The sequence below is a fragment of the Trichocoleus sp. Lan genome (assembly GCF_039961855.1).
GTDB lineage: Bacteria > Cyanobacteriota > Cyanobacteriia > Cyanobacteriales > FACHB-T130 > FACHB-T130.
Window position 1 is genome coordinate 1 of the sequence record NZ_JAMPKA010000028.1, and the last position, 57,671, is coordinate 57,671.

General features: G+C 47.1%; 39 protein-coding genes and 2 pseudogenes (1 of these 41 running past the window's edge). 17 read left to right on the forward strand and 24 right to left on the reverse strand.

Annotation, left to right across the window (positions count from 1 at the left end):
• The 3 genes and pseudogenes from NDA03_RS21725 to NDA03_RS21735 all read left to right on the forward strand — a co-directional run.
• Positions 1–113: pseudogene (locus NDA03_RS21725) on the forward strand (photosystem II protein D2); the annotation flags it as partial.
• Between the two features lie 117 nt (positions 114–230).
• Positions 231–1,619, forward strand: a complete 1,389-nt coding sequence (gene psbC, locus NDA03_RS21730; RefSeq protein ID WP_190414496.1) for a photosystem II reaction center protein CP43 — start codon at positions 231–233, stop codon at positions 1,617–1,619.
• Positions 1,620–1,789: 170 nt separating this feature from the next.
• Positions 1,790–3,829 (forward strand): ankyrin repeat domain-containing protein, encoded by a 2,040-nt coding sequence (locus NDA03_RS21735; RefSeq protein ID WP_348239104.1) that lies wholly within the window; start codon positions 1,790–1,792, stop codon positions 3,827–3,829.
• 115 nt (positions 3,830–3,944) lie between these two features.
• Here the strand turns inward: NDA03_RS21735 and ftsH2 are convergent, their stop codons facing one another.
• Both ftsH2 and petH read right to left on the reverse strand, forming a co-directional pair.
• Positions 3,945–5,831: an ATP-dependent zinc metalloprotease FtsH2 gene (gene ftsH2 / locus NDA03_RS21740; RefSeq protein ID WP_348239105.1), complete on the reverse strand. Its 1,887-nt coding sequence runs from the start codon at positions 5,829–5,831 to the stop codon at positions 3,945–3,947.
• 553 nt (positions 5,832–6,384) lie between these two features.
• Positions 6,385–7,671: a ferredoxin--NADP reductase gene (petH, locus tag NDA03_RS21745; protein WP_190429953.1), complete on the reverse strand. Its 1,287-nt coding sequence runs from the start codon at positions 7,669–7,671 to the stop codon at positions 6,385–6,387.
• Positions 7,672–8,234: 563 nt separating this feature from the next.
• On the opposite strand from petH, the gene NDA03_RS21750 reads away from it, so the two are divergent.
• Together NDA03_RS21750 and NDA03_RS21755 are read left to right on the forward strand one after the other, a co-directional pair.
• On the forward strand, positions 8,235–9,245 hold the full coding sequence (locus NDA03_RS21750; RefSeq protein ID WP_190414500.1) for a phosphoribulokinase: 1,011 nt from the start codon (positions 8,235–8,237) through the stop codon (positions 9,243–9,245).
• A 182-nt stretch (positions 9,246–9,427) separates the two neighbouring features.
• Positions 9,428–9,754, forward strand: a complete 327-nt coding sequence (locus NDA03_RS21755; protein WP_190676489.1) for a hypothetical protein — start codon at positions 9,428–9,430, stop codon at positions 9,752–9,754.
• Between the two features lie 408 nt (positions 9,755–10,162).
• On the opposite strand, the gene NDA03_RS21760 is transcribed toward NDA03_RS21755, so the two are convergent.
• From NDA03_RS21760 to NDA03_RS21775, 4 genes are all read right to left on the reverse strand, one after another.
• A complete protein-coding gene (locus NDA03_RS21760) occupies positions 10,163–10,480 on the reverse strand; it encodes a hypothetical protein (RefSeq protein WP_348239106.1) in 318 nt (105 codons plus the stop codon).
• Positions 10,481–10,534: 54 nt separating this feature from the next.
• Positions 10,535–11,959 carry a radical SAM protein gene (locus NDA03_RS21765; protein ID WP_348239107.1) on the reverse strand — a complete coding sequence of 475 codons (1,425 nt, stop codon included), beginning with the start codon at positions 11,957–11,959 and terminating at the stop codon, positions 10,535–10,537.
• 67 nt (positions 11,960–12,026) lie between these two features.
• Positions 12,027–12,278, reverse strand: coding sequence for a hypothetical protein (locus NDA03_RS21770; RefSeq protein ID WP_348239108.1), 252 nt, complete (start codon positions 12,276–12,278; stop codon positions 12,027–12,029).
• 117 nt (positions 12,279–12,395) lie between these two features.
• The gene (locus tag NDA03_RS21775; RefSeq protein ID WP_348239109.1) at positions 12,396–13,199 is read right to left on the reverse strand and encodes a prolipoprotein diacylglyceryl transferase family protein; all 804 of its coding nucleotides are present in this window, start codon (positions 13,197–13,199) and stop codon (positions 12,396–12,398) included.
• A 396-nt stretch (positions 13,200–13,595) separates the two neighbouring features.
• Between NDA03_RS21775 and NDA03_RS21780 the strand changes: the two genes are divergently transcribed.
• The gene (locus tag NDA03_RS21780; RefSeq protein WP_348239110.1) at positions 13,596–15,470 is read left to right on the forward strand and encodes a PAS domain S-box protein; all 1,875 of its coding nucleotides are present in this window, start codon (positions 13,596–13,598) and stop codon (positions 15,468–15,470) included.
• A gap of 29 nt (positions 15,471–15,499) precedes the next feature.
• Here NDA03_RS21780 and NDA03_RS21785 read toward each other — a convergent pair whose 3' ends face one another.
• The 6 genes from NDA03_RS21785 to NDA03_RS21810 all read right to left on the reverse strand — a co-directional run bounded on the left by NDA03_RS21785 (position 15,500) and on the right by NDA03_RS21810 (position 22,611).
• Positions 15,500–15,916 (reverse strand): hypothetical protein, encoded by a 417-nt coding sequence (locus tag NDA03_RS21785; RefSeq protein WP_190533779.1) that lies wholly within the window; start codon positions 15,914–15,916, stop codon positions 15,500–15,502.
• A 125-nt stretch (positions 15,917–16,041) separates the two neighbouring features.
• Positions 16,042–17,019, reverse strand: a complete 978-nt coding sequence (gene secF, locus NDA03_RS21790; RefSeq protein WP_190438399.1) for a protein translocase subunit SecF — start codon at positions 17,017–17,019, stop codon at positions 16,042–16,044.
• A complete protein-coding gene (secD, locus tag NDA03_RS21795; RefSeq protein ID WP_348239111.1) occupies positions 17,016–18,434 on the reverse strand; it encodes a protein translocase subunit SecD in 1,419 nt (472 codons plus the stop codon). The genes secF and secD overlap by 4 nt, the downstream gene beginning before the upstream one ends.
• 137 nt (positions 18,435–18,571) lie before the next feature.
• Entirely contained in the window at positions 18,572–19,555 is a 984-nt protein-coding gene (locus tag NDA03_RS21800; RefSeq protein ID WP_190523941.1) for an alpha-ketoacid dehydrogenase subunit beta, read from the reverse strand.
• Between the two features lie 353 nt (positions 19,556–19,908).
• Entirely contained in the window at positions 19,909–20,253 is a 345-nt protein-coding gene (locus tag NDA03_RS21805) for a DUF4870 domain-containing protein (RefSeq protein WP_348239112.1), read from the reverse strand.
• A 138-nt stretch (positions 20,254–20,391) separates the two neighbouring features.
• Entirely contained in the window at positions 20,392–22,611 is a 2,220-nt protein-coding gene (locus NDA03_RS21810; RefSeq protein WP_348239113.1) for a PAS domain-containing protein, read from the reverse strand.
• Positions 22,612–23,355: 744 nt separating this feature from the next.
• Between NDA03_RS21810 and prfC the strand changes: the two genes are divergently transcribed.
• Complete coding sequence (prfC, locus tag NDA03_RS21815) at positions 23,356–25,005, forward strand: peptide chain release factor 3 (protein WP_348239114.1); 1,650 nt, start codon at positions 23,356–23,358, stop codon at positions 25,003–25,005.
• A 188-nt stretch (positions 25,006–25,193) separates the two neighbouring features.
• Here the strand turns inward: prfC and NDA03_RS21820 are convergent, their stop codons facing one another.
• The 5 genes from NDA03_RS21820 to NDA03_RS21840 form a co-directional block, all read right to left on the reverse strand.
• Complete coding sequence (locus NDA03_RS21820) at positions 25,194–32,624, reverse strand: response regulator (RefSeq protein WP_348239115.1); 7,431 nt, start codon at positions 32,622–32,624, stop codon at positions 25,194–25,196.
• Between the two features lie 229 nt (positions 32,625–32,853).
• A complete protein-coding gene (locus NDA03_RS21825; RefSeq protein ID WP_348239116.1) occupies positions 32,854–35,715 on the reverse strand; it encodes a methyl-accepting chemotaxis protein in 2,862 nt (953 codons plus the stop codon).
• Between the two features lie 85 nt (positions 35,716–35,800).
• Positions 35,801–36,331, reverse strand: coding sequence for a chemotaxis protein CheW (locus NDA03_RS21830; RefSeq protein ID WP_190414516.1), 531 nt, complete (start codon positions 36,329–36,331; stop codon positions 35,801–35,803).
• Between the two features lie 111 nt (positions 36,332–36,442).
• Positions 36,443–36,808 carry a response regulator gene (locus NDA03_RS21835; RefSeq protein WP_190414517.1) on the reverse strand — a complete coding sequence of 122 codons (366 nt, stop codon included), beginning with the start codon at positions 36,806–36,808 and terminating at the stop codon, positions 36,443–36,445.
• Positions 36,809–37,092: 284 nt separating this feature from the next.
• Positions 37,093–38,397 (reverse strand): response regulator, encoded by a 1,305-nt coding sequence (locus tag NDA03_RS21840; RefSeq protein ID WP_190414519.1) that lies wholly within the window; start codon positions 38,395–38,397, stop codon positions 37,093–37,095.
• A 119-nt stretch (positions 38,398–38,516) separates the two neighbouring features.
• Here NDA03_RS21840 and NDA03_RS21845 point away from each other — a divergent pair, with 119 nt between their 5' ends.
• Positions 38,517–38,699: a hypothetical protein gene (locus tag NDA03_RS21845; RefSeq protein ID WP_348239117.1), complete on the forward strand. Its 183-nt coding sequence runs from the start codon at positions 38,517–38,519 to the stop codon at positions 38,697–38,699.
• Between the two features lie 290 nt (positions 38,700–38,989).
• The gene (hmpF, locus tag NDA03_RS21850; protein ID WP_190438377.1) at positions 38,990–40,735 is read left to right on the forward strand and encodes a pilus motility taxis protein HmpF; all 1,746 of its coding nucleotides are present in this window, start codon (positions 38,990–38,992) and stop codon (positions 40,733–40,735) included.
• Positions 40,736–40,812: 77 nt separating this feature from the next.
• Here hmpF and tilS read toward each other — a convergent pair whose 3' ends face one another.
• The 5 genes from tilS to NDA03_RS21875 all read right to left on the reverse strand — a co-directional run bounded on the left by tilS (position 40,813) and on the right by NDA03_RS21875 (position 44,116).
• A complete protein-coding gene (tilS, locus tag NDA03_RS21855; protein WP_348239118.1) occupies positions 40,813–41,883 on the reverse strand; it encodes a tRNA lysidine(34) synthetase TilS in 1,071 nt (356 codons plus the stop codon).
• The gene (locus tag NDA03_RS21860) at positions 41,883–42,185 is read right to left on the reverse strand and encodes a KGK domain-containing protein (protein ID WP_190414523.1); all 303 of its coding nucleotides are present in this window, start codon (positions 42,183–42,185) and stop codon (positions 41,883–41,885) included. Before NDA03_RS21860 ends, tilS begins: the two co-directional genes overlap by 1 nt.
• 78 nt (positions 42,186–42,263) lie before the next feature.
• A complete protein-coding gene (locus NDA03_RS21865) occupies positions 42,264–43,322 on the reverse strand; it encodes a glycerate kinase (RefSeq protein ID WP_348239119.1) in 1,059 nt (352 codons plus the stop codon).
• Positions 43,322–43,678, reverse strand: coding sequence for a DUF565 domain-containing protein (locus tag NDA03_RS21870; protein ID WP_190414525.1), 357 nt, complete (start codon positions 43,676–43,678; stop codon positions 43,322–43,324). Before NDA03_RS21870 ends, NDA03_RS21865 begins: the two co-directional genes overlap by 1 nt.
• Positions 43,679–43,963: 285 nt before the next feature.
• Positions 43,964–44,116, reverse strand: a complete 153-nt coding sequence (locus NDA03_RS21875) for a hypothetical protein (protein ID WP_190986160.1) — start codon at positions 44,114–44,116, stop codon at positions 43,964–43,966.
• A gap of 169 nt (positions 44,117–44,285) precedes the next feature.
• Between NDA03_RS21875 and NDA03_RS21880 the strand changes: the two are divergent.
• The 4 genes and pseudogenes from NDA03_RS21880 to NDA03_RS21895 all read left to right on the forward strand — a co-directional run.
• Positions 44,286–46,897, forward strand: a pseudogene (locus tag NDA03_RS21880) (serine/threonine-protein kinase PknK); the annotation flags it as partial.
• 83 nt (positions 46,898–46,980) lie between these two features.
• Positions 46,981–47,478, forward strand: coding sequence for a HAMP domain-containing sensor histidine kinase (locus NDA03_RS21885; RefSeq protein ID WP_348239120.1), 498 nt, complete (start codon positions 46,981–46,983; stop codon positions 47,476–47,478).
• A 170-nt stretch (positions 47,479–47,648) separates the two neighbouring features.
• Entirely contained in the window at positions 47,649–48,191 is a 543-nt protein-coding gene (locus NDA03_RS21890; RefSeq protein WP_348239121.1) for a hypothetical protein, read from the forward strand.
• Positions 48,192–48,471: 280 nt separating this feature from the next.
• Entirely contained in the window at positions 48,472–50,400 is a 1,929-nt protein-coding gene (locus NDA03_RS21895) for a glycosyltransferase family 39 protein (RefSeq protein WP_348239122.1), read from the forward strand.
• Positions 50,401–50,461: 61 nt separating this feature from the next.
• Here NDA03_RS21895 and NDA03_RS21900 read toward each other — a convergent pair whose 3' ends face one another.
• Complete coding sequence (locus tag NDA03_RS21900; protein ID WP_348239123.1) at positions 50,462–50,776, reverse strand: hypothetical protein; 315 nt, start codon at positions 50,774–50,776, stop codon at positions 50,462–50,464.
• Between NDA03_RS21900 and NDA03_RS21905 the strand changes: the two genes are divergently transcribed.
• A complete protein-coding gene (locus NDA03_RS21905) occupies positions 50,749–51,894 on the forward strand; it encodes a peptidoglycan DD-metalloendopeptidase family protein (protein ID WP_348239124.1) in 1,146 nt (381 codons plus the stop codon). The two genes, NDA03_RS21900 and NDA03_RS21905, sit on opposite strands and share 28 nt — an antisense overlap.
• 115 nt (positions 51,895–52,009) lie before the next feature.
• On the forward strand, positions 52,010–52,936 hold the full coding sequence (locus NDA03_RS21910) for an acyl-CoA desaturase (protein ID WP_190415914.1): 927 nt from the start codon (positions 52,010–52,012) through the stop codon (positions 52,934–52,936).
• A 203-nt stretch (positions 52,937–53,139) separates the two neighbouring features.
• On the opposite strand, the gene NDA03_RS21915 is transcribed toward NDA03_RS21910, so the two are convergent.
• The gene (locus NDA03_RS21915) at positions 53,140–53,361 is read right to left on the reverse strand and encodes a hypothetical protein (RefSeq protein WP_190523971.1); all 222 of its coding nucleotides are present in this window, start codon (positions 53,359–53,361) and stop codon (positions 53,140–53,142) included.
• 188 nt (positions 53,362–53,549) lie between these two features.
• Here NDA03_RS21915 and NDA03_RS21920 point away from each other — a divergent pair, with 188 nt between their 5' ends.
• Positions 53,550–54,830 (forward strand): class I SAM-dependent methyltransferase, encoded by a 1,281-nt coding sequence (locus NDA03_RS21920; protein ID WP_190415916.1) that lies wholly within the window; start codon positions 53,550–53,552, stop codon positions 54,828–54,830.
• A 400-nt stretch (positions 54,831–55,230) separates the two neighbouring features.
• On the forward strand, positions 55,231–57,671 hold the beginning of the coding sequence (locus NDA03_RS21925) for an ATP-binding protein (protein WP_348239125.1). It continues 4,621 nt past the right edge of the window; the window shows 2,441 of its 7,062 coding nt (coding positions 1–2,441); the start codon lies at positions 55,231–55,233; its stop codon lies off the right edge, out of view.

Consider the following 57,671-nt stretch of genomic DNA (forward strand, 5'->3'; position numbering starts at 1 on the left):
CCAAGAATATTCTCCTCAATGAGGGCATCCGGGCTTGGATGGCTCCTCAGGATCAACCCCACGAGAACTTTATCTTCCCTGAAGAGGTTCTGCCTCGCGGTAACGCACTGTAAAGTTTTGGATTTTGGATTTTAGATTTTGGATAGTTATTCATCTAAAATCTAAAATCTAAAATCTTAAGTCTTAAAGTCGGTACCTTGTTTGGTTAATGACAATAGAGGTTTTACCCCGTGCAAACGTCATTTAATAGTGGTTTCGTATCAGGTGCCGGACGCGACCAAGAGTCGTCTGGATTCGCCTGGTGGGCGGGTAACGCCCGTCTGATCAACCTGTCTGGTAAGCTGCTGGGCGCTCACGTTGCCCACTCTGGTCTGATTGTCTTCTGGGCTGGAGCGATGACTTTATTTGAAGTCGCTCACTTTGTGCCCGAAAAGCCGATGTACGAACAGGGATTAATCCTGCTGCCTCACCTAGCCTCTCAAGGCTGGGGTGTGGGTCCAGGTGGAGAAGTGATCGACACTTTCCCCTTCTTTGTCGTTGGTGTTTTGCACCTGATTTCCTCCGCCGTTCTGGGCTTGGGTGGAATTTACCACGCAATTCGCGGTCCGGAAACTCTGGAAGAATACTCCGGCTTCTTTGGCTACGACTGGAAAGATAAGAACAAAATGACCACCATTATCGGGATTCACCTGATTCTCTTGGGAATCGGTGCCTTCCTGTTGGTGATTAAGGCAATGTTCTTTGGTGGTTTATATGACACTTGGGCACCTGGTGGTGGTGATGTTCGCGTCATTACCAGTCCTACGCTCAACCCAGCAGTGATCTTCGGCTACCTGCTAAAGTCTCCTTTTGGTGGCGACGGCTGGATTGTTAGCGTTGATAACCTGGAAGATGTCGTCGGCGGTCACATCTGGGTTGGTCTGATTTGCATTGCTGGTGGCATTTTCCACATTCTCACCAAGCCTTTTGCATGGGCACGTCGTGCCTTGATCTGGTCTGGAGAAGCTTATCTCTCCTACAGCATCGGTGCTGTGTCCTTGATGGCTTTCATTGCCTCTTGCTTCGTTTGGTTTAACAACACTGTTTATCCCAGCGAATTCTACGGCCCCACTGGCCCTGAAGCTTCTCAAGCTCAAGCAATGACCTTCCTGATCCGCGACCAGCGCTTAGGTGCTAACGTCGGTTCTGCACAAGGTCCAACTGGCTTAGGTAAATACCTGATGCGCTCTCCTAGCGGCGAAATCATCTTCGGTGGTGAAACAATGCGCTTCTGGGATTTCCGTGGTCCTTGGCTAGAGCCGCTACGCGGTCCCAATGGTCTTGACCTGAACAAGATCAAGAACGACATTCAACCTTGGCAAGCGCGACGCGCTGCTGAGTACATGACCCATGCTCCTCTGGGTTCGCTGAACTCTGTGGGTGGTGTTGCTACGGAGATCAACTCGTTTAACTACGTGTCTCCCCGTTCTTGGTTGGCTTGTTTCCACTTTGTCATGGGTTTCTTTTTCCTAGTTGGTCACTTGTGGCACGCCGGTCGCGCCCGCGCTGCTGCTGCTGGTTTCGAGAAAGGAATTGACCGTGAAACCGAGCCAGTGCTATCTATGCCTGACCTCGACTAATTAGTTTGAGTTTTGAATTAGAGACTTATAACTGATAAATGAAAAGGCTCCTGTGTCAAAGCAGGAGCCTTTTTTGTTATTGGTGAAATCACGGTGGACGCTGCCTCAAATCAGGGCTACGCTATCGGCATCAATTCCCCCGCTGTGCAATATTGGAGTGCAGAAAGCTTGTGAAGGCTGAAAACAAAATCGAAAGATTATTTGCGGCAATTCAGTTATCTAATGTTGAACAAGTTCGTCAACTTCTAAACTCTGGAATTGATGCTAACAGCAAAGATGTCAAAGGTCAGCATCCACTGGTATTAGCCTCTAGGATTGGCAACTTAGATATAGTTAAGGCTTTGCTGGCAGCAGGGACAGATGTCAATGCTAAGTCTGGAATAGCTAAAAGTCTCAAGTTTAACCCAACGATTTCTGTGTCATCAGTACCGGGAAATGCCAGTCTAGGCGAGATGATAAGCGAAGCGCTTGAAGATGCTCCCGATCAAGCAAAAGGCTTTTATGCAGGCTTTACGCAGTTCGTTGATGCTTTTTCCAATGAAAAGAACGTCAATAGTGCGAGTACCAATGAGCAGCAAAACTCCTCCCAAGATGAAGGTGTAGAGTTTGACGAAGAGGAAAATTTTGATGAGGGGGAAGAAAAAACGGCATTGATAGCAGCGATCGCTTCCGGTCATGTTGAAATTGTAAAAGCTTTGCTTAAAGCAGGAGCTGAGGTCAATCCAACAGCTTGGGATGTTCCGGTTCCTCTCGTAGTTGCTGCCAAACACGGACAGCTTAAGATTGTCCGCGCTCTCATTGCTGCTGGTGCTGAAGTCAATAAATGTGGGTGGGATTGCGAGTACACACCTTTAGGCATGGCAGTTGAGCGTGGACAAGTGGAGATCGTTCGCGCTCTTCTAGAGGCAGGCGTTAATCCTCGAGGAGGACGCAGTTGCGATACTTCTCTAGCATTAGCTGCGGCAAACGGAGATATAGAAATCATGCAGCTTCTGCTCAAGGCTGGCGTAGATATCAACTACCCCAAAGGCGATTACACAGCATTAATGGCGGCGGCTAACAACGGTCAATTTAAGATGGTGCAAATGCTGGTAGAAGCAGGAGCTGATGTTAATGCTTGGTACGAACACTCTAATACTCCTTTGCTCTACGCAGCCTATAGCGGGCATCGTGAAATTTACGACTATCTGTATCCTTTGGTTTCTGAAGATATCCGCAAGTATGGGGAGAGAGAAATTGAGAAAGGGGTCAAGAAAAAGGAGCGGTTACAGAAGAAGGATGTAGAAGACTTCATTGAGGCGGCAATGTTTGGAAAAGTCGAAGCGGTAAAAGCAGCCATTGAGAAGGGGATAGACATCAATGCCATTGGCTCTAACGGTCAAACTGCCCTAATGTATGCGGCTCATTACGTCCGTATTCCTGTAGTTCAAATTCTAATTGATGCAGGTGCTGAGTTAGATATTGTGAGCGAAGAAGATGGACTCGGTGAAAGGAAAACCGCTTTGATGCACGTAGCTGGAAGCTTTTTCGCAACAGGAAAACGCGCTGAGATGGTCAAAATGTTAGTGGAAGCGGGGGCGAATATCAATCTCAAAGGTAAGGATGGTCGTACCGCTCTGATGTGTGCTGCTATGGCTGGTTATGCCGATTCAACTCAGGCTTTGATAGAAGCAGGTGCAGACCTTGATGCCACAGATGATGATGGTAATACAACAATGATGTTGGCAGAGGCTAGCAGACATCGTAAAATTGTTCGCCTGCTCAAACAAGCGGGTGCTTCAGAAGGGGGAATGAATGATATTGCCTTAATTCAAGCAGCCTCTGACGGAAATGCCGAACAGGTTAGAGCGTTAATTCAAGCAGGCGCAGACGTTAATCGCAGGACGAATAGCACCGCGTTATGCAATGCAGCTTCAAGAGGGCATGATGAAATCGTGAGGATGCTGATTGAAGCTGGTGCAGGCGTAAACAAAAGAGCCTTCGCTGGCTCTTTTAATCCGCTACTCCATGCTGCCTCTCAGGGATACCTTGATATCGTTCGCGCCTTGGTAGAAGCGGGTGCAGATGTGAATGCGAGAGTTGAAGATTACTGTAATGCACTTGAATATGCTGAGTTGGGCAGGATGAAAGGGCATCACAAAGGTAGACAACACGCCGAGGTGATTGAATTACTCAAGCAAGCGGGTGCTACTAAGTCGCAAAATTTTTAATGGGAAGATATCGCGATCGCATTCACCTTCCTCCCAGCACAAACAAAAAACGGGGATGAGTCACCTCATCCCCATATTCTCAAGAGTTATGAATTAATTCAAAACTCAAAACTATTTACAGACTCGGCACAAATTGCTCTTTTTCTGGTACATCTGTGTACTCAGCAACAATTTGGCGGAACTCTTCACCGTCAATGGTTTCCTTCTCAATCAACAAGTCTACGAGTCGATCGATGACTTCCCGGTTGTCGCTCATGATCTTGCAGGCATCTTTGTAGCATTTAGCGACAATTGACCGCACTTGCACATCAATCTGGGAAGCAATTTCCTCAGAATACTCGCTACGGCTCGTCCAATCGCGTCCCAAGAACACTTCACCACTTTGGCTTTCTAGCGACAGTGGGCCAAGGGTAGACATTCCGAACCGCGTCACCATCTGCCGTGCCAACCCGGTCACCTGTTGCAAGTCTCCGCCAGCACCAGTCGTAATCTCGGAATCGCCAAAGATGACTTCCTCTGCCGCACGTCCGCCTAAAGCGCCGGTAATGCGTGCCAATAGCTGGGATCTGGAGATTAAGCCTTGATCTTCATTGGGAGTGAACCAGGTTAAGCCACGCGCTTGACCTCGTGGCACGAGGGTGACTTTTTGGACTGGGTCGTGGTCGGTCACTAGGGTACCGACGATCGCGTGTCCTACTTCGTGGTAGGCAATCAGTCGCTTGCTCTTGCTATCCACTAGCGGCGTGCCTTCCATCCCCGCTACCACCCGGTCAACGGCGTCGTTGATTTCCATCATTGTGATGGCTTCTTTGCGACGACGAGCGGTCAGAATGGCGGCTTCGTTGAGCAGGTTCGCTAAGTCAGCACCTGTAAAGCCTGGGGTGCGTCGGGCGATCGCTTCTAAGGAAACTTCGGGAGCAATTTTTTTGTTCCGTCCGTGGACTTCTAAAACGGCAAGGCGTCCCTTGAGATCCGGTGCATCCACCATCACTTGTCGGTCAAACCGTCCCGGACGCAACAGCGCTGAATCCAGAACATCGGGACGGTTGGTCGCGGCAATGATAATAATTCCGGTATTGCCTTCAAACCCGTCCATTTCTGTCAAGAGCTGGTTGAGGGTTTGTTCCCGTTCGTCGTTCCCACCGCCGATGCCTGCGCCTCTTTGCCGTCCGACGGCGTCGATTTCATCGATGAAGATTAAGCAGGGAGCGTTTTCTTTGGCTTTTTTGAATAAGTCGCGGACGCGGGATGCACCGACGCCGACGAACATCTCCACAAATTCCGAGCCGGAGATGCTGAAGAAGGGAACCCCAGCTTCCCCTGCGATCGCTTTGGCGAGTAATGTTTTCCCGGTTCCTGGAGGGCCAATTAACAGGACGCCTTTGGGAATTTTCGCACCTACGGCGGTGAATTTCTCTGGGAGTTTGAGGAAGGTGACGACTTCTTCGAGTTCTTCTTTGGCTTCTTCGATTCCGGCGACGTCGTCAAATTTGACGCCGGTTTTGGCTTCCATCTGAAATCTAGCTTTTGATTTCCCGAAGTTCATGGCTTGCCCAGGACCGCCAGGAATGTTGCTAGAGCGACGGAATAGGAAGAACAGCCCAGCAATCAACAAAATCGGAAAAATTAAATTCCCCAAAAATCCCCAGATCGCTCCATCATTGCGAGCGGGATGGGTATCAAAGCTGATATTTGCGTTTCTGAGCTTAGCAATCAATTCTGGGGCAGTTGTTGGCAAATCTACCCGCAGCCGTTGGATGCGGTTATCCAGATCCGGATCGACGGCTTCGACAATTGCTGTCCGACCCCCATCGTAGAGGTCAACACTGGTAACTCTTTGGGCATCTAGGTATTCCAGAAAGCGCCCATAGGTCATGCGGGTACTAGCAGTGTTTTTGCCCATATCGGTGGGAGCAGCAGCAAATGCCCCTTGCCAGAGGAAAAACCCTATGACTAAGGCGGGTAATGTCCAAAGTACTAATATTCTCCAGGAAAATTTCATAAATCGGTTGTCTCTAGATACGGCTAATAGAAGCAGATTCAGCGCAGATAAAGCGTTATCACAAACAAGGGATGAGAGCTGATTGAAGGAACTGAAACATTCCTTTTTTTACCTAATTGAGCAAGACTTTAGGCAGAAAATCCCAGCCAAAAGCTGGATTTGCTACCACCAGGACATTTAGGCTTGTCCCTATAGGGCGAACATTGGCACCTTAAACGTGAACTTAATTAAATTTAACTTAATTCTCATCATTGGATCAACTGACTGCTTTGGTTATATCCTTTGAGGACTTTTGTCAAGAGAAAATAATCATTGCAGATATTCATCTGTGCGAATCTACGCCCACGCCTGAATATCTTGCAATGAATCAGGAAAATAACCTTCCTCCAAAGGATTGACGCGCCTGCTTCCCAGTTTCAATTCTGGTAAGACAGACGCGCCAGTTGGCTTGAAGCGAGCGCCATCAAACTGAGAAACCCAGTTTCTTTAAGAAACTGGGTTTTTATGAGAGTCAAGGAGAGACGACTAGGCAGGACTTCCAGCCAGTAGTAACCTAGTAGGTTTCTACGTGCCAACGACCAGCCTTCTTGATCGTTCTTTGGTATTCGCTCCAAGTCACCCCATCCTTGGCAGCAGCGGCGGAGAGGGCTTCATCAATGCCCCCTTCCATACCCTTCAAACCGCAGATATAGGTGTGGGTATTCTCTTGCTGAATCATTTTCCAGAGTTCATCAGCGTGTTCAGCCACCCGATCCTGAATGTACATTCTGCCGCCTTCGGGGTTTTTCTGTTCCCGGCTGATGGCATAGGTGAGGCGGAAGTTTTCAGGGTACTGCTGTTGCAGTTCTTCAAGTTCTTCCTTGTACAGGATGTTGGGGCTGGTGGGAATCCCGAAAATGAGCCAAGCTAAACCCTTGTATTCGTAGTCGGTGTTAACTGCTCTTTCATTTTCCTTGAACATCCGCCACAGGTAAGCGCGGAATGGCGCAATACCCGTTCCGGTTGCCAACATGATCACGTTGACATTCGGATCTTCTGGTAACAACATTTCTTTACCAGTTGGTCCGGTAATTTTCACATCGTCCCCAACCTGGAGATTGCACAGATGGGTGGAGCAAACACCATAGACCATTTCGCCCGTTTCTGGATGCTTATACTCTAGTTGCCGGACACACAGCGATACAGTCTTGTCATCAACCTTGTCGCCATGACGAGTCGAGGCAATCGAGTACAGTCTTAGTTTGTGGGGTTTGCCCTTGTTGTCATTTCCCGGCGGGATGATGCCAATACTTTGACCTTCTAAATAACGGAGATCCCCTTGGGAGATGTCAAAGATCAGGTGACGAACGGTGCCGATCCCACCCTCACCAACTAACTCTTCATTACTCAGACACTTACCAATAAAGGGATTATTCGGGCGGTAGATATTAACGGGAATATCTTTTTCCGTTTTTTCCTTCGCTTGAGTCATAGGCTTACTCTCTTTTGGTGCTTGAGTGTCCTGTGCGACGGTTTGCGAAGTGGCAGGAGCATTCGTTGCACTTGACTCAACGCTTGCGGCAGCAGGGGAGCTGGGGGAGCTACCCTTAGAGCCATTTGCTCCGTTGTCAGCACCCAGAGGGTGGATGCTGACAATTTTGCCGCCCAAACGAGCGATCCGTTGCATTTCTTGATTCATGCGATTGTAGGGCACTGTGATAAACACGCTGCCACTACGACGAATCGGGTAGTTTACGTTGTCAGTTGCTTCGTTCTGACGCAGGCCCACCACTTCATAAACAAAGACGCGGCTACCAGATTCTGAATTGGCAGTACCGTTGGCTGCTGTGGAATTGTACATTGCTCTTAAATATCTCCGAACCCACCTTCTGTTAACATTCTGCTACAAAGCGGTCTTTCCACCACATATCGCTCTGCTGACCGAGGGCAGGTAAAAGAGGGCAATGACTGAATCTGGATAGTTTCTGGATAGTTAACGTCGCTAATATTAGGGATATTCTTCCTCGCCGGATGGCGATTGGGAAACCCTTCGCTAGCTTTTTTTAGGGTAGCCAGCAATTTATTTAAATAATGTCTCCATTGAGTCAATTTAATTTTTCCTTTCTAAAAATGCACGGCACGCCGTAGCATAAATACTGAGCGAGATGATTCCACTGGGGTTAGCTTGTAGCGTCTATCCCGTTCTGGTAAGATACTGTGTAACATCTAGTATTAAATACTTACTGGACGAAGCTTGAGTCTTCCCCAACGGGCCTTACTCTAGGGTGCTGTAAGCTCCTACTGGTTATGCCTTCTTGCTGTGTCGCAAGAGCTGCAAGAGTAACCAACGGGGTGCCCTCCGGGCTGAGGATTTAGATTGCTTAAAACTCAATGAGAAAAAATTTTTTGCGTTAGAGGGAAGCTATGACCAGTCAGCTGGATCGCGTGGTTCTAATTGGTGTTGCTGGAGACTCCGGATGCGGTAAATCTACATTTTTGCGCCGATTAACAGATTTGTTTGGGGAAGATTTCGTCACGGTGATTTGCCTGGACGATTACCATAGCCTGGATCGGAAACAGCGCAAAGAAACTGGAATTACGGCGCTGAACCCAAAGGCGAATAACTTCGATCTGATGGCCGAGCAGATCAAAGCGCTCAAGAACGGTCAGTCCATTGAAAAGCCAATTTACAACCACGAAACCGGCGAGATCGATCCTCCAGAGCGAGTCGATCCTAACCATATTATTGTGATTGAGGGGCTTCATCCTTTGTATGATGAGCGGGTGCGATCGCTCCTCGACTTCAGCGTTTATCTCGACATCAGCGATGACGTTAAGATTGCCTGGAAGATTCAGCGGGATATGGCTGAGCGCGGGCACCGTTACGAAGACGTACTCGCTGCCATCAACGCTCGCCGCCCAGATTTTACTGCCTACATCGAGCCGCAGAAGGAACACGCTGACGTTGTGATCCAGGTGTTGCCGACGCAATTAGTCAAGGAAGAGAAGGTAGGTCAAATCCTGCGGGTGCGCTTGCTTCAGCGCGATGGCGTGGAAGGTTTTGAGCCAGCTTATCTATTTGATGAAGGGTCTACGATTGATTGGAGACCCTGCGGTCGTAAGCTAACCTGCGGCTACCCTGGCATCAAGATGTACTATGGCCCAGACTCTTACTATGGTCATGAGGTGTCCGTTCTGGAAGTAGATGGTCAGTTCGACAAGCTAGAGGAAGTCATCTACATTGAAAGCCACCTCAGCAAGACTGCGGCTAAGTACCACGGGGAACTGACCGAACTGTTGCTCAAGCATCGGGAATATCCAGGCTCTAATAACGGAACTGGCTTGTTCCAAGTGCTGGTCGGTCTGAAGATGCGGGCAACCTACGAGCGGTTAACGTCTGGAAAGAGCCAACCGTTGGCAGCGACGAAAGTATAAACTAGACCCCCAAGGGTAGGGATGCACGCTCGTGAGTCCCTACGACTGCGTTCAAAGCCTTCTAGCAAGGGCTATCTAAGTGAATTGCTGACGCGAGAGACTGACAAAAGGCTCTCGCATTTTATTTTAGGTATCTAGGTTTTAATAGAGATATAAATTTTGGGATTGGGTTGAGTAGAAATATGAGAGTGTGGGTTGCCAGTTTTTTGCTGCTGTTTGGCTTTGCAGAAATCTATCAGTGGTTGAAACAGTTCACGCTGCCGTTGCCGGTGTATATTCTGGGAGGTGCGTTTTTAGCGATCGCATCTAACTACGACAAACTATCTAGCTTTCCTTTTTTGCGAAGCCACGAAGACGAACCAGCGCCGATTAAAGACCAGACGCCGCCAGCTATGCGTTCTGTTTATAGCCAATCTTCATCGAACCTCACGCCTCAATCGCCTCGTCCTATTTCTTTCAAAATCGAAAAGAAGAGGGAGAAAGGTGCGAATAGCAGCCACTCAATATAGTGCTGCTGGGTCGGGGAATTATAATGTTTACCGGCTTACCGAAAGGATTAAGAGCCAGCAACCACCGTTGAGTAAAGCAGTGAGAACTGCACCAAGAATAACTCCTTTCATCAATCCCCATCTTTGTTGCCGTCTTAGAGAAAAAATTATTGGGACTACATACAGAAGTTGAGACAATCCAATAGAAAAAATTAATATTGCTACAATTTAAGCGATCGTATAAATATACAATAAATTCACGATTATAGACGATAAAAATCCTAAGATAACCAAAACTAAAATATGTATTCCTAATAGTAAGAATATACTGCTAATCATTTCAGTGATTTCATTCCTTGAGCGCATAATTTTGTTCTTATAAACATGAAATTATTGCTGCTATATTAGGGTGTTATAAAATTTAGCGTTTTATTTAGGACTAAAGTACAGTAAATAGCAGGCTCCATTTAATAAAGCGGTAAGAACTGCACAAATAATCACCCCTTTCACCATTGCCCCTCGCTGTCGCCGTCTTAGCCAAAAAATAAGCGGAATCACATATAAAAGCTGCCATAAGAATATAGAAATAGCAAAAAACGCCCAAACGATTAAAATAGCGTATCCTCCTCCTAGCAAAGCAGCAATAGGAAAACTTACTAAAAATACTGCTAGACCGGCGATAAGATGCATACCTAATAACAACAGCATTCCGGAAAGTACCCCAAGAAATTCATTTTGATGTTCCATAAAACTCCTGCTGAATCAAATTAATATTTGTTGTTAATAATGGTTATATATCAATTAAACCAATGCCGGACGATTATTAACCAAGTGATATCCAGCACTTCCCTCTCGGTAAAACATATTAAACGTATCAAATGGAATAATCCTCCCATCGGGATGGACAATGTGGATGCAGGAACGTTTTACAGAACGGACATCGAAGTTAAAGGGGTCAAGAAACTGTACAATCATCACTCGGAATATATTTTCGTAGGTAATTCCTTCAGGAACAGGTAGTAGTGGCAAGCAACAAAGTAACTGTTTTAAAGATGTTGCAGAAGATGCGGGTGAATGGCTAGTGGAAAACAGATTAAAAATATTTCGCTTTAGCTCATCATCCTGTTCATAAAGAACAGAATTAGGCATGATTTTTACAAAATTATTTGGCTCCAAAAGTCCAGTTAAGGGTATCACTTTGCCCTTAACTTTTAGCGCGTAAGCCATTGCTAAACAATCGGGATGGCAAGGAACTGGGAGAATATCTTCTGGTTTAAAATAGGGACTCTGCTGTAAGATAGAGCGACGGACTTCTGTGAGAGTGTAGCGATCGCGCTCATGCTCAAATCCCTCCAGACGCCCTGCTGCCTGAATCGGTTGAAAGGTAACACCCCGCACGCATCGCTGTTGCAAGGCGTATTCAATGATTTTGCCGATTTCGCCGTCGTTTAGCCCTTTTTTCAGGGTAACGACCAAAGTTGTCGAGATGTTAAACTCGTTGAGATGCGCGATCGCTTGTTCCCGAATCTCTCGCAAATCTGCCCCACGTAACTCCTCTAATGCTGCCGCCTCAAAGCTATCAAATTGGAGATAGACTTCAATTCCGGGCATATATTGACTTAAGCGATCGCAAAAATTTCGGTCTTTGGCAATTCTAATACCATTGGTATTGATCATTAAATGGCGAATTGGCTTACTTTTAGTAATATCCAGAATTTTAAAAAACTCTGGATGAATCGTTGGTTCGCCCCCACTAATTTGCACAACCTGGGGTTCTCCTTCATTCGCCACCACCGCATCAATCATCCTTTCAATTTGCTCTAAGGTGCGATGACGCCGGGATTGACTGGAATGTTGAGAAACTTCTTCTGTGCCCGAATCTGCGTAACAAATTGGGCAGGAAAGATTGCAGCGATCTGTTACTTCTACTAAAGTTAAACAGCTATGTTGTTCGTGATCGGGGCAAAGTCCGCAGTCATAGGGGCAGCCATATTTTATGGGAGTATTAAATTTAAGCGGCATATCCCCTGGTTTGATAAATTCCTGGGAGAGTTTGTAATAATCGATATCATCAGCAATTAAGACTTCTTGATGTCCGTGGGTAGGACAGTGCTTTACCAGGTAAACGCAATCATCTCGAAAGATAATTTTTGCCTCTACTTTGACGAGACATTTAGAGCAAACGCTGTTAGTTAAAGCATAGAAAAGGTAGTTTCGAGTAGGCATATATTTTTTTGTTAAAATGATTACAATCGGTTGAGCAGCTTTCCTGATTGATTCTAGGTGTATGGATTCACAGGTTTCCAATTATAGAAAAATACTTCGTTATCATTTGCAACTCAGTTATAAGATTTGAGAGGAAAGATTGATCGTTAGAGAAATTAAAGGTTAAAGTGTTGCCATTACCAATTGGATAAGTTGTTTTTCCAGTCCATTGGATGTGTCCTAAATTATTAATTTCTGCTTTTAGGTTTATCAATCCTTCCATTGTATTTAGCTCTGCAATACCAGATAGCGTTTGAGATATCTCTTTAAGTTGTTCCAAGAAAATAAATATTTCCTCAGTCCGTATATCACCCAAAAATTAGCGTGATAGCCAGGTAAGATTATCTCAATTTCTGAATTAATCCAATTTCTATCCCAATAATCGTCTGCAATGAGATTATTTATCCCTTGAATGCGAATGATTACTTTTTCTTGATTTCCCTTGACAGTAAATTGCATTAGATGATTCAAAAACGAACAATTTTAGAATGCTGTTCCGATAATATAAAATTCCCAATAAACAAGCAATCTGAATGGCGCTTAGCCCGTAGATGGGATGAAAATCTGGCTTAATGAAATCAATTAATAGACGAAAGCTTAAATAAGAAACCATGTAAAACTTAAATAATTCGCCTTCTTGCCGATGGTAGCGGCTGCGAATTTGTAAAAATATCATTAAAATTAGTAAAAAAATAACTTCATATAATTGAGTCGGATGCCGGGGAATGCCATCACCAAAATCTACTCCCCAAGGTAAATGAGTGGAAATGCCGTAAGTGCGATCGCTTAATCCCGTCAAAAAGCAGCCAATCCGTCCCACCGCCGTTCCCACAATCAAGGGATAAACAAAAACATCGCCGGTAGATCGATTGACACCAATCATTTTCTTGGTAATTTCTACACCAATCAATCCACCGAGTAACGCCCCTACGACCGTTTTTCCTTGAAGGAGAACCAAAAAGAATAGTTGCCAATTATTCCCAATTAAATCGATGTGCTGTAGTAAAACCAGCGCTTTCGCACCAACTAGCGCCCCTACCAAGCCACCGACAATTACCGAACTGCGCTGCGTGGGTGCGATCGCGTCTTTGCGGGCATTATTGATTAATAAACGGAATGCGATCGCATACGCCAACGACTCAAACAAAATATGAGGGTGAATCCGCACCGAACCCAGCCACAAATAAACCGGGAAACTCATTATTTGTATCTCCGCTTGCGGATAGTGCCTCCTCGTGGCTTGAAAATATACCCGACAAGCCCTGTTGCCTGGAGCTAGACAGAGGTTGCCTAGACGATATCATACCCACCCAAGCTTGTAGAAGCTATATTTCCTGGAACTCTTCACAGAAGATTGCTATCCTCTGCTAAAGGATTAAAAATTTCTTGCCAGCAATATATGGCAAGGCATTTTACATGCAAAATCTAAATCTTCCGCATAAAAATTGTTAATAACTGTCAAGTAATAAATAAAAAACTATATGATGTGTAAACATGCATCGCCAGATTTGAGAATTAATCAGGACTAGAGTCTCCGTCAACATCAGGGAAAGCATCAAGGAGATGATTTGAGCGAACTAGGTAGGTAAAGTGAAAAATGGCAATCCCAGCGGCAGAATCCCCAATTACCGAGAGCAGCAAAGTGGAAGCAGAGAATAATCGTTTCTTCACGCTCTCACTGGATATGTTTTTCATCGCTGGTTTCGACGGCTATTTCAAGCGACTGAACCCGATGTGCGAAAAAACGCTCCTGTTCACATCTGAGGAATTTCTAGCCAAGCCGTGGATTGCATTTATTCATCCCAAAGACCGGGAATCTACTCTGGTTCAATTGCAGGAACTATCCAGCACCGGGGAGACGGTCACTTTTGAAAACCGCTTTCGCTGCAAAGATGGGACTTACAAATGGCTGCTGTGGAATGCCGCCCTGTGCGCGGAAGAACAATTAATTTACGCCGCTGCCCGTGACATTACCGAGCGCAAACAGGCAGAAGAGGAACTGCGGCAAAGCGAAGAGCGTTTCCGCTTGTTAATCAAAAATGTCAAAGACTATGCAATTTATATGCTCGATACCAGCGGGAAAGTTATTAGTTGGAACAAAGGGGCGGAGAGGCTGAACGGGTATCAGGCAGAGGAAATTATTGGTCGGCATTTCTCCTGCTTTTTTCCTTCCAGCGAGGGCAGGAGCGGCAAACCTGAGCAAGTTCTACAAAAGGCAGCATTAGACGGTCGGTGTGAATGGGAAACTTTACGCTTACACCAAGACGGGTCGCAGTTTTGGGCAAATGTTGTCGTGACAGCTTTACGAAGTGAAGATGGACGGCTGCGCGGCTTTGCCACAATAACGAGGGATATCACCGAACGCAAGCGATCGCAAGCAGCGCTGGAACAAGCAAATAACGACTTAGAAAGACGAGTCGAGGAACGCACCGCTGAATTAAAAGCCGCCAATGAGCTTCTAAAGAGGGAAGTTAAAGAGCGTCAGCAAGCGGAGAAAGCTTTGCGACAATCAGAAGCGCAATTGCGAGAAAAAGCAGCAAAGCTAAAACAAGCCTTAAGCGAATTAAAACAAACTCAAACCCAGCTGATTCAAAGTGCAAAAATGTCCAGTCTGGGGCAATTGGTGGCTGGTATTGCCCACGAAATCAACAATCCCGTCAGTTTCATCTACGGGAATCTCGACTACGCCATTCACTATATTCAAAGCTTGATCGACTTGTTGCAACTTTATGGAAAACACTCCCCCGAACCCCCTGAGGAAATCCAGGATCTGATAGATGAAATCGATCTCGATTTCGTGATCGCAGATATGCCGAAACTGCTCTCCTCAATGAAGTTAGGGGCTGACCGCATTCGGCAAATTGTCGCCTCTCTGCGGAACTTCTCGCGCCATGACCAAGCAGAAAAGAAGTCGGTCAACATTCACGAAGGCATTGACAACACTCTGAGATTGCTGCAAGACCGCTTAAAAGCTACCGCTACCCATCCGGCGATCGAGGTCGTTAAAGAATATGGCGACCTACCATTGGTGGAGTGCTATGCCGGTCAATTCAACCAGGTATTAATGAATATCCTCAATAATGCGATTGATGCCCTGGAGGAGGCAGAGGGACCCAGAAGCAAAGGGGCACAGGAGATGGTATCTCCCTGGCTTTCTGGCTCCCCGGCTCCTCAGTCTTGTATTCGGATTTGTACCGAGGTCAAAGACAGCGATCGCATCGCCATCCGGATTGCTGATAATGGCCCTGGGATGAACGAGGAAGTCCGTCGTAAGTTATTTGACCCCTTCTTTACCACGAAACCGATAGGCACAGGTACGGGACTCGGCTTGTCCATTAGCTATCAGATTGTCGTCGAAAAGCACGGCGGTCAATTGACTTGTGTTTCCGAACCGGGAAAGGGGGCAGAGTTTTTAATTGAAATTCCGATTCGGCAGACTCGTTCGGAACCAGCTCTGTCTCGGTGCGCCTGAGAAACAATTAAAAGTTAGAAATTAAAGTTTTAATTGACTTGACAAACCCACTTCCAAAGCGGGTGACTTTGTCCTTGCTGGCGAATCCGATATACCTGTTGCTCTAAGCGATGTTGTTCCCGACTGGATATTCCTAGTAAAATATTCCGGCTTTGCCACACCAATACAGAAGCTGTCATGCCAATGCACAAAGCAAGTCCCAGAGCTGGCAGTGGATTGTAATAAAGTCCATATCGCACTGCCGCCCAGGTAAAGTATTCCCGCAATAGAAAAATTGGGTAGCGCAAGCCCCAGAGACTCAAGGGACCAATGGTAATCCAAAGCAACCCGGCGACCAACCACCTGCCGTAGACAGTCAGCCGGTGTAACCTTTGCACTTGCTGTTGGAAGCTTGGATCATCGGCATGGCTGAGGGGGTTGCGGGTCAGAGGTTCAGAAGGGCACAGGGGTAGAGGAGAAGTTGAATCTAGATTATCCTGTACTTCCCCGCTCTCCGGCTCTCCAGCTCCTCTGCGCCCTTGCTCCCAGCGATCGTCTCTTGCCTGATTCATTGCTTCTTGCCTTATGCCCTTCAGATTTCATCAGAAGCTTTGGGTTCCGTTGCCGCAATAGCGATCGCTTGACCCGTCCGTTCTCTCCACCAAGCTAAAAGGGTACTCGCAATGAAGATACTGGAATAAGCACCAGCGGCAAACCCAACAATCAGCGCTAAAGCAAAGTTTTTCAGCGTTTCTCCACCAAAGAAAAAGATGGAAAACAAAGTCAACAACACCGTAAATGTAGTGTTGATCGAGCGAGTCAGGGTTTGATTAACCGCGTCTTCGACAATCTGGTTAATATGCTCTCCAGGATTCAGTTTAATGACTTCCCGAACCCGGTCGTAGATCACCACCGTATCGTTGACTGAGAAACCGATGATCGTCAAGATAGCGACGACAAATAAGCTATCGACTTCAGTACCGAACACCAAGCTCAAGATGGCGAAAAACCCTAGGGTGATCAAAACATCGTGGAGCAAGGCAACAAAGGCGAACAAGGAGTAGTCGAACTGGAAGCGAAAGGTCAGGTAAACAAAAATACCCACAAAGGAGAGCAAGATCGCCAGTAAACCAGAGGCAAATAACTGGCGTCCGAGAGTCGGCCCCACCGTGTCTATCTGAGTCTTTTGGGGATCGAAGGCTCTGAGTTGGTTTAAGGCATTTTGCAGCTTGGTGCGTTGGTCAACATTCAACGCTTTGGTGCGAATAGACACACCCGGCTGAGTTTGCCCTTGAGCGTTCCTGGTTAACGCTTGGATGCTACTGTCACCCAAACCCTGAGCTGCGATCGCTTCCCGAACCGTCGCGATATCAATCGGTCGATCGCAGTTGTTTGGTTTAGAACAATCGAGTTCAAACTGCAACCGCGTACCGCCGACAAAATCTAGACTGGGACGTAACGGCGCACCGATCTGCGTCCAGTTGATTACCATCGCAATCAGTCCACTCAGGATCAGGACGGCAGAAATCGTCCACCAGAGCGATCGCCGTTTGATTAGATTTAATTTCATGACCCTACCTCTGGCTCAGACTTCCTTGACGCCTGCAAATTCGGACAAAACCATTGTGGCTTGCGTAATTCTGGAAAGCTGATCGCTGTCATGAGTAGGGTACGGCTACAGGTAATTGCTGTAAACATACTCACTAAGACTCCGATTGCTAGCGTCAGGGCAAAGCCTTTTACCAGACCCGAACCCAGCCAAAACATAAACCCACAAGCAATTAACGTTGTGACGTTACCGTCCAAAATGCTGGAAAATGCCCGATAAAAACCAGATTCTACCGAACGATATAAACTCTTCCCGGCTCTTAATTCTTCCCGCGTCCGCTCAAAAATCAGTACATTGGCATCGACTGCCATCCCGATACTGAGAATAAAACCAGCAATCCCAGGGAGAGTCAAAGTAACGCCGAGTAAAACAAAGCCAGATAAGCACAATAGCGAATAAATGACTAGCGCTATCCCAGCAATTGCCCCCGGTAAGCGGTAATAGACGCCGATGAAGATCAATACCAAAATCAGACCACCGATAGAGGCGTAAATACTGCTTTGGATACTATCTCGCCCCAGGGTTGCCCCCACGGTACGGTTTTCAATGATTTCCACTGGGTAGGGTAGGGCACCGCCCCGCAGCTGGACGACCAGCTCGTTGGCTTCTTCTAAGCTAAAGTTGCCTGTAATCTCGGCACCGCCGCCGCTGATGCCTTCTTGGGCATACTTCACTTCAACGGTAGCAGCGCTGAGCAGTTCTTCATCTAAGAAGATTCCCAAAGTGCGTCCCGTCCCAGCAATATTTTTGGTCAACTGGGCAAAGCGTCCGCCTCCTTCAGGATCAAAGGAAATGTTGACACTCCAGTTGTCGCTCGTCTGAAAAGGTCGAGCGGTGGCTCCTGTGAGGTTTTTGCCTGTAAGTGGGGGGTTGGTGCGCTCAAACAAAGCTGCGATCGCTTGGTTACTCCGCTGGAGAGCTTCCTGATTTTTAGCGATCTCCGCTTCGTCTTTCGTCTTTCTCAACTCATCCTGCTTCGCTTTTAATTCCCGTCGCAGCTGTTGTTCAATTTGCAACTGGGTTTCCGAACCCGGTTTTTGTTCGCGGAAATCCAATTGAGCAGTGCCACCCAGCACCCGTTCTGCTTGCTCCGGATCGCTGACCCCCGGTAGCTGCACCAAAACCTGGTCTTGTCCGACCGTTTGCACAATTGCTTCAGAGACTCCAAGACCGTTAATCCGGTTCTCTACGACTTTCTGAACTGCTTCTAAATCTTCTCGCGTGATTTCTTTGCCTTCAGTGGGTTTCACCTGAAGCGTCAGTTGCGATCCCCCTTGAAGGTCTAATCCCAGCCGAATTGGAATCCTGGCAAGCACGGTGATAGAAGCAATCACCAGAACCAGAATTAAGGCTAATAAAGAACGCTGTCTCTGCATACCACGACCCGCTCAAACAAATGCTATGATAATCCCTTTTGGGCTGGTCGATCCGGATTGATTGTCAGCGGGCATTAGTCATTAGTCATTCGTCATTGGCAATTGACTCAGACTAGGGACTAAGGACTAATGACCGATCACACTTGGAGTGCCATCATCTTTTGCACGGCTTCCACAATTTGCTCGGGTTGGACAATCGTCAACCGCTCCAGCGTTCCATTATAAGGTGTGGGGATATCCTGGGAAGATAGCCGCAGAACAGGTGCATCTAGCTCATCAAACAGCCGATCGTTAATTGAGGCTGTCAATTCTGCCGCAATCCCGCCGGTTTTCATGCATTCCTCTACGATAATCACCCGGTGGGTTTTCCGGACGGAAGCGCCGATGGTATCGAAATCCAGTGGTTTGAGGGAAATCAGGTCAATCACTTCTGGATCGAAACCTTCTTTTTCCATCTGTTTTGCCGCTTGCATAACATGGTGACGCATCCGCGAATAAGTCAGGATCGTGACATCCTTACCTTGCCGCACCACTTCTGCCTTATCTAAGGGCAGCACATATTCTTCCTCTGGTAAATCTTCTTTCAAGTTGTAGAGGAGGACGTGTTCAAAGAATAAAACCGGATTATCGTCGCGGATGGCTGCCTTTAACAATCCTTTGGCGTTGTAAGGTGTGGAGCAGGCGACAATTTTTAAACCCGGTACTGCTTGGAAATAAGCTTCTAGGCGCTGAGAGTGTTCGGCACCCAATTGACGACCGACGCCACCTGGCCCCCGAATCACCATCGGAATTTTGAAGTTGCCGCCGGAAGTATAGCGCAGCATTCCAGCGTTGTTAGAAATTTGGTTAAAGGCAAGGAGCAAAAAGCCCATGTTCATGCCTTCAATAATCGGTCTGAGACCTGTCATTGCAGCACCTACTGCCATGCCGGTGAAGCTGTTTTCGGCAATGGGGGTGTCGAGTACGCGCAGATCACCATATTTTTTGTACAGGTCTCTGGTGACTTTGTACGAGCCGCCATAGTGACCGACATCTTCACCAAGGACAAATACGGCTGAGTCGCGGGCCATTTCTTCGTCTATGGCTGCGCGGAGGGCGTTGAAGAATAAAGTTTCTGCCATCGGTACAGTAGAGGAGAGGAGTTTGATCGGGTCAGATTAGGATTTTAACCTCTTCAGGCTCTAGAATTTTGCTAGCGATCGCACATCGCTCTGGATTGGGGAACCGGAAGCGATCGCACTTTGTTCATCGTAAAATTAATCGCAGTATTGACAAAACTTTAAAAATATGCAAAACCCGCCTTCTCAAAGAAAACGGGTTTTTATTGGAAAATTACGATTATCAACCTACAGCATTCTTGACTTCAAGCACCTTTTAAAACCCAACGAATCTCTAGTTCAATTCCGGTTTGGGAGCCATACATCTGTAGGGGCATGGCAATCAAAAATCCCCTATCAAACGTTAGAACCTTTTTTTAAAGCAGGCGGAAGGTGAAGGGATAGCGGTAGGGTTGATCCGGATTCCCCAAACAGTGAGTAATTGCCAGAATCGTCAGTGCCCAATGAACGACAAACCCGATAGGTCCGAGGATAAAGCCCAATAAACCAAGGGTGATAAAAGTTAAGAAGGCAATAATCGCTCCATAGAACCAAACATTGAAGTGAAAGTTGATTGCTTCTTTGGCATTGTCTTTCACAACTGGATCATCGGATACAAATAACATCGCAACAGGTATGCCGATAGACACCAGTGTCGTGCTAAAAAAGATCGAGCCATGAGATAGTACCGACAACAACTTCCGCTTGTCCATGTCGTACATCAAAACCCCCTAATGCTTCTCTTGCGTTGCCTCTAGTCAAGACTCTAACACGCGATCGCTGGGGGTGAGCCGCACGCTAGCGAACGGCTTTCCGTACCCGAAAGGCACAAAAGCTTCTGGTACTAAAGCAGAGAGAAGTTATCCTGAAACAGCCGCAGAATTTCGGTCACTGACCGCAGTCGTTTGCTGATGTTGCTGCCGAATTGGAATCGCGATCGCGAACTCTGCCCCCTGTCCCGGTGCTGAAATGCATTTCAAGCTGCCGCCGTGTTTTTCGACTACAATTTGATAACTGATAGATAACCCCAAACCTGTGCCGCTACCAACAGGTTTAGTTGTAAAGAAGGGGTCAAAAAGCTTTTGGCGTACCTCCTCCGTTATCCCAAGACCATTATCAGAAATCCGAACCACAACTTGACGATCGTCTTGAACTTCAGTGCGAATCCGAATCCAAGGCAGGGACGCTGGGGAACAAAGCTGCTGGGGAGAGTGTACCAAATTCTCCTCTGCACTTCTGCGCCTCTGTGCCTCTGCCTCTTCTAAGGCATCAATTGCATTGGTGATGGTATTTATAAATACTTGATTCAGTTGCCTCGCATAACACTCGATGGGGGGCAGATTGCCATACTCTTTAATAATTTCAATCGCTGGGCGTCCCAGTTTCCCTTTCAAGCGGTTTTGCAAGATCAGCAGCGTACTGTCAATGCCTTCGTGGAGATTAACCGCCTTCACCTCTGCCTCATCCAAGCGCGAGAAGTTTCGCAACGATAAGACAATTCCGCGGATACGGTTCGTCCCCGCCTTCATTGAGGACAGCATTTTGGGTAAGTCTTCCTGAAGAAAATCTAAGTCAAGGTTCTCCACGACTGCGGCAATTTCAGGAACAGGTTCGCAATTGTGTTGCTGATAGAGGCGAATCAGATGTAGTAATTCTTTTGTATATTCGTCGGTGTGAATTAGATTGGCGTAAATAAAGTTAATAGGGTTATTAATTTCGTGAGCAACACCAGCAACCAATTGACCCAAGCTAGACATTTTTTCGCTCTGAATCAATTGAGATTGGGTTTGTTTCAACTCACATAAGGTTTTTTCTAGATGAAGTGTCTGTTGTCTTAATTGCGCTTCCGATTTTTGTAAAGCAATTTCTGCCTGCTTGCGTTCGCGAAGCGCGGCTTGCCGTTCGCTAATATCGCGTACTATTACCAAAGCTTCTGATTCTAAGCTACGCGCATACCGAGCCTCATAATCGTGCTGGTTGCCGTCTATGGAAGTCATTTGATACTCGTAGAGTTGTGTTTCACCGGAAGCGATCGCTTTCGATACGTTGTACATGGTAGCTTCAGCCAACTCGGTAGGTAATACCTCCCACACGCTTTTCCCCAAAAAGTGACTGGGAGGCATCGCCAGAGCATCTTCTCTGGGCGCTTGAAAGTCCATAAAAGTCCCATCACTGCAAATCCGAAACAACATATCCGGTAGGGCTTGGATGAAGGCGCGATTTTTCGCTTCGCTTTCCCGCAATGCCGCCTCTACTTGCTTGCGTTGAGTAATGTCGCTTGCTACGACTACAATCCCTTTACGGCTTCCATCTGGGTTGAATAAGGGCACCTTGGCGACATCAAACTTCCTCGCTGAACCATCGGGTAATGAAATCTCTTCTTCGTAATGGCTAATAGTTTCTGCACGCCACGCTCTTTCATCGGATTCTTGACAACCAAAAAGAGCTTCCTGATAAAATTCTGTATACTCTTCTAGTTCTGCGTCTGTCTTGCCCTGATAATCGACACCTTCGAGCTGAAAAAGCTTCAGTCCTTCTTGATTCGAGATCAGCCAGCGTCCTTCACCGTCTTTCATATTCACCACGTTCGGAACCGCATCAATCAGGGTATTCAGCCAGTATTCTTGACTTCGCAGCTGCGCCTCTATCTGCTGACGTTCCTGAATTTCTGATTTCAGTCGGCGGTTGGCTTCCTCGATCTGAGCGGGACTGGGCAGTGCTAGGATGTTAGGAATTAATGACATCAATACAATACCTGTCGCCACAGAAATCACAGCCGCTACAGCTTTCACCAACCCTGACAGCCAATACATTGGGTGCCATAGGGTCCAGATTTCCAACACATGACTTGTCCCACAAGCGATAATAAAGCTGCCAAACAACAGAAATACCCAATCAAAGGGCAAATCGCCTCGCTTGCGGACAATGTAAACCAACAGCAGCGGAATTGAATAATAAGCCAGGGCGATTAAACCATCTGACAGAATATGCAGCCACACTAGCCCTGTTTTCCATAAGTAGCAGTGTCCGTGCGGGATAAATTGCCCGGAAGTAAAAAGATTGTGCAAAAGTGATGGCATAAAGTCTCCTTGGGGTTGCTACTTTATAGCTGAATATCGCTCGCTTGCGAGAGTTGGCATGGGTAGGTCTGCACCGGATAAATTACAGTTGTTTTGCTCTTGCAAAAAGACGGTTGGTTTCTTAGCGTAGAACTTCAAAAAAAAACTTGCTTTGCTTAGCGCCTTGTATTTGGATTCGTCAGCAGTGCGTAATTTTAGATAGGAGACGAGTATTAACGGAATATATCGGCTTAGAATTAAATTAAGTAGATAGATATAAAGAAAGTGCAACCTTAAACGAACCTTCCCTGCGTTCTCAGTTCACCCACCAGTTGGGGGAAGAAGGGTGAGAATTTTTATTGACGAAAGAGAGAAAATTTCTCCCTTTTTCGGGGCGAAAAGTCTAAACAGAGGTTTCCTCTGTTAGCATTAGGTTCTCGCGAATGGAGGAGCAAAGCTTGTCAACACAGCAGGCGAATGGGCAAGGTTTTCCGGTTAATTGGACTTACCTCCTTAGACAAAACTGCTAGCGAATTGCGGCTAGCAGGAGTGAATCTAAATTTTTGATGAGGGTGAGAGTTGTTAATCGGGAATGTTACTGAAAGAAGCGATCGCGTCTTAGTCCAATCGGAACCCTAGAACGAATAAAAGTAAAAAGGCTATCTCCGGTTTGGGTTGTTCCGTCTGTTGTATACGGATACGCTTCATCGTTTCACAATCTAACCTTTTATAATTTTTGTTGAAAGTACCGAACCAGGCATCCGAATGTTTACTGATTTCCAGTCCCCAGAAGCAACCACTCAATCTGAAATACAAGCAGCGGTTGAGCGTCGGCGTAACTTTGCGATTATTTCTCACCCCGACGCGGGTAAAACGACGCTGACCGAAAAGCTGTTGCTGTACGGAGGTGCGATTCACGAAGCGGGAGCGGTGAAGGCGCGTCGGGCGCAAAAAAAGGCGACTTCTGACTGGATGGAGATGGAGCAACAGCGGGGAATTTCGATTACCTCGACGGTGTTGCAGTTTGCATATCACAACTGTCAGATTAATTTGCTGGATACTCCGGGACACCAAGATTTCAGTGAAGATACGTATCGGACGCTGGCGGCAGCAGATAATGCGGTGATGCTGATTGACGCAGCGAAAGGTTTGGAACCGCAAACACGGAAGCTATTTGAAGTATGCCGGATGAGAAAAATCCCCATCTTCACTTTTGTGAATAAACTCGACCGCCCCGGACGGGAACCATTGGAACTGCTAGATGAAATTGAGCAGGAATTGGGATTGCAAACCTATGCCGTAAACTGGCCAATAGGAATGGGCGATCGCTTCAAGGGCGTCTACGACCGACGGCAGCAGCAAATTCACCTATTCGAGCGCAGCGTACATGGCAAGCGTGAAGCGCTGGATACCGTTGTAGATATGGGCGATCCTCGAATTGAAGAACTGCTGGACCAAGAACTTTACTATCAACTCAAAGAAGATTTAGAACTCCTTGAAGGCGTTGGCTCAGAACTGGATCTAAACCTAGTTCATCAAGGCACAATGACGCCCGTGTTCTTTGGTAGCGCCATGACCAACTTTGGGGTGGAGTTATTTTTGGATGCGTTTCTCGACTACGCCCTCAAACCCGGTTCCCGGCAAAGCAGTAATGGTGCAATTCCACCTACTTACCCAGAATTCACAGGTTTTGTCTTCAAGCTGCAAGCGAATATGGACCCGAAGCACCGCGACAGGATAGCCTTTGTGCGCGTCTGTACCGGCAAGTTTGAAAAAGACATGACAGTGAATCATGCCCGTACTGGCAAAACCGTTCGCTTGTCTCGTCCTCAGAAACTATTTGCCCAAGATAGAGAATCGATTGAAGAAGCGTATCCCGGCGATGTCATTGGATTGAACAATCCTGGCGTCTTTGCGATTGGCGATACGATTTATACGGGTCAGAAGCTAGAGTACGAAGGTATTCCCTGCTTCTCTCCGGAATTGTTTGCTTATCTGAAAAACCCCAACCCTTCTAAGTTCAAGCAATTCCACAAGGGGGTTTCGGAATTGCGGGAAGAAGGTGCAGTGCAAATCATGTACTCCGTGGATGAAGGCAAACGCGACCCAATCCTAGCAGCGGTGGGACAATTGCAATTTGAGGTAGTGCAATTTCGCTTGCAGAATGAATACGGTGTTGAAACTCACACAGAATTATTGCCTTATAGTGTGGCTCGTTGGGTAGCCGGTGGCTGGGAGGCTCTGCAAAAAGTGGGACGTCTTTTCAACACCGTGACGGTGAAGGATAGCTGGGGGCGTCCGGTGCTGTTGTTCCGAAACGAATGGAATTGTCAGCAGGTGCAAGCGGATCATCCAGAGTTGAAGTTAAATTCTGTAGCGCCTGTAGCGGCGGGGCAACAACCAGTAGATTTTTGACCAAGCGCTTGGTGAAAGCCAATACCTCACTGGTTTCCTGGGTCATGATTGATGTTTCCCAGCCTGTTTCAGGCTGGGTGCCACTGTCCCGCCGGAGCCGGATATCAAAAAAGGTGGACACTTGCCCACCTTACCTACTCTCATCTTCCGTTTTATCTAGAAAGGGCGGGGAAACCCCGCCCCTACTATTAGGCGTTCGTGTTAATACTCAGCAGCACCTCACCTTTGATCATCCGTTGGGCGGCATCGAGGAGCGCTTCTTCCAGATAAGGCTTGGTAAAGTAGCCCTTGGCTCCCAACTGAGCTGCCATTTGCTGGTGCTTGCTAGCGCCACGAGAAGTTAGCATTGCTACCGGCAGATGGTTGAGGCTGGGGTCTTTCTGAATCCGTGAGAGCAACTCCAGTCCGTCCATGCGAGGCATTTCAATGTCGCAGAAGACAATCTCGCAAGGCAGACCCGACCGAAGTTTATCCCAAGCTTCCTGACCGTCACGGGCTTGTTCCACTCGGTATCCTGCCTTGTTAAAGGTCATGGAGAGAAGTTCGCGCACCGTAATTGAGTCATCTACAATCAAGACCATCGGATCGGTCTTCACTGCTGGAGCCTCTACAGGAAGGGAAACACCCGCCTTATCCCACAGAGAAACGTTACGGTCTTTGCCAATCCTACCCGTCGCTAAGTCAATCAGCTCTAGAACGTCAGCAATGGGCATGATCCGACCATCCCCTAAGACAGTAGCACCTGCGACGCCTAGGGGCTTGGGCACAGGGCCTTCCAGTTGCTTAATCACAATTTCTTGTTCTCCCAGCACCTGATCTACTTGGACGGCGATAAAATTGCCAGCACTGCGTAGCACGACAATCGAAATCATGTCATCTTCCCTGTTTCCACCATAAACGGTGCCTCGACTGAGGTGACGCTGGTAGGTCAGTAGTTCCTCTAGAGGTTGGAAGGGCATGAGAGAGTCGCGCCAAGAGATACAGGTCTCACCTTCTGAGTTCGTTTGAATGCGGTCTTGGGGCACATCCAACATATCTTCCACCCCATCCATCGGGAAGGCAATGCGAGCTTTGTCACTCAGGCAACAAAGTGCTTTGCAAATACTTAAGGTAAGGGGCAGACGAACGGTAAAGGTAGTGCCCTTGCCTAGGGTGGAGTCTGTTGTGATTACACCGCGAATTTCGTTCAAACTGGTGCAAACCACATCCATCCCGACGCCGCGACCTGAGAAGTCATCGGCTTTGTCTTTGGTACTAAAACCAGGATGGAAGAGCAGATCGTAGACTTCCAGACGGGTCATGGACTTGGCTTCAGATGCGGTAATCAGCCCTTTTTCGACTGCCTTTGCCTTTACCCGTTCTGAATCAATGCCTGCGCCATCATCCGAGACGGAGATAACGGTTTGGTTGCCTTGATGGAAGGCTCGGATGGTAATCCGACCTACGGGAGGCTTTCCGGCGGCTATACGCACTTCTGGCGGTTCAATGCCGTGAGTGATGGCATTGTTCACCAGGTGCGTCATCGGATCGTAGAGGTGTTCCAGGATCACTTTATCGATCAAGGTTTCCCGACCCTCAATCTGTAGCTCGGCTTGTTTGCCGCACTTGAGAGAAATCTCGCGGACGGCACGGGGCAAGCGGTCGGCAGTTTGGGCAAAAGGCACCATGCGCGATCGCGTCAATCCTTCTTGCAACTGAGTCGTCACCTGCCGCAGCATCCGGGCGACCTGGTCAGTTTCATCAACGAGGAATTCAATGTCAGCCGCCGACTCTCGGACACGGACAATTAGCTCAATGATTTCTTGGGAAAGGCTGTGGAAAGGCGTAAACAGATCGAGTTCCAATTCACCCAAACCAAAACGGCTGTTGGCGGGAGCCTCCTGCGCTGCCGACGTATGGTCAGGTCGGGCGTTGAACCGATTGCTTTGACGACTGGCGAGTAGAGAGCTTTCTAGGAGCGATCGCTCATACCGATCCTGCATCCTCGCTCCCACGTCACTGAGTTGCTGTACCTGGTGCAGCAAGTTATCCAGAAATTGTCGCAGGCGTTCTTGATCCTGTTCCAAAGTGTTCCGGTTCACCACTAATTCCCCCACCAGGTTGCTGAGGTTGTCTAGGTGCTTAACCGGCACCCGCATGGTCTGTTCAAACACTTTAACCGGACGGGGACGATTAACCGGGCGAACTTGGCCTGGGCTTGTTTTCACACTACGTGGCCCACCCATCGTCTCCTCAGCCTGTCCCAACAGTTCCTCCAAATCCCCAAATCCATCGTCAAGGGCGTCTGCGGATGTAGCTGTTTCAGCTATCGGCTTCGTAGGAGAACGCTGCGATTGAGCAAATTGAGGAACAAGCTGAGGTTCATCATCCCCCAAGAGAGCTTCCAAGTCAGCAAACTCATTCATGTCTTCTGCATCAAAAGCCGCTGGCACGGATTCCTCTTCGCCTAGCAGTGCTTCCAACTCGTCAAACTCATCGTTACTTGCCAAGTTAGATGCTGGTTCTGCGAACACTTCCTCACCCAACATTGCCTCTAATTCGTCAAACTCATCGTTTTCCACTAATGAGATGGCTAAGTCTTGGTCTTGTTCTCCAACTGTCTCTAGCAAAGACAACTCATCTAAAACAGCAGCCTCTGAAGGATTTGCAATCTCTTGTTGTTCTGTCACTAAGTCCCAGAGATCGTCAACTTCCTTCAACTCATCTGCGTCAGACGCTTGGTTTTCTGAAGGAATTTCTCCAATTAACAGATTCTCTTCAAAATCCAATCCATCCCCAAACTCTACTGGTTCGCTACCTAAGAGATCCTCTAACTCGGAAGCTGCCTCTTGAGACACCGCTGCTGAGTCGATTCCCCACTCGGCATCGTCCATGTCGCTGCTAAATAGGTCTAAATCTGCTAATTCCAGCGCTTCTGGAGTCGATGCAGATGATGCTTCTTCTCCAAACATCGCTTCCAGATTCTCTGACTCCACTGGCACCGCAGCTAAGTCGATTCCCCACTCAGCTTCCGTATCGTTACTGCCAAATAGGTCTAGGTCTGAATCTGCTAATTCCAGCGCTTCTGGAGTTGGTGCTTCTTGTTCCCCAAACATCGCTTCCAGATTCTCTGACTCCACCGGCACCGCGGCTAAGTCGATTCCCCACTCAGCTTCCGTTTCGCTGCTAAATAGGTCTGAATCTGCTAATTCCAGCGCGTCTGGAGTCGGTGCAGATGATGCTTCTTCTCCAAACAATGCTTCCAAATTCTCTGGGGCTTCCGCAGGCACTGCTGCTAAGTCGATTCCCCACTCGGCATCGTCCATGTCGCTGCTAAATAGGTCTGAATCTGCTAATTCCAGCGCTTCTGGAGTTGGTGCAGGTGCTTCTCCAAACATTGCTTCCAGATTCTCTGACTCTACCGGCACCGCGGCTAAGTCGATTCCCCACTCGGCTTCCGTTTCGCTCGTTTCGCTGCCAAATAAGTCTGAATCTGCTAATTCCAGCGCTTCTGGAGTCGGTGCAGATGATGCTTCTTCTCCAAACATTGCTTCCAAATTGTCTGACTCCACCGGCATCGCGGCTAAGTCGATTCCCCACTCAGCTTCCGTTTCGCTGCCAAATAAGTCTGAATCTGATAATTCCAGCGCTTCTGGAGTCGATGCAGATGATGCTTCTTCTCCAAACATTGCTTCCAAATTCTCTGGGGCTTCCGTAGGCACTGCTGCTAAGTCGATTCCCCACTCAGCTTCCGTTTCGCTGCCAAATAAGTCTGAATCTGATAATTCCAGCGCTTCTGGAGTCAATGCAGGTGATGCTTCTTCTCCAAACATTGCTTCCAGATTCTCTGACTCCACCGGCATCGCGGCTAAATCGATTCCCCACTCAGCTTCCGTTTCGCTGCTAAATAGGTCTGAATCTGCTAATTCCAGCGCTTCTGGAGTCGGTGCAGATGATGCTTCTTCTCCAAACATTGCTTCCAAATTGTCTGACTCCACCGGCACCGCCGCCAAGTCGATTCCCCACTCAGCATCGTCCATGTCGCTGCCAAATAGGGCTGAATCTGCTAATTCCAGCGCTTCTGGAGTTGGTGCAGGTGCTTCTCCAAACATTGCTTCCAGATTCTCTGGGGCTTCCGCAGGCAACGAGGAATCTAAGAGATCCTCATCAAGCTCGAAAGCTGCGTCGACAGGTACTACTGCTGAGTCGATTCCCCACTCAGCGTCGAATTCAGTAGCTAACAGATTTTCTTCATTCAAATCCAGCGCATCCAGCGCATCGGTACTGGAAGATGGCTCATCGCCCAACATTGTTTCTAGATTTTCTGCGGCATCCAGAGATTCTTGAGATGTTTCCTCTGACGGCAGCTCTAAAAACGCATCGGTTGTAGCGAAGAAATCATCGGAGGCGTCTGCCGAAACAAGGGACTCTTCCTGACTAGGATCGAACAAACTGGATAACGGCTCGCCTAGGCTAGCATCAAAAGCATCTGTATTTCCATCGGATAGGCTCATGCTGGCAAAGTCCAGAGAACTATCCCACTCAGTTGTTGCAGTTGCTTCTGGCTCTGCCTCAAAGAAGTTATCTAATGCGTCAAGTTGGGGCACTTCATGGCTTTCCCCATTCATGTCAAGAGATTCATCTAAAGATGCGAATTCTGTTGTTTCTAGCTCTGCTGCTTGCGACCCAAAGAAATCACCTAACTCATCTACCGAGACAGTTTCGGTAAGATTAGGAACAGAGTTTAGCGCCCCATTCGCATCTGCATCTTCTTGTAGCGCTAGGTTCTCGATCTCGCTACCAGTGCTTTCCGCTTCACTTTCCCAATCCAGGCTAAAGGGACTGGTTTGTGGATTGTCCAACTCCAACAAGTCCAGTGCTTCTTCGTTCCTTGCGTCTGAGGCGCTTGTATCCAGTGCAAATGCATCTGGAGACGCCCAATTGCTGGGAATATCTAAATCGTCTAAAGCTGAGAATGGCTCTTCAACCAAAGTTTCATTGAACTCCAGTTGGTTTTCCCAATCTTCTAGGTCTTCTCGTGCCGTTCCTGGCATTTGAGCTGCTGTTACTTCTGAGAAGCCCGCGGGTTGGATTGTCTCGTCCCACGCCAAGTCTGTTGCTGACCAATCCTCTAGGAAAGCTCTGTCAACGCTGCTTGTACTGGCATCGATATCTTCCACACCTGGTATGGCAGGCCAATTAAAGTCGAGGTTAACATCTCCTACCGCATCCGCTTCGATTTCGGGTGCGATCGCCTCTGACTCGAAAGGAGTTCCTATTGCTGCACTCAAGTCCAGCAGGTCGTTTGTCTCGTTTCTTGGCATCGTTTCTTCAAGCCACAGATCTGTGTTGTCTTCCAACATCAGTTCATCGAGAACATCGCCATTGTCTGCTCTGGCGTGTGGGGTTTCAAACAGATCCAAGTTGCTAAAGTCGGGTTCTTCTTCCCAACCTGCTGCCGTTAAATCAACTTCATCTTCCAACAGGCTACCCATCTCCAAATCGCCTGTCAAAGCTGTACTCGTACTCTGCTCATCCTCAAACACAAAATCTGGCAAATCGTTATCAGTCGCGGCGATTGGCTCGGCGGCAGCAACACTATCGAGTACCTGCAAATCCTCGCTCGACCAATCTGTAGCCCAGTCCGACCCTTCTGTAGACATGATCGATGGAGTTTCTAACTCTTCTGAAACTTCCTGGTTGCTGTTCTCGGCTGCTTCGCCAAACAGCGTTCCTGTTGTCATCAATTCCCAGTCTGACGACTCCTGATTCGCTGCTGTCTCGATCGAGTCATTTTCGTTAGTATTTATACCCGCAGCACCGAACATATCTTCATCCGAATCCGACTTTAACGCTTCAGATTCTGTCGCCAAGAGTGCCAAGTCCAAATTCTCAGAGGTAAGAATGCCTAATAAATCTTCATCTGTAGCAGCCGCAAGCGACTCGCTTAAAGGGTTGGCATTCTCTTGTTGCTCAAAGCCTTCATCTTCTAAGAAACTGTCACTCCAGAGATTGGCTAAATTCTCTGATGGGGTTGCTTCTGAAGCTGCGCTTGGGGCATCTGCCGCAAACAGCAGGTCAGAAAAATCATCTTCATCTCCATTTCCATCTGACACGTTACCTGCGAACAATTGTGCGGCATCTTCCCGTTCGCTTTCCGCTGAAGGCGTTTCGCCTTCCTCTACTAAGTCTTCTCCAAATCCAAACAAAGTTAAATCATCTTCTTCGGTTGCTGGAGTGGCAGATTTTCCTAACCCATCTGTATCACCACCCAGTAAGTCAGAAAAGTCGTTTTCTTGTTCAAGATTCAACCATTCCTGACGCTCTGTGCCCATATTCTCTGCCCCATCGCCAATGACTTGTTCTTCTTGCCAGGTTTCATCCAGATCCGGGGCTTCCCCTTCAAACAAATCAGCAAGGCTATTGAGTTCTGCCATGCCGACTTCCGGCCCGTTGGGATCGGCTGGATGATTGGCAGATTCCTTACCCCGACCTGATTTGATACTCGGTTGAGAGAACGTCGTATCTGAATTCGCGGAGGTGAGGGAGGGTTCCTTCAACCCAGCCCCCGATTCACCAACCGCAAACCGTTCTTTTTGGACAAACGTCTCTGAGTAGTTGAAACGGTCGGTTGCTTTTGGTCGGCTTTGACGGGTTCCGGCATCTGCTGGGGTCATAGAATGCTGCGATTGTACAGACGCAATTCGGGTCTGTAAATCGGCAGTCGTTGCTCCAGCTAGTTCTTGGGCTGAATAGATGAGCGCGGGTTCGGCATCCAGTTGCTCCAAAAGCGATGGAGTGGCGGAGGATGGTAGGAGTGCATTGAGCTGGGAACTCGGCTCAATTGAGCTAGCGCGACCTGCTAGCACCAGCTCTTGGGCTTGTTTAATTTCTTTAATAACGACAGTAGCCAGAGTGCGATAGGAATTTTCTGGATTTGCGATCGCGCTTGCCGAAGCCTGAATCAGTTCTGACCACTTCGGGCATTCATATTGTTCGCCCATCCGTTCCAAAGAGCCGCAGATTTCCTGAAGCTGTTGTCTGCATCTGGGTTGGTCGGTTTGTTTAAATAGCTGCAACATTTCGCGCAGCTGGTTGAGTACGTCGCTTTGAAAGCGTTTTTGGGCTTGCCCATCTCGAAGGTAGCCGCCTGCCGCCGTTGCCGCCCCTGTCTCTTGAGCGCCGCTAGCCGCCTCTAAGGAGACATTCCCGCCAGCCCCATTCACTAGGAATGCCATATGCTGGTTCAGTTCCTCAAACACTGGCTCGACGCCTGACATGATACCGTTAGCAATTTCCTCAGTCAGACCAAATGGGCCACTGAGTTGTTCTATCAGTTCCTTGAGGGTATCGGAAACCTTCAAAAAGAGGGACTCTAGTTTTTGGTCAATCTTCACCGGACACTCTTTGAGGACTTTGAAGCAGTCTTCTAAGCGGTGGGAGGTTCTCTGAATACTGTTGATTCCCAGCATTGCCGCCCCGCCTTTGACCGAATGGGCGGCGCGGAAAACTTCATTCACCATTTCAGAATCTTCAATGGTGCTTTGCAGATTCACCAATCCCTGTTCAATGGTATTGAGGTGGTCTTTCGCCTCCTCAATGAAGTAGCCCATGATTCGCTGTTGTTGCTCCGGCTGCATAGCAGTATCCTTCGAGAGTGCTGAGTGCTATTGACGCCCATACGGCGGCTTCCCGTAGGGAGTGCTGAGTAGGAGAAAGAAGATTTTTTCTCCACTAGATTGCTTTTAATGTACCCAATCTATACAGAATCGACATCATTGATTTTTGCCCGATTTGTAGAAACCCGATTAATCGCGTTTCCAGGGTGATTTTCAGTCGTTTTTGCCCCACAATTTCTGATTTCTCAATTTATTTCCCCTCCGTAGCTTCGATGCGGAAGCGTTCGACGGAAGTTAGCAGGTCTCGTGCCACTCCGACCAAGTTTTGCAGCGCAGTGGATACCCGTTGCGCTTCCTGGGAAGTTTCTTGTGCGGTCAGTTCCACCGATTGCATCACCTGGGCAACAGCAGAAGAAGTTTCTGTCTGTTCCACTGTGTCAGCAGTAATCGAGCGAACCAGGGCGTCGATCCGATTTGACACCTGAATGATGTCTTCCAAACTCCGCTTTGCCTGTTCTGCTCGCTTCGTTCCATCAATTACCTGTTGAGTGCCTTCCTCCATTGCCATCATCACCGAACCCGTTTCGCTCTGGATTTGCAGCACAATCTGTTCAATTTCCTTCAAAGCTTTCGCAGCTCGGTCTGCAAGTTGTCGCACTTCATCTGCCACCACAGCAAAGCCCCGACCCGCCTCACCGGCGCGTGCTGCTTCAATACTGGCATTGAGTGCTAGGAGGTTGGTTCGGGAAGCGATCCCTGAAATTAACGCGACAATCTTAGAAATTTCCTGGGAAGATTCAGCAAGGCGTTTAACTTTTCGAGTCGTTTCTGCAACGGTTTCCCGAATTTGCAGAATCCCTGCCACCGTTCGTTCTACAGATTCGCCACCCTTCAAGGCTGTGGCAGAGGCGGCGCGGGCGACTTCTTCTGCTTCTCTCGCATTTTCGGCAACCCGCTGAATCGAGCCAGTCATTACCTGAACCGAGTTGAGAGTTACCGCCAGCTCTTCTGCCTGTCGCAGCGCATCGGAAGACAAACCGCGAGCAAATACTTCACTGTCAGTCGCTCCTCTACTGACTTGTCGAGCCGCCATCTTCACCTGTTGAACGATTTCCCGCAGGTTTTGAATGGTCAGGTTAAAGGAGTCGGCAACAGCTCCCAAAACGTCTGCGGTGACTTCTGCCTGCACGGTCAGATCCCCACGGGCAGCACCTTCTACATCATCCAGCAGCCGAATCACTTGACGTTGCAAGTCTTCTTTTGCTTGTTCTTGCTCTTCAGCTTTGCGTTGAGCTTCGGATGTAGTGGTCAGGATGACGCGAGCCATTTGGTTGAACCCAGCGGCCAGGGAACCGAATTCGTCTTCTGAGTAAACGGTTGCCTGGGCATTAAAGTTGCCACCAGAGACAGACTCAAACTGGGCTTGGAGGTCTTCGGTGGTTTTTTTGATTTGCCGAGTCGTGATTCGTCCTAAAGCCAGGGTAGTCCCAAAGGTGGCGGCACCCGCTGCCAGACTCATCACCCAGCTGGTGTTACGGAGATGGGAGATTGTAGTGTTTTTGCTGTCTTGGGGAGCAGCACTCGCGGAGATGAAGCTGACAAGTGCAACGACAACGGCGGAGACAATTCCGGCAGCGGCGGCAGAGATCAGCGGCTTTTTACTCAGAGGGGCGTTTTCAAAGGCAGCCAAAGGGCCTTGTTCGATAGTGACGTTTGGCTCTGCTTTGGAGCCTTCTGGAGTAAAGGAAATCGTTCCGGGGCTTTGTTCGGAGGTTCCGGTGATGCTGAATTCATCATCGTGAACGCCCAAGCTTGAACTTCCGGAGGATTCGGTAAAAGTTCGCGTCTCTACCTTCCGCTTGGAATCTCCAGATGCCCGTCTTGAAGAGGTTCCCAAGTCAGAAATTCCGGCGGAGAATCCTTGGCTATTGCCTTCTGAATGGGACAGATCGAAATCCGGAATGCTCCCTAAATCGTCTCCAAAATCACCAAATTCGTCTAAGAAGTCGCTGCTACTTTCATTGAGCCGGTTGCGCTGTTGATTTTCTGAGGAAAACGAGTCATAGCCAATGGCATCGTCAAAGGCTTCAAAGTCAAATTGGTCATTTCGGGTATTCCCGTTTTGATCGGAATGGGCGACATAAGTAGCATCGTCTTCGTAGGGATGAGTCTCAAACGGGCGGTGACGGGATCTAGTGGGATCGTTGCTACTGGTATAAGGTTCGGTATCGCCTAAGGCATCCTGACTGTCATATCCGAAACTTTCCTCCTCTGTTCTTCTGGATTCCAGCTCTCCGGATCTCATTAACAGTGTTTCGTCTTCCAGAGGAAAGTAATTGAAATTGGGTTCTTCTAAAGTGTCGGAAGAATTGGGAATTTCAAATGTCGAATTGTCATTCTCGAAGTTGCCCGATGGCATTTGAAATTCACGATCCGCCGTTTGATCGAAGTCAGTAAAGGCGTCGAGCGGAAATGCCTCTGCATCAAAATCTGTATTGGTTGCGGGCGATCCAGTCTCGTCATCCAGAGAACTGGGCGACCATGATTGTGCAAAGGGGTCGTGATAGGCTTCTGGTGTTTGTGCTGTTGCACTATCTGTATAGTCCGAGCTGACAAACGGATTCGCCGCTGAGTAAGACTCTATATCCTGAAAATCTCCAGAGTCGAAATCATCTAGAGAAGAGATGTCCTGAGTTGCCATCTCTGGTTCTTCTAGGGATGGCCATGCTGCGTTGGCTTTTGGAATCGCATAATCATCATGGTTGAGTGCAAATTCGTCTGGTTCCAACTCGCCACCAACGGGATCGGAAGTTGCACCAACCGATTCGGAGTAGTTTTGGCAAGAGAGGGCGTATTCTATTCCGTTGTTGGCACAATCGATAAACTCTTGGTCGTCGGTGAGCTGAGGCACCAACTCGTATTGTTCTTGCGCGATCGCGTACTGCTGTAATCCATAACAGTAAATATGACCCCGTAGAATCCGAGCATTTGGGTCATTGGGAAAATTTTCGACTAACCGATCGATGATGGCAGCTGCCTCTTCGTAGTTGCCCAGCGTGTAGGCCGAAAATGCGTGTTGATATTCTTGTGTGTAATCTGTACTTGATTTCATTTGCTTCCCCCAAAACAAGTAAAAATTAAAAATTAAAAATTAAAAAATTCATTTTGCCTTTTTACTTTTTAATTTTTAATTGATTTCATGCTGCCCATCGCGCTGAGCGAACAATTGCGACTTGGTCTAATAGTCGGAGAAACTGATTTTTCTCTTTGTCTAATAACCACTCACCCTTAAGAAAAGGTGCCATACTGTCTGGAACGTTAGTAAGCATCTGTACCTGATCGATATCGAGCCAGTCCATGCCGACAATACGCTCAACGGCTAAGCCTAACATGGTGTCCTGGTCTTCAACGGCAATCACTGGAATCTCAGGTTTGTCTGTGTTCAGGGCAGATGAATCCCCTAAAAACTGCCCGAGGTCTGCGACCCAAATCACTTGCCCGCGCCAGTTCAGCGTTCCTAACAGGAGGGGAGAAGCGTTGGGAATTGGAGTAATCCTGTCTGGTGATGGAGAAACCACTTCACGGATTCCACTGGCTCCTAGGGCAAATTCGTTACCGGATGGAACGTAAAACCGCAGGTGTAATTCACCTTCAGGACTCTCCAGTTCCTGAAATCCGGGTGAGTGATCTTGACCGCTGCCTGTTAAAAAGTCCGGATTGCCGACCATTCTATCTCCTTAGCTGTTAACTGTTAGCTGTTAGCTTTTGTTACTTCTCGAAACCTAAAAGCTACTAGAACTTTGGAGGTTAGTAGTTTTGGGCTAATGGCTAATGGCTTGTTAGCCTCGTAGCAGCTGTTTGACCGTCCCTATTAGCTCGGTTGGCTGAAAGGGTTTGGCTATATAAGCGTCTGCACCTTGTTTCATCCCCCAGTAGCGGTCAAATTCTTCTCCTTTCGACGAACACATTACCACAGGAACATTCTGGGTTTTTGGGTCGGCTTTGAGCCGACGACATACCTCATAACCGTTCATTCGGGGCATGACAATATCCAATACCACTAAGTCGGGACAAGACTTGAGAATTTGTTCCAAGGCTTCGACACCATCAGTGGCAATCGTTACGGTTAACCCACTTCCCTTGAGGAGGTCTGAGATCATTGCCCGTTGTGCGGGACTGTCTTCTACAACCAGAACTACACTCATAACTCCCTACCTACCTGTCTGCCGGTTCAAACATGAACGCTCGTAAGCCACGATTGGTTCACCCCTCAACCATGTCATGACTTAAGTATCCCATCTAACTTTAGACTCCTGTACGGGCGCTGTTTACGAAATATCTCCCCTGCTTTGGAGAGTCGCTGGTAAACGATTGCCCCCACGACTTGCTTAGTATCTGTAGTCGGTAGCCCGTCGTTGATAGTCCCTAGTCCATAGTCTATTCCTAATTTCATCATTGAATGAAGCCCCGCCTCATCGGTGGGGCAATTTTACCCGACTCGTACATCTGTTTCTTCTATCTCTCGATTTAACTCTGTAGGGTCTAAAGGTTCTGATATCGTTGATTCCTTTTCACCAGGGCCAATATATCTCTCTAGTAGCATTAATAGCTCACTTTCTCCAAAAGGCTTGGTTAGGTAGTCGGTTGCGCCTACCATCCTGGCTCTGACCCGATCGATAAATCCATCTTTGCCAGTCAGCATGATGATGGGGGTCTGTCGAAAAGCGGTTGATTTCCGGAGCATGGCACAAATCTCATAGCCTTCGAGGTCGGGCATTGCAATATCACAAAGAATCAAGTCGGGTTTGAGTTGGAAGACGAGACTGAGTGCTTTAAGAGGATTGCTAATCGCGGTTGCCTCATAACCTTGTGGTTTTAGGATATATTCGACGGTTTTACCGATGGCAACGTCATCATCGATACAGACAACGCGAGGAATTTTGTTGGCTGGGGTCGAATCGGATTCTATGCTAATTCCGACTCGGCGACTGGCTGCTGTTTCGTCGCTGGTACAACTTTGCAGTTGTACCCAACCTTGTTGTACATAGGGATAAATGGCTCTTGCCACAGTTAAAATTTCACGATTTAGATATCGGGCTAGCTGCCGTAGGGAGGTTTTTCCATCAAGCTGGCGATCTAGAGTTTTAAAAGCATTTTCTGGCAGGGCAGCGCGTAAAGAAACTGCGTCGGCAATGACTGGGCAGTGATTGGGAGATTGAATGTGGGGATGAAATTGTTTCCACTCCTGCACCTGCTTCATGATCTTGGCGACGAGGGGGGCAATTTCTAGGGTGGTAAGTTGTGGTGCTAGCGCTGGGCCAATGTCGAAGATGAAGGAGCCTTGATGAAGGCTGAGGAGGTCGAATAAGGTTTCATGCACCATACTGCGGATGATGCTGCGCCCTTGAGCGGGGGTCAAAATATGATTTTCCAACAGTGCCCACAAGTAGCCGTATTCGGGCGCATTAATCGCATCAATTAAGGGGACTTCCAGAGTTTTGAGGGAGGTTTCGGCTCGATAACGGCGTAGGTAGTCGCGCAAACGCAACAAACTGCCGGTTCCATCGCTAGCATAGGCGATTTGTCCGTTGAGGAAGAAGACAAACCAGAACGGCCCTGGTTCTTTGAGTTTTGCGTCTCGGTAGGGGATGCTGGTACGTCGCGCCCCTACATGCTCACCCGTTCCTTGAACGGGTGAGCTGTATGCCTCCACGAATAATTCGCCTGTTCGCTGACCTAATTCGATCAGTTGCAGGATGCTGCGTATATCAATTTCATTTAACGTTCCCTGCATGTAATGAAAATGCGCTCCTAATAACCGTTTGAATCTGAGTTAATGTTGCATTTGTCAAGTTTTACGCGGTGCCTGCTATAAAAATCTTTACAATTAGGTAGTTTTTCTTTGAGTAAAGGATGGAGCCAGATAATACAGTACCAGGGAAAGAGATTCTGGCGAAGGCGCAATCTTTACTGGCAGAAGTCAAACCCATGCAAGTGATTTGTCTGGTTGCTTTTGCCTGGGTTCAATTAGAAATGGAACTAGCCGAGAATTGTCTGTGGCAGGATTGCCTAGGATTCAAGTTAAATATTAAATAAGAAAGAAATCGAAACATATTTAGTTTAATTTAAGACTTGACGTGGCTGCCAACAGGGGCTAAATTACGGAGTCTTCAGGGAGAAACTGACCAAAAGGCGATCGCGTTTTAGATCGGGGTGTGAATTCAAAGGTGGAAGCGCCTCGTGGGTCGGCACTTCCACAACAAGGTCTGAAAAGGTTAGGATCGTTCTGGTTATGAAGCCTGGGCGAGAATTATGGCGGCATGGCTCTGGTGGGACCAGAGATCGGTCAACAAGCGGGCACAAGATACATCAAGAGGACCATCAGCGTGCTGTATCTAGCAGAAGTACAAAAAAAGAGTGGCGGTGTTTTTGGTGGTGGCAAGGCCGAACTAAAACTGCTGGCTTGTCAGCAGAATGACCAGAGTTGGCGTGCTGCGTCTGATGAAGTGATTCCCGCTCCTGAAGAAGCCAATAATTTTAATGGTGGCGTCTTGGTGCTGGTTGAGCTAAGCGGGAATCGGCAAGTGCAGCGTCCGCCGACAGAGGCGGGGCGTCAGTTGGTGAATATTTTGCAGAATTTCTCTCGCCAACTGGAAAAGTCGAAAACTCAGGAAGAAGAAATTGAACAGTGGAAGCAGTCGCTGACTTATCAGAGTCAGGAGTTAAACCGGCGCGAAATGGAAATGGAAGCGCGGGTGGAACAGCTGCAACAGTTGGAGGAAGACTTTGAACGGTTGGAGGCGCAACGTCAAGAAATTGACAGTTCGCGGGAGGAAATTGAGCGACTGCGGGAAGAGTGCGATCGGAACCGCATCGAGATGGAGGGAGCGTGGGAACACTTGCGGGGCGAGCAGCGGCGCTTGGAGGAACGACAGGCGGAGTTCCAACAAGGAACGGTATTAGATGAGGAGCAAGGTCAAAAGATTCGGGAATTACTAGATCGTTTAGCTTCGGCGATCGCTCCTACGGAAGCAGTGCGAGAACAACTGAATCTGGCTTTTGAAATTGTCAACGGGCAGCAGGGAACCCTAGACCAGCACTGGCAAAATCTGGAGCAACAACGCAACAATGCCCAACAGAAGCAAGCGGAAGTAGACCAGCAAACTCAGGAACTGCAAAGGCGCACGGAGGAGTTAAAGCAGGCTCAAGAGGCTCTGGAAAAAGTGCGTTTAGAGCGGATGGTGCTTCAAAATTCCCTGGAGATCAAGCAGGAGTATGCTCAGATGCAGAGTCTCCAGTTGCGAAATCAGGAGGAGCTGTACGAGCAACTTCACCGTCTGGCAACAACTTCAACGGGTGTCAAGATTAGCCAAAAGGTCGATCTGGAAGCGCTGGAGAAAATGCCCCTAGGCGAGCTGCAAGAAACCGTGCAAAATCTTCAGCAAGATTTGGAAAAAGTGATGCGCTTTGTCAATGACCAAGAAGAAGAGTTGACCTTGCAGCGTCAAACGGTTGAGGAATTGCAGACGAAGATCGAGCAAGCCAGCGAGTATGACCGCCTCAGTTTGGAAAATGAGCTAGCAGAGGAGCAGGATTGCTACCAAATGCTGGATGAGACGCTGGTGGGTCAACGCATCTACCTGCGGGAGCGAGAAGAAGTTTTAAATCAACACTTGCGGGTGCTGCGGCGACGGCAAGGGATTGTGGACAATGAAGGGCAGGACAATCAAAAGATTGACTTGGGTCCGGTTCTGAGTCAGTTGGAGGGACAACGACAACAACAGGCAGAGGAACTACAAAAGCTGGAAAGCCAGATTGAGCAGGTGCGGATGAGTATTCAGCAAGCTCAAGGCATGATTGACCATCAAGCTGGCGAACAGGAGCAAGAGCGCCAGCAGATTAAGCAGCTAGAGCAGAAATTGCAGGAAATGAGGGCGGCGGCGGCGGAACTCGTGGGCAAGGTAAATACCTATCAGGAAACGCTACAGCCAATGCAGGATCGCCTGAATGAGATGCGGCAGAAGTTGGAGGCAATCGTGGGGACGTTGGCTCAGGTACAGGAAACGGGTGACTATCAGCTGCAATCAATTACTGAGATGCGGCAAGTTCTCCTCACCTTGATCGGTGGTTAGTTGAATGCGGCATGAGAATTAAAAATTAAAAATCCAAAATTAAAAATGAGTCGTTCTGAATTTTTAATTTTGGATTGTTAATTTTTAATTGAAATCCAAGCTCCATCGACTTGTGCGATCGCGCCCCCAGGAAAGGGATCGGTTTGAGAGCGGTTGGGGGCTGTAATTAAGGCAGTCAGTTTTTCGATTTGCTCGAAGCTGGGAGTGATGGTTAGAACTGAGGCGAGAAAGTGTCGCATGACGCGACGTTGCAGGGCTAGGGGGGCTTGACGCAATACGAGGCGATTGAGTCTTGGGTCACGTCTGTAGTCAGTGCTGAGTGCTGTAGGGGCGGGGTTTTCCTGCTTATGCTCAGGGCTGAGTGGCGAGTCTTCGTTTTCTAGGGCTTGTTGCAGCAGCTTCTGAGCGGCTTCTTCAAGATATTGCACATCTGCCCGTAAAAGTTCCGCTGTCTTCGCCAGTGTTTGCTCAACTTGGGGGTTGAAGTGAGTTTGTAAGTATGGCAATAACTCTTGGCGGATACGGTTACGAGCATACTTAAAGTCTTGATTGGTGGAATCTTCCCAAACGGGAATCTGAAATTCTTGGCAAAATTGAGCGGTTTGTGCCCTAGAGACTTCTAGAAGAGGGCGCACCAGTTGCAGTGTTGGATGCAGTGTTGGAGTCAGCGGACGCTGCCAGGTTAGGGCTTGTAATCCATCGGCACCACTGCCGCGCATCAGGTTATAGAGAAGGGTTTCGGCGCGATCGCTCGCTGTATGACCTGTGACAATGTATGGGAAATTGTTGGTTTGGGCGATCGCACTCAAGGCTTGATAACGCCACTGCCGCGCCGCTGCCTCTGAGGTGATAGATGGCGTTTCTGGGGCGGTTTCCAAGTAATAGGAGACTTGCCAGGTTCTCGCCAACTGTTCCACATGGTTAGCATTTGCTTGGGAATCCGGACGCCAGCGGTGATCGCAGTGAGCAATTCCTAGATGCCATCCCCACTTTGGCTGCAAATCTAGCAGTAATTTGATTAAGCAGAGAGAATCTTGTCCCCCAGAGACTGCAACTAATAGGGGCTGGTTTCGCGGTAAGAGATGGCGATCGCGTAAAATTCGATGCAATTGAGCATGGAGAGGCGTCCAAGGGGGAAGATTAGGCATTAGCTATCATCTTCTTTGAGTTGCTGACGAATATCCTCTAGTGGTGATTCTGGCTCATCCGGGCAAAATTCTAGAGTTACTCTAACCTTTCCTTGTTTCCAGTTAGCACCGGGTCTTAGAACCTTGCAATCTATACCCTCACTAAACCACTTTATTTGCTCACCAGTTGCTCCTACCTGAGCCTGCATCCGGTTAATGAATTCACCCACTTGGAAAGTGGAGTGATTAATTAAAAGTCTCTGAGTATTTGTATTAACACACAAAACATTGTCCGCTTCTATCCGCTCGAATCCATTATTCATGTGAATCTCCAGTTCCAGCACTTGTTCTAGATTTTTTCAGAAGTAGCCGCGAGTTTACTTGTTAGGCTGCTATTGGTTTTAATCAGTGCGATCGCTCGGTCGATAAACGTCACCGGGGGAGTGGTCGGGATTAATCTCAATCACCAAGTCTACCGTCCTAGGATTTCTCGTCAGCGGTTTGATAAATAACTCTGGGTGGAGCGATTTCCAGAAATACTTGACAAATTCATCAATTTCCGAATCTGTCATGCCAGATTTACCAGCAGCAATCATGTCGTGTTCTGCCTGCCGTCGCCACTGCACAGACAGACGATAATCAACGGGATACAGCATCATCAGCCGATCTAACCGTTCCCACAAAGGTACATAGTCCTGCAATCGGGCATTCATGTCACGGGCAAACGTTCGCTCAGCAGCGGTTAGAATCGGCGGTGGCGCATTGTCAAAGACAGCAGGGTCTATGGGACGGACGCCGACAAACCACCCTTCAAACAGGATGATATCGATGTCTTGGACAATTTCTGGCTGCGTCCTATCACCGGCACCTTCCCAGGCAGATTTATCAAAGCGAGGGACTGGAATCGGTTGCCCGGATGGCTGACGCAGACAGTCCAAAACGTCTAAACCCAATTGAATATCGTGGGTTCCGGGTGGCCCGCGCCAGATCAAGCGGGGGTCTTGCTTTCTTAAGGCAAGGCGATCGCGATAGGTTTTGTAGAGGTCATCTAGAGACAGGCTGAGTGTCGAGTTCCCTAGGTGTTTGAGAATTAAGGTAAGGACGGCTCCCAGAGTCGTTTTGCCAGTTCCCTGTCCCCCTAAAATTCCCTGGATGAGGGGGCGTCCTAACTGTTGCCGATCCTGCGCTAGTTTTGTGGCTAGGGGAAGCCAGAGGTTCCACAGCGTTTCTAAACTGAGGGATAGGAACTGCGGGCTAAGGACTGAGGAAAGATGGGGATAGATTAAGAGGAACAAATGCGATCGCTTGCGGATGACTTCCTCCACATTGGCGGGTGCGATCCCAAAAGCTTTCGCCCGGAAGTCATCCGCTAGCGCCTGTGCTGCCAAATGTTCCAACTGTGCTGAAGTCGGCGTTTTTCTAGCGATCCAATCGTTAAAAATTTGGCGAAGAGAGTCCATCACGAACCAAGTTTAAAGGCTTCAATAAATAAACTGTAAGTCAGACCAATTTTCAGCGCATTCAACATTTCTGTCACTAATAAGCGGTTGGGAACGCCTTCACCTGTTGGCACAACTCGCCGGTTTCTGCCGTAAACGAACCGATTCACGGTTTCGGTGAAAAAAATTAAAAATCCAGCGGCAATCACATCCCAGTTAGCGGTTTGTCCCGCTGTTGTGGGAATAGCGGTTCCTAGAAACACGCCCACTAATAGGCTCATCACCACCAGCGATATCCGTCGCCAGGGATTGCGAAACCATCGCCTCAGCTGTTGGCTGACAACATCAAAGAGATTGTTGAGACGAGTCCTTTGCATCGTTGAGGCTGACTCCGAAGTAATGTCCTGCTTTCCAAAAGCTTTTTTTAATTATCTGATGCTCCTACCACTTCCTCGATTGGGAAGTTTTATAAAGCTGGAGGCGGCGCTAAGCGCGATCGCCGCCTTAATAAAGATTTGTGTTTGTAATATAGAGATTTATTTAGAATCAAAAATTTTCTTAAAAGTAAGGGCATTCTCAATACAGATGAGATGATGTGTCCGTGCCTTCTCCTATGCCAACCAGCATACAGATAGCCCTGGCAACGGTAATCAGGAGACAACTTAGGATTGGAGCGATCGCGCTGCGGCAATGGGGTAGCGATCGCTCCATTTTACATATTCAGCATAGGTTTGCACTTCCTCCAAATCATTTTCTACATTTTCTAATTGTGAGGAACTTATAAAACGCAACAACCAAAACTCAACAACTCTCATACGCTCTATGAGATTTAAAGATTGAATTAAAAATTTATAGAAAAAAGTATCAATTCAACCTGTGTTAATTTCGCGATAACTTATCCTAGATCAATTCCTCTAAGCAAGCCTCCTCTCCTAGCATCTATCAACATCACACGCCAATACTATACTTATTAAACTTCCGAAAATGAGCATCAACCTAACGGGTTATCAGCTTTCCACTTTACCTCTTCATGAAGGAGCTAAAACAGTTATTTATCAGGGGACTAGAGAGGCTGAACTAATCTCTGTAAGTGTAAAAGCCCTTAAAGCCGAATATCCCACTCTTGAAGAAATTTCTCGATTGAGACATGAGTATAAAATTTTACTCCCTTTGGATATAGAAGGGGTTGTTAAATCACTGGCATTAGAAAACTATAACAACGGTCTAGCGTTAGTATTAGAATATTTTGACGGAGAATCTCTAGAAAAGTTATCAAATCTCCCCTGAAAACTGATTTAAACCAGTTTCTTCCGATTGCTATTCAGCTAGCAGATACCCTTGCCGCCTTGCATCAAAACCAGATTATTCATAAAGATATTAAACCACACAATATCCTAATGAATTCTAAAACTGGTCAAGTTAAGATTATAGATTTCAGCATTTCATCGCGTCTTTCTAGAGAAACTCAGACACAAGGTAATCCCACTTTACTAGAAGGCACCCTTGCCTATATGTCGCCCGAACAAACAGGCAGAATGAATCGGTCGATTGACTACCGTACCGACTTTTACTCGCTAGGCGTCACCTTTTATCAAATGCTGACGGGAAATTTACCTTTCTCTTCTACTGACCCGCTGGAACTCGTTCATTTTCACATTGCTAAACAACCTGCTTCTCCTGACCAAATCAATCCAAATATCCCGGCATCAATTTCAGCGATTGTAATGAAATTATTAGCTAAAAACGCTGAAGATCGATATCAAAGCGCCCAAGGATTAAAGGTAGATTTAGAGGAATGCCTCGTTCAACTGCAAAGAAATGGCAAAATTGAAGATTTTCTTCCAGGTCAGCGAGATAAATCTGGGCAATTGCTCATCCCTCAAAAACTGTATGGTCGTGAAACTGAAGTAACTACCCTAATGGATGCCTTTGACCGAGTCAGTGCTGGAACTACTGAGATGATGCTAGTTTCGGGTTATTCAGGTATTGGTAAATCTTGCTTGGTTCAAGAAGTTCATAAACCCGTTGTGCGTCAGCACGGATATTTTATTGCGGGTAAGTTTGACCAGTTTAAGCGAAATATTCCTTATGCTGCTCTGATTCAAGCTTTGCAAGAATTAATCCGGCAACTATTAACAGAAAGTCAGGAACAGATAGTTTTTTGGAAAGAAAAGCTAGAAAATGCTTTGGGATCGCAAGGTAAGATTGTTATTGATGTTATACCCGAAGTCGAACTAATTACTGGAGTTCAGCCAGAAGTTCCACAACTAGAACCCAGTGAATCTCAAAATCGCTTCAACCGGGTGTTTCAACAGTTTATTCATGTCTTTACAAAGCCAGAACATCCGCTGGTTATTTTCCTGGATGACTTACAGTGGGTAGATTCAGCTTCTTTAAAATTCATCGAACTACTGATGACTGACCCCAACAGTCAATATCTGTTAATGATTGGAGCCTATCGAGATAATGAAGTTAGTCAAACTCATCCGTTGATGCTAGCTTTGGACGAACTAAAAAAAACAGAGGCGATTGTCAATAACATTATTCTTCGTCCTTTGGATATTGAAAATGTCTATCAATTAGTAGCTGATACCCTTCAAGAAACCGAAAGATCGAAGGAAGTCGCTGAGCTTGTCTTTCATAAAACTCAAGGTAATCCCTTCTTTTTAACACAACTGCTTCAGACACTTTACTCTGAACGTTTTTTACATTTCGACTTTGTTGAAAGTCGCTGGCTTTGGAATCTCGATCGAATCCAAAGGATTGGGATTACAGATTATAACGTCGTCGAACTGGTTGCCAGAAATATTCAAAGATTGTCGACAAAAACCCAGGAAATTCTAAAATTAGCTGCTTGCATTGGAAACCAATTTATCTTAGAGGCTCTATCTATTGTCAATAAGCAATCTTTAATCAATACTGCTGATGATTTGTGGGAGGCGCTTCAAGCTGGTTTAGTTTTACCTTTGAGCAATACTTATAAAATCCCTCTATTTTTTGATCAAGCAGAAAAAGGAGATTTTCTGCTTGAAGATATCAGGATTAGTTATAAATTTTTGCCCGACCGAGTGCAGCAAGCGGCTTATTCTTTGATTCCGGAGGAGCGGAAAAAATTAACCCACCTAAAAGTTGGTCAACAGTTGTTACAAAAAACAGCTAAATATGCACTGGAAGAGAATATTTTTGATATTGTCAACCAGCTCAATATTGGGGCGGAGTTGCTTGTTCACCAAGCAGACAAAGATGAACTTGCCCAACTCAATCTGATGGCTGGGAAAAAAGCCAAAGCAGCATCGGCTTATGAAGCATCTGCCAGATACTTAACTGCAGGACTAAGACTGCTTACTGAAAATAGCTGGCAAAGCCACTACGATTTAACGCTTACACTTCATCTTGAGCCAGCGGAAGCAGAATACTTAAATATCAACTTTGAGCAGGCAGCTACTTTAGCTGAAGTTGCCCTAGAACAATCTACAAGTTTAATCGACGAAGTAAAGGTAAACGAGCTACAAATCCAGATTTATAGCTGTCAATTTCAGATGGTTAAAGCCGTCGATACAGGGCTACAAGTTTTGGAACGGCTGGGAATTACTCTCGTAACGTTAACAAGTGCTTCTCGCGGGTTGACGAAGCAATCGGAAAGCCTGCGGACATTCATGCTGGGTTAGAAAGCACGTTGATGATTCTACAGCATCGTCTAAAAGCGAGCGCGGAGCGTCCGGCAATTGAGCTGGTGAAAGAGAATGGTGAGTTGCCGTTAGTGGAATGTTACACCGGACAACTTAACCAGGTGTTTATGAATATTATGGCGAATGCAATTGATGCAATCGATGAGGTAATGAGTAAGAAGATACGGGGAATCAATAATCGACCCGAAAGTGCGAATTACCCCTTGCCAAAGATTCGGATTCACACGGAAGTAATCAATGGTGAGAAAGTAGCGATTCAGATTGCTGACAATGGACCGGGAATGCCGGAAAAAGTTCGGCAACGTCTGTTTGAACCCTTCTTTACAACGAAGCCGGTAGGCAAGGGGACGGGGCTAGGTTTATCCATTAGCTATCAGATTGTCGTAGATAAACATGGTGGGCAATTGAGCTGTATCTCAGCGCCAGGAGAAGGGACGAAGTTTATGATTGAGATTCCGCTCAAGGCAGCCCTCTCAAAAGTGTTATAGGGGCAGGAAACGCCCAAAGCTTGAGTGTCTAGAAGCGTCACCCAAGATTCTTGTTTTGTGGCGTAGATGAAAAATGGCGATTGGCGCGATCGCTCACGCGAAGAGTCCGTCTTTGGCGGAGCTTTTTGCCATCAAGGAAGGTAAACTCCTGAAAGACTATCCAAAAGCTTATGATTTTAAAGGTTTACCCTGGGTTTCTGATTGCTGTGCTTTTAGGACTCATCGGGTTGGGGCTGGGACTGCTTCAGGAGCGGGTGGAACTCAATTGGGCAAAGTTAGATGCTTCGTTGCTCTCAAAAACGAATGCTTCACTGCGGGAAAATCCCCCCGGCGCAGGAAAGTTGCCGAACTCTAGACCAGTTGCCTCGCCCACAGACGATCGACAAATCCCGCTCATTACGACTCGTCAGGGACCTTTACGGGTGACGAATCAAACGGAGTATCCGTTACGGCTGGCGTTGCTGACTTATCAGCCCCCAACGACATCTTATGGGGAGCCAGCACACTGGGATTTTGCCCCAGGAGAAGGGGGGAGTCAGGGCGTGACCTTATCGTTGCCTGGAGGGGATTTGCAGCTAAAAAAGGGGGATATTTTGGTGGCATTTGCCCAAGATGGTTCCCGCCGGTATTGGGGACCGTACGTTGTGGGTGAGACGCCTCTGCCTGTCTGGAATGCTCAGGTGTCGGAATGGCAACTGGTTTTGCAATCTTAGGTCGTAGATAGTCAGGGGTCATTCGTTTATAGTCAGCAGTTAGGAGTCAGTTGTTTTTTCTCCTCTACGGACGAATTACCCATGACTTCTTATCAAGTACCCATTCACCGCTGACAATTTAGGGAACACATAGGTTTTGCCAGAGTCAGGAAGTGCTGCTGGGTAGGTGGGAGTCATGACATCTTGCAATGGGTGCGCTGGCGTCGCATTTCCAGCTAGATTAAGGTCTGGGAAAATGCCTTTTGAGGTTGCCCATTACTGACGGACGGTTCGGGGGTTCATGAAATTTAGGGTTGAGCGAACGGTTAGAAGTTGGTGGAAATCTTGGGAGAAGCATCCCAGCGTGCTGGTGAGTCTATCGATTCTGTGGGTGCTAGTGGTTTGCTGGCTGGCTTTTGTGTGGAATTTAGGGAATATCGGTCTGGTTGATGAAACTGAGCCGCTGTTTGCTGAAGCTGCCCGCCAGATGACGGTGACGGGAGATTGGATTACACCGTATTTTAACGGGGAGACGCGCTTTGATAAGCCGCCGTTAGTTTACTGGCTGATGGCGATCGCTTATAAACTGATTGGCGTCAATGAATGGGCGGTGCGATTGCCTTCGGCGCTGTCTGCGATCGCTGTGACGGGATTAGGCTTCTATACGTTGCGCTACTATGGGCTTCCTTCTCCGAGTGCGGTGACGGGGCAAGCTAGGGATGGGATGATATCGCAGCGTCAGTTGTGGCTATCGGCTTTACTAGGTGCGGCTGCGATCGCTCTAAATCCAGAAATGATTGTCTGGGGACGCACAGGCGTCTCTGATATGCTGCTAACCGGCTGCGTGGGTTGTGCGCTACTTTCTTTTTTTCTTGGCTATGTCAACACCAACCAACCCGCGATCCAAACTCGTTGGTATCTCGCTTTCTACGTGCTAGTTGCCTTGGCAATCTTGACGAAAGGGCCGGTCGGCATTGTCTTACCCGTTCTGATTATTGGGGCTTTTCTACTTTACCTGGGCAAGGCTCAGGAAGTGTTGCGGGAGATGTTTCCGATTCGGGGCTTGGCACTGGTGTTGGTTTTGGCAGTGCCTTGGTATGTTTTGGTGATTTTGCGGAACGGCGAAAACTACGTTAATAAGTTTTTTGGTTATCACAACTTGGAACGCTTCACAGGCGTTGTTAATCACCACTGGGCACCCTGGTATTTTTACTTCCTAGTGGTGCTGCTGGGTTTTGCGCCTTGGTCGATTTATTTGCCGGTAGCGATCGCCCGTCTCCGCTTTTGGCAGCGCAGCAAATGGCGGAACTCCCCCCGTTCCACTCATTTAGGTTTATTTGCTCTATTTTGGTTTGCCGGGATCTTTGGCTTCTTCACCGTTGCGGTGACAAAACTCCCCAGCTATGTGCTGCCTTTAATGCCAGCAGCAGGAATTTTGGTGGCACTTTTGTTCAGCGACCAATTGAGGACTGGGGTGAAAGGACTGAGAACTGAGGAAGAAGTCGGTAGTTCAGAATTAGCAGTTAACCAGCCGGAAGGAGAATTCCCCACTCAGTCCTCAGTCCTCAGTCCTCAGCCCTCATTCCTCCGTCCTTTGTTTTGGAGTGGCGTTGTCAATGTGGTGTTTTTATCAGTTCTGGCAGGTGCGCTTCTATACAGCCCAAACTTCTTAGGATATGACCCTGCCGTGCCCGATCTGCGCCAAATGGTTCAACGATCTGGTTTGACGGTGTGGGGAGGCATCATCTGGGGAGCAACCGCTATTTGGACAGGGTGGTTGCTGCTGAAACGACGGCGGTGGCGTTGGCTGTGGACTTCAAATCTAATCGGATTTATGGCTTTTATCATCTTTGTGGTAACGCCTGCCTACTTCATGATGGATCGAGCACGTCAGATGCCGCTGCGGGAATTATCGGCACGGATCGCCCAAGTCCAGCAGCCAGGAGAAGCCATATTAATGATTGGTTTCAAAAAACCGAGTGTCGTATTTTACACGCAGCGCCCGGTGAATTACTTTGCCAAAGTTAGCTCGGCAATGGAATACATTGAAGCGATCGCGGCGACTCAACCCAAGCCACCTTCGGTATTGATTTTGACTGAGCCTAAATATTTAGAGAACACAAAAATACAGCCCAAGGAGTACCAAAATTTAGGCAAAGCCGGTGCTTATCAACTCATTCGGTTGTCAAAACAAATCGTCGCCAGTGTCCAGCATCGACACTCTAGCTAAATGCTAAATTGTTAAACTGCCGCAGCTTGCAGTCATATTAAGCCTGGATAATTGCCCGTGATTAGAACACCTCACGCCCAATGCCTCTGTCTTTTCGCTTAGGGGTTGGGGTGGAGAGGGACAGGAAAAGCAGTGGTTCGGCAATGCTTGTTCGGCAAGCCGACTGGAATATTAGGTGAATAAAATTTCTGGTGGCATCATGATAAAATTCGGCGTTTTGGCACGACTGAGTTTGAAAGGATGAAAGCACCATCTTCAGGAAAAAGGAAAAATTTTTGGCATCAGTGCCGATTGCCGGTTGTTGGTAGCCTAATTTGTAGCCTAATTTTCCTTTGGCTTTTGCTAGCGATGCCGGTGCTCGCTGAAGATTTACCATCGCCGTCACCCGTCACAATAGAAACGCTGCGACAGATGCAGCAACAACTAGATCGGCAGCGGTCTAATTATTCTAAAGAACGCGATCGCTTATCAAAACTCCAAAAAGCCGCGAAGGGACAACTCAGTGGCTTGCAGCAAAACCTGGAATTAACAGGTACCCAGCTTAATGACTACCAGTACCAATTACAAAGAGCCACTCAGGAATTAAAGACGTTACAAGAGGATCTGGCGAGCGCGGAACGCTCTTATCAACAAAAGCAAGCCGCCACAGTTGCCCGTTTGCGTTTCCTGCAACGCCAGCAACTCTCTCACCAAGGATGGGGAATCCTGCTTTCTAGCCAAAATCTCAGTCAATTTTCCGACCGGCGTCGCCAGATCAAATTGGTGTTTCAAGCCGACCAACAAATCTTGAAAAACTTGAAGGCGGAAGCTGACCAAATCGATCGCCAAAAAACCGAGATCGAACAGCAGAAAAACCAAATTGCTCTGATTACCCAGCAATTGCTGGCACAAAAAGCCGACTTTGAAGTTCAGACACAGGCTCAGCAGCAGCTCATTCAACGCTTGAATACTAACCGGCAAGCCTTAGAAGCCGCCGAGAACGTTTTAGCAGAGGATTCCGCAGGGATTAGCACTCTCATTCAAAAACGAGTTGCAGAAGCGAAGGCAAAAAGAGAAAGAGAAGCGGCAGCGAGCAAAGCCATTCTTCGCGGGAGGGACATTATTCGCGGATCGGGTATTTTCAGCTACCCCAGCGATGCGGGAATTACAAGCAATTTTGGTTGGCGAGTCCACCCGATTCTGGGCTACCGCCGTTTCCATTCTGGTCTTGACTTTGGGGGAAGTTATGGCAGCACGATCCGCGCCGCCAACAGCGGAGAGGTAATTTTTGCCGGATGGTATGGAGGTTACGGGAAGGCGGTAATTATCGACCACGGCAATGGCATTACTACCTTATATGGTCACGCCAGCGAAATCTATGTTTCGGAAGGACAATCTGTAAACCGAGCCGATGCGATCGCGGCAGTTGGTTCTACTGGCTTTTCTACGGGCCCCCATCTCCATTTTGAGGTGCGTAAAAATGGCACACCTGTAGACCCGATTACCTTCCTTTAGGCTTATGGAAACAGACTTGTATCAGCCCTAAAATGGACAATTATTCGGGAATTTAACGGCAAACAATCAGATATTCTTAGTTTTATTGCGCGAGTAGTCTATTTCAACCAAACAAGTGTCAATCTCTTTCTCTAATCCTTCTAAAATCAGCAATTTTCAGAAAACACTGAATGTCATCGTCGTCGCCATGCCTGTGGTGGGATTTATCGCGGCGACCCTGGCTATCATCTTCTGGGAACGTGGGGTCCAGCCGCTGGATCTGAGCCTACTCGTAGGAATGTATGCCCTGACTTTCTTTGGCATCACTGTGGGGTATCACAGGTTTTTCACCCATCGTGCTTTTCAGGCAGGGGCATTTGTGCGTGCTTTTTTAGCGATCGCTGGCTGCATGGCAGGTCAAGGCCCAGTCGCCAGCTGGGTGAGCCACCATCGCTGTCATCACCTCTACTCAGATACTCAACAAGACTTCCACTCACCAAATATTCACGGAGAAGGGTTTTGGGGAGTTGTTCAAGGCTTTTGGCACGCCCATACTGGCTGGCTGCTAAACGTCGATTGGACGCCCCCATACCCCTATGTCTCGGATCTCAATCGTGACAAAGTTGTCCAAAAAATCGACCAGCTCTACATCCTTTGGGTGCTACTTTCTCTGTTAATTCCGACGCTTCTGGGTGGAGTCTTAACCGGGTCGTGGTCAGGAGCATTGAGAGGCTTAATCTGGGGCGGAGGTATCCGGATTTTCCTCTTGCACCAGTTTACTTTTAGCGTCAACTCAGTCTGCCACCTTTGGGGAAAACGCCAATTTCCCACAGAAGATCAAAGTAAGAACAATCTTTTCGTCGCCATCATGACCCTCGGTGAAGGATGGCACAATAACCACCATGCTTTCCAGCACTCGGCAAGGTTTGGACTCAGATGGTGGCAACTTGATTTCGGTTGGTTAGGTATCCTCGCCCTCAATCGCTTAGGGCTTGTCTGGAATGTCAAAGTTCCATCCTCAAGCGAAATCGAACTGAAAAGCATCACTTCTTCAGTTGGATAGTGAGTGAATTTGATCCATTAGCCGCTGAAAGCATCTCATTTTGATATAAAACGCCTGGACTAACTCAAAAATGTTGTTAGGCGTTGTTAGAAAGCGTTAAACCCTGATATCCGAAAATTTCCTAGGGGCACGGCAATGCCGTGCCCCTACTTTTAGTGGAGATTACCTGCCTCTACAAATTAGGTTTATAGGAGTTTTCACTCTTAGTGCAATATAAAGAACCTCACCCGCAACCCCTCTCCGTGAACGGAGAGGGAATATTGAATCCCTCCCGGAAAAGCGGGCAGGAGTTGGGGTGGGGTTAAACCATACTGTATCCAATAGAGAATTGCTAGATTTTCTACCGCCATGTTTATGCAACTTTGGCGAATCTGCGATCGCGCAGTCGTCTCGCCTGCGATTAGACAAGTGTAGAAAAATTTCACGCGCTGTTAGTGATTAATGGTTATTCCTCTGTAGATATGAATGGTGCTGAGTTGAAAACTCATCATTAGTACCATTTCGGCGTTGTTGCTCTACATCGTCAGGCTAAGGTTGCCTCACCGTTGGGTGAGAGCAAATCCAAAATCCCCAATTGCTACTGACACATAACCATTAACACGCTAAATCAACTATGTCATATTCTTCTGTTCCTACCGGCATCCGAGATATCTTGAGCGAACGGTTTTCTCTACTGCCTCTGAAATTCTGCATCGATTGCTGGGGGACAGACAAGATAATGACCAATGAAACTTTTGATGACTCGCTTCCTCAACTCACTTTGCAGATTCATCATCCCGGAGTCATCCGGACGCTAATTCTGAGTCAAGATCCTTTGGTTCTAGCGGAAGCTTACCTTCGGGGCTTTTTAGACTTTACAGGTAACATCGACGATCTGATGCTCTTAGAAGCGCTTTCCTTTTCCCAATGCGATCGCAGCAAAGCAATCAAAGCTTGGATGGAAGCACTGAGTCTACCCCAATTGCCTTTATCGCAGCCAGAGAAATCACCTTGGCAGAAATTGATCGCTCATAGTCGCGATCGCGACTTGGCAGTTGTTCAATATCACTATGATGTCGGCAATGATTTTTACCGTCTTTGGCTCGATCCTTTACTCGTCTATTCTTGTGCCTATTTTGAACATCCTCAGATGAGCCTGCAAGAAGCTCAGCAGGCAAAGCTTGATTTGATCTGCCGTAAACTCCAATTAAAACCCGGTGAATATTTATTAGATATTGGCTGTGGCTGGGGAGCTTTGCTACGCTGGGCTGTAACTCATTACGGAGTGAAGGGATATGGTATTACTCTGAGTAAAGAGCAGCTGGCTTTTAACCAACAAGCGATCGCCAAAGAAGATTTGGACACCCAGCTAAAAGTCGAGCTTCTCGACTATCGCAACTTACCCCAAACGCCAACCTTTGACAAAATTGTTTCAGTTGGGATGGTTGAACACGTAGGAATTAAAAACTACCCCATTTATTTTCAGAGTGCCTTATCTACCTTGAAGCCTGGGGGTTTGTTTCTCAATCACGGCATCACCGCCTCAGAAAAATGGGACGGTTCCAGCCTCAACGAGCGCTTTGTTCAACGTTATATCTTCCCAGACGGAGAGCTGTCCAGGTTGTCCGATTCTTTAGCTGTCGCTGAAGAGACGGGATGGGAGATTGTCGATGTTGATGCTTGGCGGATGCATTACGCCAAAACAATGCGCTGTTGGGCAGCTAATTTGGATGCAGTGATGGAGAAAGCGATCGCCCTCAGCAGCGAACGTAAAGTCCGATTATGGCGGCTCTATCTCATCGGTTTCGCTCTTGCCTTTGAACAGAACCACATGGGGCTTTATCAAGTCCTATTGCGGCGACGAGCAGATAAAGCGTGGAAATTGCCGTTTACCCGTAAAGATTGGTTATATTAAGAGTTTTAATATTGCTTGTTTCTACTACAGAGTGATGCCACAGCCGTCACTCTGTACAATCAGAATACTCACGGCCTTGGTAGACCACTATGCCCAGAAAACAGCAAAGCTGGATTGTTTTTCAGGCATCAAGAGCAGAATCAGCGATTCTGACGCTGTGTTGCCAGCAGATTGAACATTTAAATACAGAAGTTCTTACACTGATTCCCCGTTTAAATTTAGTCTGCGTCATTACTTTTGTGGCTAACCTTATACCAAAGATAGGCTGACAGCAACATTTGTAGCCAGATTATTAACTTTGCACTTTGGCGAACGATTACTGTATAAATACCCTGGCATATTCCTGACCAGTCGAACACTGTATTTGACTCTAGTTACCAATTGAGACACAAACCAAATTATGCTAAAAATTCCAGGTTATACAATCACATCAAAAATTTACGAGGGAACAAAAACCGTTGTTTATCGAGGATATCGCCATCATGATGAGCAACCTGTTATTGTTAAGAGTCTTTGGCAAGAGTATCCAGCTCTCACGGAAATTGCCAAGCTTAAACATCAATATGAAATTGCTTATAACTTACCTATCCCAGGAATTGTTAAACCTTTAGAACTAGAAAAATATAATCAATATTGGTTTTTAATCTTGGAAGATTTTGGAGGAGATTCACTACAAAATTTTCTCTTAAAAAACAAAATTAATTTAAAAAGAAATATTCAAATAGTTATTAATGTTTCAGAAACAATTAGTCAACTCCATCAAAATAACATTATTCATAAGGATATTAAGCCTCAAAATATCCTTATTAATCCGGAAACGGGATTGGTAAAAATTACCGATTTTAGCATTGCCTCGCGTCTGTCCAGAGAAAACCAGATGATTGGCAACCCCAATTTGCTAGAAGGCACCCTTGCATACATATCACCAGAGCAAACGGGGAGAATGAATCGCTCAATTGATTATCGTACCGACTTTTATTCCTTAGGTGTCACCTTTTACGAAATGCTAACTGGAAGGGTGCCTTTTCAATCTAACGATCCGATGGAGTTAGTTCACTGCCATATTGCCAGCCTTCCAATTCCACCCAATCATCTGAATCCAAACATTCCACCAGCGGTGTCTGACATCGTAATGAAATTATTATCTAAAAATGCTGAAGATCGCTATCAAAGTGCCTTTGGACTCAAGGCCGATCTAGAGACTTGTCTAACCCATCTAGAAAGTACAGGGAAAATTAGCGATTTCCCACTCGGTAGACACGATATCTCTGATAAATTTCAAATCCCCCAAAAACTTTATGGTCGAGACTCTGAAATTGCTTCTCTAATGGCAGCTTTTGAAAGAGTCAGCCTTGGCTCGACTGAAATGATGCTAGTTTCAGGATTCTCTGGAATTGGTAAATCAGCTTTAGTTAATGAAATTCATAAACCAATTGTACGGCAAAGAGGATATTTTATTTCCGGCAAGTTTGACCAATTTAAACGGAATATTCCCTATGCTTCCTTAATTCAAGCTTTTCAAGAATTAGTTCGACAACTTTTAACAGAAACCCAAGAAAAAATAGACTTTTGGAAAACACAACTATTAGAATCTCTAGGTTGCAACGGTCAAGTCATTATTGATGTAATTCCAGAAGTGGAACTCATTATCGGCAAACAGCCACCAGTTCCAGAACTTGCTCCGACAGAAGCCCAAAATCGATTGAATTTAGTTTTTCAAAAGTTTCTCAGTGTTTTTACGACAAAAGACCATCCCCTAGTCTTATTTCTAGATGACTTACAATGGGCCGATTCAGCCTCATTAAAATTAATTTATCTGCTAATGACCGATCCGGATAGTAAATACTTACTCATGATTGGGGCTTACCGAAATAATGAAGTGAGTGCAACTCATCCTTTAATGCTGACATTGGACGAACTGAAAAAGAGCGATATTGCAGTAAATAATATCTCTTTGAACTCTTTAGTTATTAATAATGTTAATTCACTGATTGCCGACACATTTAAATCTGAATCAACAAAAACAAATTCTTTGGCAAAGTTAGTTTTTAATAAAACTAATGGTAATCCCTTCTTTTTAACTCAGTTTTTAAAATCTCTTTATGAAGAAAATTTGTTTAACTTTAACTTAAAACAGGGATGTTGGCAGTGGGATCTTAAAAAAATTCGAGGAATGCAAATCACGGATAATGTAGTTGAGTTAATGGTGATAAAAGTTAAAAAGCTTTCTGAGTCTACTCAGAAATCCCTAAAACTTGCAGCTTGTATTGGCAACGAATTCAATTTAAAAGTTTTATCGATTGTTAATGAAAAGTCTCAGGTAGAAACTTCTGTTGAACTTAGGGAAGCCCTTAAGGAAGGGCTGATTCTACCCATTGGGAATGCATATAAATACGTTCAAGATTATACAGAAGATACTTTAAATGTTTCTCTCAATAATGATTTAGCTGTTGCCTACAAATTTCTGCATGACCGCGTACAGCAGGCAGTTTATTCCTTAATCCCAGAAACTGATAAACAACAGGTTCATCTCAAAGTAGGTCAGCTATTACTTAAAAATACAGATCGAGAAGAACTAGAAGATAAAATTTTTGATATAGTTAATCAGCTTAATTGCGGCAAAGATATCATAACTAATCAAGAGGCAAAATATGAACTAGCAAATTTAAATCTAACGGCTGGTAAAAAAGCAAAGCTATCTACAGCTTTTGAACCGGCATTAAAATATATAACTGCTGGAATGGAACTGCTTTGCGAGAAAGACTGGGAATTCCAGTATCCGTTAATACTATCTCTTTATAAAGAACGCGCAGAATGCGAATACCTGAACGGAAATATTGA

What these genes read in the sequence shown, in the direction of transcription:
- petH (WP_190429953.1), bottom strand. Translation starts at nt 7,671, where the DNA reads ATGTACAATTCCACAGCAGCCAACGGTACTGCCAATTCAGAATCTGGT.
- NDA03_RS21750 (WP_190414500.1), top strand. Translation starts at nt 8,235, where the DNA reads ATGACCAGTCAGCTGGATCGCGTGGTTCTAATTGGTGTTGCTGGAGAC.
- NDA03_RS21900 (WP_348239123.1), bottom strand. Translation starts at nt 50,776, where the DNA reads ATGGTAAATCTTCAGCGAGCACCGGCATCGCTAGCAAAAGCCAAAGGA.
- secD (WP_348239111.1), bottom strand. Translation starts at nt 18,434, where the DNA reads ATGCAGAGACAGCGTTCTTTATTAGCCTTAATTCTGGTTCTGGTGATT.
- NDA03_RS21830 (WP_190414516.1), bottom strand. Translation starts at nt 36,331, where the DNA reads ATGGTCGGCAATCCGGACTTTTTAACAGGCAGCGGTCAAGATCACTCA.
- NDA03_RS21870 (WP_190414525.1), bottom strand. Translation starts at nt 43,678, where the DNA reads ATGCAAAGGACTCGTCTCAACAATCTCTTTGATGTTGTCAGCCAACAG.
- NDA03_RS21895 (WP_348239122.1), top strand. Translation starts at nt 48,472, where the DNA reads ATGAAATTTAGGGTTGAGCGAACGGTTAGAAGTTGGTGGAAATCTTGG.
- NDA03_RS21825 (WP_348239116.1), bottom strand. Translation starts at nt 35,715, where the DNA reads ATGAAATCAAGTACAGATTACACACAAGAATATCAACACGCATTTTCG.
- NDA03_RS21835 (WP_190414517.1), bottom strand. Translation starts at nt 36,808, where the DNA reads ATGAGTGTAGTTCTGGTTGTAGAAGACAGTCCCGCACAACGGGCAATG.
- NDA03_RS21810 (WP_348239113.1), bottom strand. Translation starts at nt 22,611, where the DNA reads ATGCCATCACTTTTGCACAATCTTTTTACTTCCGGGCAATTTATCCCG.
- NDA03_RS21905 (WP_348239124.1), top strand. Translation starts at nt 50,749, where the DNA reads ATGCCGGTGCTCGCTGAAGATTTACCATCGCCGTCACCCGTCACAATA.
- NDA03_RS21820 (WP_348239115.1), bottom strand. Translation starts at nt 32,624, where the DNA reads ATGCAGCCGGAGCAACAACAGCGAATCATGGGCTACTTCATTGAGGAG.
- tilS (WP_348239118.1), bottom strand. Translation starts at nt 41,883, where the DNA reads ATGCCTAATCTTCCCCCTTGGACGCCTCTCCATGCTCAATTGCATCGA.
- NDA03_RS21845 (WP_348239117.1), top strand. Translation starts at nt 38,517, where the DNA reads ATGGAGCCAGATAATACAGTACCAGGGAAAGAGATTCTGGCGAAGGCG.
- NDA03_RS21800 (WP_190523941.1), bottom strand. Translation starts at nt 19,555, where the DNA reads ATGGCAGAAACTTTATTCTTCAACGCCCTCCGCGCAGCCATAGACGAA.
- NDA03_RS21865 (WP_348239119.1), bottom strand. Translation starts at nt 43,322, where the DNA reads ATGGACTCTCTTCGCCAAATTTTTAACGATTGGATCGCTAGAAAAACG.
- NDA03_RS21885 (WP_348239120.1), top strand. Translation starts at nt 46,981, where the DNA reads ATGATTCTACAGCATCGTCTAAAAGCGAGCGCGGAGCGTCCGGCAATT.
- NDA03_RS21920 (WP_190415916.1), top strand. Translation starts at nt 53,550, where the DNA reads ATGTCATATTCTTCTGTTCCTACCGGCATCCGAGATATCTTGAGCGAA.
- prfC (WP_348239114.1), top strand. Translation starts at nt 23,356, where the DNA reads ATGTTTACTGATTTCCAGTCCCCAGAAGCAACCACTCAATCTGAAATA.
- NDA03_RS21755 (WP_190676489.1), top strand. Translation starts at nt 9,428, where the DNA reads ATGAGAGTGTGGGTTGCCAGTTTTTTGCTGCTGTTTGGCTTTGCAGAA.
- NDA03_RS21805 (WP_348239112.1), bottom strand. Translation starts at nt 20,253, where the DNA reads ATGTACGACATGGACAAGCGGAAGTTGTTGTCGGTACTATCTCATGGC.
- NDA03_RS21840 (WP_190414519.1), bottom strand. Translation starts at nt 38,397, where the DNA reads ATGCAGGGAACGTTAAATGAAATTGATATACGCAGCATCCTGCAACTG.
- ftsH2 (WP_348239105.1), bottom strand. Translation starts at nt 5,831, where the DNA reads ATGAAATTTTCCTGGAGAATATTAGTACTTTGGACATTACCCGCCTTA.
- NDA03_RS21860 (WP_190414523.1), bottom strand. Translation starts at nt 42,185, where the DNA reads ATGAATAATGGATTCGAGCGGATAGAAGCGGACAATGTTTTGTGTGTT.
- secF (WP_190438399.1), bottom strand. Translation starts at nt 17,019, where the DNA reads ATGAAATTAAATCTAATCAAACGGCGATCGCTCTGGTGGACGATTTCT.
- NDA03_RS21875 (WP_190986160.1), bottom strand. Translation starts at nt 44,116, where the DNA reads ATGAGAGTTGTTGAGTTTTGGTTGTTGCGTTTTATAAGTTCCTCACAA.
- NDA03_RS21890 (WP_348239121.1), top strand. Translation starts at nt 47,649, where the DNA reads ATGATTTTAAAGGTTTACCCTGGGTTTCTGATTGCTGTGCTTTTAGGA.
- NDA03_RS21780 (WP_348239110.1), top strand. Translation starts at nt 13,596, where the DNA reads ATGGCAATCCCAGCGGCAGAATCCCCAATTACCGAGAGCAGCAAAGTG.
- NDA03_RS21760 (WP_348239106.1), bottom strand. Translation starts at nt 10,480, where the DNA reads ATGGAACATCAAAATGAATTTCTTGGGGTACTTTCCGGAATGCTGTTG.
- NDA03_RS21775 (WP_348239109.1), bottom strand. Translation starts at nt 13,199, where the DNA reads ATGAGTTTCCCGGTTTATTTGTGGCTGGGTTCGGTGCGGATTCACCCT.
- NDA03_RS21765 (WP_348239107.1), bottom strand. Translation starts at nt 11,959, where the DNA reads ATGCCTACTCGAAACTACCTTTTCTATGCTTTAACTAACAGCGTTTGC.